Annotated in this window: 55 protein-coding genes (2 of these 55 only partly in view); 37 read left to right on the forward strand and 18 right to left on the reverse strand. The window is 62.0% G+C overall.

Translation table 11 applies throughout. The features are described from left to right. Together BM229_RS12020 and BM229_RS12025 are read left to right on the forward strand one after the other, a co-directional pair. Positions 1–484, forward strand: the 3' portion of a protein-coding gene (locus BM229_RS12020) for a porin (RefSeq protein WP_093927859.1). The gene continues 425 nt to the left of window position 1, outside the view; 484 of the gene's 909 nt are visible here — the last part of the coding sequence; its start codon lies beyond the left edge, outside the window; the stop codon is at positions 482–484. Positions 485–586: 102 nt separating this feature from the next. Next, the gene (locus BM229_RS12025) at positions 587–1,240 is read left to right on the forward strand and encodes a YggS family pyridoxal phosphate-dependent enzyme (RefSeq protein ID WP_093927860.1); all 654 of its coding nucleotides are present in this window, start codon (positions 587–589) and stop codon (positions 1,238–1,240) included. Here the strand turns inward: BM229_RS12025 and BM229_RS12030 are convergent. Beyond that, positions 1,230–1,724: a L,D-transpeptidase family protein gene (locus tag BM229_RS12030; protein WP_093927861.1), complete on the reverse strand. Its 495-nt coding sequence runs from the start codon at positions 1,722–1,724 to the stop codon at positions 1,230–1,232. The genes BM229_RS12025 and BM229_RS12030 overlap by 11 nt on opposite strands. Continuing rightward, positions 1,721–2,812, reverse strand: coding sequence for a GTP cyclohydrolase II (gene ribA, locus BM229_RS12035; protein WP_093927862.1), 1,092 nt, complete (start codon positions 2,810–2,812; stop codon positions 1,721–1,723). Before ribA ends, BM229_RS12030 begins: the two co-directional genes overlap by 4 nt. 162 nt (positions 2,813–2,974) lie before the next feature. Between ribA and BM229_RS12040 the strand changes: the two genes are divergently transcribed. The 5 genes from BM229_RS12040 to BM229_RS12060 all read left to right on the forward strand — a co-directional run bounded on the left by BM229_RS12040 (position 2,975) and on the right by BM229_RS12060 (position 6,545). Then, positions 2,975–3,661 carry a response regulator transcription factor gene (locus tag BM229_RS12040; RefSeq protein WP_093927863.1) on the forward strand — a complete coding sequence of 229 codons (687 nt, stop codon included), beginning with the start codon at positions 2,975–2,977 and terminating at the stop codon, positions 3,659–3,661. 263 nt (positions 3,662–3,924) lie between these two features. Then, entirely contained in the window at positions 3,925–4,713 is a 789-nt protein-coding gene (locus BM229_RS12045; RefSeq protein WP_093927864.1) for an exodeoxyribonuclease III, read from the forward strand. A 54-nt stretch (positions 4,714–4,767) separates the two neighbouring features. Further along, positions 4,768–5,694 carry a thioredoxin gene (trxA, locus tag BM229_RS12050; RefSeq protein WP_093927865.1) on the forward strand — a complete coding sequence of 309 codons (927 nt, stop codon included), beginning with the start codon at positions 4,768–4,770 and terminating at the stop codon, positions 5,692–5,694. Between the two features lie 27 nt (positions 5,695–5,721). Next, positions 5,722–6,366: an LON peptidase substrate-binding domain-containing protein gene (locus BM229_RS12055; protein WP_093927866.1), complete on the forward strand. Its 645-nt coding sequence runs from the start codon at positions 5,722–5,724 to the stop codon at positions 6,364–6,366. Then, positions 6,363–6,545, forward strand: a complete 183-nt coding sequence (locus BM229_RS12060; protein ID WP_067942458.1) for a Trm112 family protein — start codon at positions 6,363–6,365, stop codon at positions 6,543–6,545. Before BM229_RS12055 ends, BM229_RS12060 begins: the two co-directional genes overlap by 4 nt. 15 nt (positions 6,546–6,560) lie before the next feature. On the opposite strand, the gene BM229_RS12065 is transcribed toward BM229_RS12060, so the two are convergent. Further along, the gene (locus BM229_RS12065; RefSeq protein WP_093927867.1) at positions 6,561–7,787 is read right to left on the reverse strand and encodes an FAD-dependent monooxygenase; all 1,227 of its coding nucleotides are present in this window, start codon (positions 7,785–7,787) and stop codon (positions 6,561–6,563) included. Between the two features lie 85 nt (positions 7,788–7,872). On the opposite strand from BM229_RS12065, the gene BM229_RS12070 reads away from it, so the two are divergent. The 4 genes from BM229_RS12070 to BM229_RS12085 all read left to right on the forward strand — a co-directional run bounded on the left by BM229_RS12070 (position 7,873) and on the right by BM229_RS12085 (position 14,223). Further along, positions 7,873–9,207 (forward strand): amidase, encoded by a 1,335-nt coding sequence (locus tag BM229_RS12070; RefSeq protein WP_093927868.1) that lies wholly within the window; start codon positions 7,873–7,875, stop codon positions 9,205–9,207. Positions 9,208–9,330: 123 nt separating this feature from the next. Beyond that, positions 9,331–10,512 carry an aminotransferase class I/II-fold pyridoxal phosphate-dependent enzyme gene (locus BM229_RS12075; protein WP_093927869.1) on the forward strand — a complete coding sequence of 394 codons (1,182 nt, stop codon included), beginning with the start codon at positions 9,331–9,333 and terminating at the stop codon, positions 10,510–10,512. A gap of 12 nt (positions 10,513–10,524) precedes the next feature. Continuing rightward, positions 10,525–13,440, forward strand: a complete 2,916-nt coding sequence (locus BM229_RS12080) for a DNA translocase FtsK (protein WP_093927870.1) — start codon at positions 10,525–10,527, stop codon at positions 13,438–13,440. 177 nt (positions 13,441–13,617) lie between these two features. Beyond that, positions 13,618–14,223, forward strand: coding sequence for a LolA family protein (locus BM229_RS12085; RefSeq protein WP_093927871.1), 606 nt, complete (start codon positions 13,618–13,620; stop codon positions 14,221–14,223). A 74-nt stretch (positions 14,224–14,297) separates the two neighbouring features. Here the strand turns inward: BM229_RS12085 and BM229_RS12090 are convergent, their stop codons facing one another. Next, positions 14,298–14,888 carry a transglycosylase SLT domain-containing protein gene (locus tag BM229_RS12090; RefSeq protein WP_093927872.1) on the reverse strand — a complete coding sequence of 197 codons (591 nt, stop codon included), beginning with the start codon at positions 14,886–14,888 and terminating at the stop codon, positions 14,298–14,300. 258 nt (positions 14,889–15,146) lie between these two features. Between BM229_RS12090 and hspQ the strand changes: the two genes are divergently transcribed. Continuing rightward, on the forward strand, positions 15,147–15,473 hold the full coding sequence (gene hspQ / locus BM229_RS12095) for a heat shock protein HspQ (protein WP_093927873.1): 327 nt from the start codon (positions 15,147–15,149) through the stop codon (positions 15,471–15,473). Between the two features lie 35 nt (positions 15,474–15,508). Here the strand turns inward: hspQ and BM229_RS12100 are convergent, their stop codons facing one another. Then, the gene (locus BM229_RS12100; protein WP_093927874.1) at positions 15,509–17,086 is read right to left on the reverse strand and encodes a gamma-glutamyltransferase family protein; all 1,578 of its coding nucleotides are present in this window, start codon (positions 17,084–17,086) and stop codon (positions 15,509–15,511) included. Positions 17,087–17,517: 431 nt separating this feature from the next. On the opposite strand from BM229_RS12100, the gene BM229_RS12105 reads away from it, so the two are divergent. From BM229_RS12105 to BM229_RS12120, 4 genes are all read left to right on the forward strand, one after another. Next, positions 17,518–18,690, forward strand: a complete 1,173-nt coding sequence (locus tag BM229_RS12105; protein ID WP_093927875.1) for a thiolase family protein — start codon at positions 17,518–17,520, stop codon at positions 18,688–18,690. Between the two features lie 71 nt (positions 18,691–18,761). Further along, positions 18,762–19,220 (forward strand): GAF domain-containing protein, encoded by a 459-nt coding sequence (locus BM229_RS12110; protein WP_093927876.1) that lies wholly within the window; start codon positions 18,762–18,764, stop codon positions 19,218–19,220. Positions 19,221–19,268: 48 nt separating this feature from the next. Then, complete coding sequence (locus tag BM229_RS12115; RefSeq protein ID WP_093927877.1) at positions 19,269–19,916, forward strand: RluA family pseudouridine synthase; 648 nt, start codon at positions 19,269–19,271, stop codon at positions 19,914–19,916. Positions 19,917–20,098: 182 nt separating this feature from the next. Next, entirely contained in the window at positions 20,099–20,752 is a 654-nt protein-coding gene (locus tag BM229_RS12120; RefSeq protein ID WP_067624311.1) for a peroxiredoxin, read from the forward strand. Between the two features lie 7 nt (positions 20,753–20,759). Here the strand turns inward: BM229_RS12120 and BM229_RS12125 are convergent, their stop codons facing one another. The 9 genes from BM229_RS12125 to rbfA form a co-directional block, all read right to left on the reverse strand. Beyond that, a complete protein-coding gene (locus tag BM229_RS12125; RefSeq protein WP_093927878.1) occupies positions 20,760–21,512 on the reverse strand; it encodes a glycosyltransferase family 25 protein in 753 nt (250 codons plus the stop codon). Between the two features lie 53 nt (positions 21,513–21,565). Then, entirely contained in the window at positions 21,566–22,270 is a 705-nt protein-coding gene (locus BM229_RS12130) for a glycosyltransferase (RefSeq protein WP_093927879.1), read from the reverse strand. Positions 22,271–22,331: 61 nt separating this feature from the next. Next, complete coding sequence (pnp, locus tag BM229_RS12135) at positions 22,332–24,473, reverse strand: polyribonucleotide nucleotidyltransferase (protein WP_093927880.1); 2,142 nt, start codon at positions 24,471–24,473, stop codon at positions 22,332–22,334. Between the two features lie 282 nt (positions 24,474–24,755). Next, positions 24,756–25,025 carry a 30S ribosomal protein S15 gene (rpsO, locus tag BM229_RS12140; RefSeq protein ID WP_067624299.1) on the reverse strand — a complete coding sequence of 90 codons (270 nt, stop codon included), beginning with the start codon at positions 25,023–25,025 and terminating at the stop codon, positions 24,756–24,758. 167 nt (positions 25,026–25,192) lie between these two features. After that, positions 25,193–26,182 (reverse strand): calcium-binding protein, encoded by a 990-nt coding sequence (locus BM229_RS12145; RefSeq protein ID WP_244152165.1) that lies wholly within the window; start codon positions 26,180–26,182, stop codon positions 25,193–25,195. A gap of 87 nt (positions 26,183–26,269) precedes the next feature. Beyond that, positions 26,270–26,785, reverse strand: a complete 516-nt coding sequence (locus BM229_RS12150) for a DUF1643 domain-containing protein (RefSeq protein ID WP_093927881.1) — start codon at positions 26,783–26,785, stop codon at positions 26,270–26,272. Continuing rightward, positions 26,786–27,712 carry a tRNA pseudouridine(55) synthase TruB gene (gene truB, locus BM229_RS12155; protein ID WP_093927882.1) on the reverse strand — a complete coding sequence of 309 codons (927 nt, stop codon included), beginning with the start codon at positions 27,710–27,712 and terminating at the stop codon, positions 26,786–26,788. Between the two features lie 78 nt (positions 27,713–27,790). Next, positions 27,791–28,537, reverse strand: coding sequence for a phosphodiester glycosidase family protein (locus BM229_RS12160; protein WP_093927883.1), 747 nt, complete (start codon positions 28,535–28,537; stop codon positions 27,791–27,793). Beyond that, positions 28,534–28,965 (reverse strand): 30S ribosome-binding factor RbfA, encoded by a 432-nt coding sequence (gene rbfA / locus BM229_RS12165; protein ID WP_067626238.1) that lies wholly within the window; start codon positions 28,963–28,965, stop codon positions 28,534–28,536. The genes BM229_RS12160 and rbfA overlap by 4 nt, the downstream gene beginning before the upstream one ends. Before the next feature lie 98 nt (positions 28,966–29,063). On the opposite strand from rbfA, the gene dapB reads away from it, so the two are divergent. Further along, positions 29,064–29,885 (forward strand): 4-hydroxy-tetrahydrodipicolinate reductase, encoded by an 822-nt coding sequence (gene dapB / locus BM229_RS12170; protein ID WP_093927884.1) that lies wholly within the window; start codon positions 29,064–29,066, stop codon positions 29,883–29,885. Between the two features lie 75 nt (positions 29,886–29,960). After that, positions 29,961–30,320 carry a dihydrodipicolinate reductase gene (locus BM229_RS12175; RefSeq protein ID WP_093927885.1) on the forward strand — a complete coding sequence of 120 codons (360 nt, stop codon included), beginning with the start codon at positions 29,961–29,963 and terminating at the stop codon, positions 30,318–30,320. Positions 30,321–30,326: 6 nt separating this feature from the next. Here BM229_RS12175 and BM229_RS18430 read toward each other — a convergent pair whose 3' ends face one another. Continuing rightward, the gene (locus BM229_RS18430) at positions 30,327–30,629 is read right to left on the reverse strand and encodes a DUF1674 domain-containing protein (RefSeq protein ID WP_269341648.1); all 303 of its coding nucleotides are present in this window, start codon (positions 30,627–30,629) and stop codon (positions 30,327–30,329) included. Positions 30,630–30,726: 97 nt separating this feature from the next. Between BM229_RS18430 and BM229_RS12185 the strand changes: the two genes are divergently transcribed. Continuing rightward, the gene (locus BM229_RS12185; protein WP_093927886.1) at positions 30,727–31,998 is read left to right on the forward strand and encodes an RsmB/NOP family class I SAM-dependent RNA methyltransferase; all 1,272 of its coding nucleotides are present in this window, start codon (positions 30,727–30,729) and stop codon (positions 31,996–31,998) included. Positions 31,999–32,001: 3 nt separating this feature from the next. Here the strand turns inward: BM229_RS12185 and BM229_RS12190 are convergent, their stop codons facing one another. Beyond that, positions 32,002–32,751: a phosphate/phosphite/phosphonate ABC transporter substrate-binding protein gene (locus tag BM229_RS12190; RefSeq protein ID WP_093927887.1), complete on the reverse strand. Its 750-nt coding sequence runs from the start codon at positions 32,749–32,751 to the stop codon at positions 32,002–32,004. Between the two features lie 166 nt (positions 32,752–32,917). On the opposite strand from BM229_RS12190, the gene BM229_RS12195 reads away from it, so the two are divergent. The 6 genes from BM229_RS12195 (at position 32,918) to BM229_RS12220 (ending at position 40,067) form a co-directional block, all read left to right on the forward strand. Then, positions 32,918–34,666, forward strand: coding sequence for a heparinase II/III family protein (locus BM229_RS12195; protein ID WP_243262165.1), 1,749 nt, complete (start codon positions 32,918–32,920; stop codon positions 34,664–34,666). Between the two features lie 16 nt (positions 34,667–34,682). Next, the gene (gene purH, locus BM229_RS12200) at positions 34,683–36,269 is read left to right on the forward strand and encodes a bifunctional phosphoribosylaminoimidazolecarboxamide formyltransferase/IMP cyclohydrolase (protein WP_093927888.1); all 1,587 of its coding nucleotides are present in this window, start codon (positions 34,683–34,685) and stop codon (positions 36,267–36,269) included. Between the two features lie 15 nt (positions 36,270–36,284). After that, the gene (lspA, locus tag BM229_RS12205) at positions 36,285–36,773 is read left to right on the forward strand and encodes a signal peptidase II (RefSeq protein WP_093927889.1); all 489 of its coding nucleotides are present in this window, start codon (positions 36,285–36,287) and stop codon (positions 36,771–36,773) included. 51 nt (positions 36,774–36,824) lie between these two features. After that, complete coding sequence (locus BM229_RS12210) at positions 36,825–37,337, forward strand: DUF3035 domain-containing protein (protein ID WP_093927890.1); 513 nt, start codon at positions 36,825–36,827, stop codon at positions 37,335–37,337. Positions 37,338–37,401: 64 nt separating this feature from the next. Further along, positions 37,402–38,748: a M16 family metallopeptidase gene (locus tag BM229_RS12215; protein ID WP_244152166.1), complete on the forward strand. Its 1,347-nt coding sequence runs from the start codon at positions 37,402–37,404 to the stop codon at positions 38,746–38,748. After that, entirely contained in the window at positions 38,745–40,067 is a 1,323-nt protein-coding gene (locus tag BM229_RS12220; RefSeq protein WP_093927892.1) for a M16 family metallopeptidase, read from the forward strand. Before BM229_RS12215 ends, BM229_RS12220 begins: the two co-directional genes overlap by 4 nt. A gap of 57 nt (positions 40,068–40,124) precedes the next feature. Here the strand turns inward: BM229_RS12220 and BM229_RS12225 are convergent, their stop codons facing one another. Both BM229_RS12225 and deoC read right to left on the reverse strand, forming a co-directional pair. Next, complete coding sequence (locus BM229_RS12225) at positions 40,125–42,470, reverse strand: aldehyde dehydrogenase family protein (RefSeq protein WP_093927893.1); 2,346 nt, start codon at positions 42,468–42,470, stop codon at positions 40,125–40,127. A 44-nt stretch (positions 42,471–42,514) separates the two neighbouring features. Next, positions 42,515–43,528 carry a deoxyribose-phosphate aldolase gene (deoC, locus tag BM229_RS12230; protein ID WP_093927894.1) on the reverse strand — a complete coding sequence of 338 codons (1,014 nt, stop codon included), beginning with the start codon at positions 43,526–43,528 and terminating at the stop codon, positions 42,515–42,517. A gap of 175 nt (positions 43,529–43,703) precedes the next feature. Here deoC and BM229_RS12235 point away from each other — a divergent pair, with 175 nt between their 5' ends. From BM229_RS12235 to BM229_RS12290, 12 genes are all read left to right on the forward strand, one after another. After that, complete coding sequence (locus BM229_RS12235) at positions 43,704–44,693, forward strand: metal ABC transporter solute-binding protein, Zn/Mn family (RefSeq protein WP_093927895.1); 990 nt, start codon at positions 43,704–43,706, stop codon at positions 44,691–44,693. Positions 44,694–44,696: 3 nt separating this feature from the next. Beyond that, entirely contained in the window at positions 44,697–45,491 is a 795-nt protein-coding gene (locus BM229_RS12240; RefSeq protein WP_093927896.1) for a metal ABC transporter ATP-binding protein, read from the forward strand. Continuing rightward, positions 45,488–46,693 carry a metal ABC transporter permease gene (locus tag BM229_RS12245; protein WP_093927897.1) on the forward strand — a complete coding sequence of 402 codons (1,206 nt, stop codon included), beginning with the start codon at positions 45,488–45,490 and terminating at the stop codon, positions 46,691–46,693. The genes BM229_RS12240 and BM229_RS12245 overlap by 4 nt, the downstream gene beginning before the upstream one ends. Further along, on the forward strand, positions 46,690–47,619 hold the full coding sequence (locus BM229_RS12250) for a metal ABC transporter permease (RefSeq protein WP_093927898.1): 930 nt from the start codon (positions 46,690–46,692) through the stop codon (positions 47,617–47,619). The genes BM229_RS12245 and BM229_RS12250 overlap by 4 nt, the downstream gene beginning before the upstream one ends. Positions 47,620–47,902: 283 nt before the next feature. Beyond that, entirely contained in the window at positions 47,903–49,789 is a 1,887-nt protein-coding gene (mutL, locus tag BM229_RS12255; protein ID WP_093927899.1) for a DNA mismatch repair endonuclease MutL, read from the forward strand. Then, the gene (locus BM229_RS12260) at positions 49,786–51,030 is read left to right on the forward strand and encodes a DNA recombination protein RmuC (RefSeq protein ID WP_093927900.1); all 1,245 of its coding nucleotides are present in this window, start codon (positions 49,786–49,788) and stop codon (positions 51,028–51,030) included. Before mutL ends, BM229_RS12260 begins: the two co-directional genes overlap by 4 nt. Continuing rightward, positions 51,031–52,044: a pyridoxal-phosphate dependent enzyme gene (locus BM229_RS12265; protein ID WP_093927901.1), complete on the forward strand. Its 1,014-nt coding sequence runs from the start codon at positions 51,031–51,033 to the stop codon at positions 52,042–52,044. Positions 52,045–52,181: 137 nt separating this feature from the next. Then, positions 52,182–53,501, forward strand: coding sequence for an NAD(P)/FAD-dependent oxidoreductase (locus BM229_RS12270; protein WP_093927902.1), 1,320 nt, complete (start codon positions 52,182–52,184; stop codon positions 53,499–53,501). Then, on the forward strand, positions 53,498–54,286 hold the full coding sequence (locus tag BM229_RS12275; protein WP_093927903.1) for a DUF1365 domain-containing protein: 789 nt from the start codon (positions 53,498–53,500) through the stop codon (positions 54,284–54,286). Before BM229_RS12270 ends, BM229_RS12275 begins: the two co-directional genes overlap by 4 nt. Beyond that, the gene (locus BM229_RS12280; RefSeq protein ID WP_093927904.1) at positions 54,283–55,518 is read left to right on the forward strand and encodes an MFS transporter; all 1,236 of its coding nucleotides are present in this window, start codon (positions 54,283–54,285) and stop codon (positions 55,516–55,518) included. Before BM229_RS12275 ends, BM229_RS12280 begins: the two co-directional genes overlap by 4 nt. Next, positions 55,515–56,081, forward strand: a complete 567-nt coding sequence (locus BM229_RS12285) for a DUF3833 family protein (protein WP_208604072.1) — start codon at positions 55,515–55,517, stop codon at positions 56,079–56,081. Before BM229_RS12280 ends, BM229_RS12285 begins: the two co-directional genes overlap by 4 nt. After that, positions 56,078–56,495, forward strand: partial view of an SDR family NAD(P)-dependent oxidoreductase gene (locus BM229_RS12290; RefSeq protein WP_093927905.1) — the 5' portion only. The gene runs 314 nt beyond the window's last position; the window shows 418 of its 732 coding nt (coding positions 1–418); the start codon lies at positions 56,078–56,080; its stop codon lies off the right edge, out of view. Before BM229_RS12285 ends, BM229_RS12290 begins: the two co-directional genes overlap by 4 nt.

Consider the following 56,495-nt stretch of genomic DNA (forward strand, 5'->3'; position numbering starts at 1 on the left):
GTACTCCTCCAGCGGCAGCGGCGCAGCCGGTGCAAACGGTCTGGAAGTTCTGTACTCCGCTGGTGATCTTGCTGTGCACGTGTCGGCTTCCGACGACAACGACCGCGTTGCCGGTTACGTTGCGTACACATGGAGCGGTTGGACCTTCGCAGTTGGTGGTCAAGACTCCGACAGCGCAGCTGACACCGAGTGGACCGCATCCGCTGGTGGTTCCTTCGGCATCGCAGACGTGACTTTGGCCTATGCTGACAACGGCACCGGCGGTGATCGTGTTGTTCTGGCCGCGCGCTTTGACGTTGGTGCAGCGACAGACGTAGAAGTCTATGTTGCTGACAACAGCGACTCGACAGACTCTGCAAACGACACCGGCTACGGCGTTGACTTCAACCACGACCTCGGCGGCGGCACCTCGCTGCGCGGTGGTGTGGTTAAGCAGATCGACGGCGACACCGTTGCCGACATGGGTGTTCGCTTCAACTTCTAAGTTGAACGACATACTCTGAATATTGGGGCAGGCCTTTCGGTCTGCCCCTTTTCTTTTGCGCGATGCTGGTGTTCTCTGCGCGCCTGAAATGGAGGACCGAAAATGAGTCTGAGCGACATAAAAAATCGTATCGCCAAGGCTGAAGCCGATGCAGGCCGCGCGGCGGGATCGGTCAAGCTGATTGCTGTGAGTAAGGTGCAGCCTGATGCCCGCGTGCGTGCGGTATTGGACGAAGGGCATCGCATCTTTGGTGAGAACCGCGTGCAAGAAGCGGCAGGCAAATGGCCGGGGTTCCGCGAGGATTTCGCGGATGTTGAGCTACACCTCATAGGCCCCTTGCAAACCAACAAGGTCCGTCAGGCGATGGAACTGGCCGAGGCGATCCACACGGTAGACCGTCCCAAACTGGCCAAGACCATCGCGCGCTTGGCGCAGGAGATTGGCCGCTGTCCCGACCTCTTCATTCAGGTGAATACCGGCGAAGAAGATCAGAAGGCCGGGGTGATGCCCCGTGAGGCGGATGATTTCATTGCCGAATGCCGGGCGCTGGACCTGCCGATCAAGGGGTTGATGTGTATTCCCCCGGTAGATGAGGCGCCATCGCTGCACTTCGCATTACTTGCCAAGATCGCCGCGCGCAACGATTTGAACGGCTTGTCGATGGGCATGAGCGGTGACTTTGAGCAGGCCATTGCCCTTGGGGCGACCCATGTGCGTGTCGGCTCTGCTATTTTTGGTGAACGGGTTAGCGAATAATTAACCGCGTCGCCGGGCCGACACGGGTGGCGATCTCATGAAGATCGGCCCGTGCAAAGGCGATGCAGCCCTCGGTCGGATAGCCCGGCCGCCGCCACTGATGAATAAAGATCGCGGAGCCGCGCCCGGCTTCGGCTTCTGGCCAGTTCCAATCGGTCAGAATCACCAGATCATAGAGCGGATCAGCGCGGCGCAGCGCCTCGTGGCTATGGGGGTAGGGGGCATGGACGCGGTGGTTGTAGTCAGGCTGGCCGCTGGCGTCGGACCACAGATCACCGGGCCCGATCGGCTGTGCCCAAGCGCTTGGGGCAGGGATACGGTCAGGCCGATAGAGCATCCCCACCAAACGATGGATCCCGCGCGGCGTGGCCCCGTCGCCTTCGCGTTTGTCATGGGTCAGACCGCCCTTGCCGATGCTACAGGCATAGCGCCGCCCCTGAAACCGCAGGCCCGTCGGCGTCAGAACCATGTCACTCGGCGTCACAGAAGATGTCCCGATTTCGCGGCCTTGGTAGCCAGATAGGCGCTGTTGTGGCGGTTCTCGCCCACGGCCAGCGGGACACGTTCGGTGACGGCAACGCCGCTTTGCTCCATCATGCCCACCTTGCGCGGGTTGTTGGTCAGTAACCGAACGGCGGAGAACCCCATCGAGCGCAGAATGTCCGCGCCGAGGCGGAAATCGCGCTCATCATCCTCAAAGCCGAGGCGATGATTGGCTTCAACCGTGTCAAAACCCTGATCCTGCAAAGAATAGGCGCGCATCTTGTTGGCAAGGCCGATGCCGCGCCCCTCTTGATTGAGGTAGAGCAACACGCCATTGCCTTCGCCCCCCATCTGCGCCAGTGCCGCGCGAAGCTGTGGGCCGCAATCGCATTTCAGGCTGCCCATAAGATCGCCGGTGAAACAGGCCGAGTGCAGACGGCAGAGAACGGGCGTGTTGCGGGCAGGGCGGCCAATCTCGATCGCGTAATGCTCTTCGCCACCGTCTTCGGGGCGGAAGATATGCAGACGACCCGCCTCAGACACTTCCATCGGCAAACGGGCGTTGACCACCGGATGCAGGGCACTGCGCCGCGCAAGGATCGGGGCGGCAGCGGTGAGGTCGATCAGGGTTAGCCCGTGCAGACGCGCGAAGTCAGCACCCTGCGGCAGATCGAGCACCAATGCAGCCGGCAGCATCCGCGCGGCTTTTACCAGATCAAGCGCGGCGCTATGGGCGGCCGTATCCCCGCCCCGCGCGGTCTGCAGCGGCCCTTTCATCGGGGCGCGCAGGTCATCCGCCGGATCAGCGATGCTTTGCACCCAAGCGGGCGTTGCACCGGGGGGCAGCAGCACGCGCGCGAGATTGCCGTCATAGGCGCGCGCCTTAAGCGTTTCCGCCCGCCGCGCGGTGATTGCCAGCACGGGCGCACCGCCCAAGGCCAACACATCCATAAGGCGCTGCGCGGTCAGCGTCTCCGCCGCCAGCACGAGAGCGGCCTGCGTCCCATCCGTCAAAACCACGGGCACGCCCATGCGTAAATCGGCCCGCGCACGCGCCAGTTGCTCGGTGATATCCGGGGCGAAACTCATGGTTTGTTGCAACTCCGCAAAGGCATCAGCGTTTACCTAAGTTATTTCCAAAGGAATTGAAACATTTCACGCTTTGTTGACACGAGGCTGTGAGGCAGAGGTCACATCCCTTGTCGGAGCCCCTGCCGAAGCGCATGTATAAGACAACAGACGGAGAGATAGATGCCCCAGCTTAAGAAAATCCTGCTCGTTGATGACGACGATGACCTGCGTGAGGCGCTGAGCGAACAGTTGATCATGACCGAGGATTTCGACGTTTTCGAAGCCGCCAATGGCACCGAGGCGATGACCAAAGCCAAAGAGGCGCTGTACGATTTGGTGATCCTTGATGTGGGCCTGCCGGACACCGATGGGCGCGAACTGTGTCGCTTGATGCGCAAACAGGGGGTGAAAAGCCCGATCCTGATGCTGACGGGCCATGACACCGATGCAGATACGATCCTTGGCCTTGATGCGGGGGCGAACGATTACGTCACCAAACCGTTCAAATTCCCAGTCCTTTTGGCCCGCATCCGCGCGCAGTTGCGCCAGCATGAGCAGTCCGAAGACGCGGTGTTCCAGCTTGGGCCATATACGTTCAAGCCCGCGATGAAGGTGCTGACAACGGAAGACGACCGCAAGGTACGCCTGACCGAGAAAGAAACCAATATCCTCAAATTCCTCTACCGCTCAACCGATGGTGTCGTACCGCGCGATGTGCTGCTGCATGAGGTCTGGGGCTATAACGCTGGCGTCACGACCCACACGCTGGAAACCCATATCTACCGCCTGCGGCAGAAGATCGAGCCTGACCCCTCGAATGCCCGTTTGCTGGTGACTGAATCCGGTGGTTATCGCCTGATGGCATAAATCATGGAACCATTTCCAACCCCGCGTGGTTGGAAACTCTGAGAGGCGGGGTTTTCATGACCCGCCACTCGGTTTGAAGCCCGACTTTTGTACCCGGGTTAAAGGTACATACCTCCCTGTTGGACTGGCCGGGCCGTAGTGCCCGGCCTTTTTTTATCTTCTGTCCATCTTTAGCCCCAGTGACCTGTGCGCAGATTTCCTCATGGCACCCCCGCGCCGCCCGCGTTACTGTGCCGGACCACCCTCAGACCGGAGCCTGCCCCATGTCCTTTTCCCTCGCCACTTGGAACATCAACTCCGTCCGCCTGCGCGAGCCCTTGGTGCTGAAACTGCTGGCCGAACACGGGCCGGATGTGCTGTGCCTGCAAGAGTGCAAAAGCCCGGTCGATAAAATCCCGGTCGAGGCGTTCAAGGCGGTTGGCTATACGCACATGGTGGCGCGCGGTCAGAAGGGCTACAACGGCGTGGCGATCCTGTCGAAGCTGCCTCTGCTGGACGCAGGCGATCAGGATTTCGCCATGCTGGGCCACGCCCGCCATGTGGCGGCCAAGCTGGAAAACGGCACCACGATCCACAACTTCTACGTCCCCGCTGGCGGTGACAAACCCGACCGCGAGATCAATGAGAAGTTTGGACAAAAGCTCGATTACCTCTCGGAAATGCGCGACTGGTTTCATAGTGAAAAGCCCGAGAAGTCGATCCTTGTGGGTGATCTGAACATCGCCCCGCGTGAGGATGACGTCTGGGACCACAAGAAGCTGTTGAAGATCGTCAGCCACACCCCGGTGGAGGTCGAAGCGCTTGGCGCGGTGCAGGATGCGGGCAATTGGGTCGACATCACCCGGCAGGACGTGCCAGAGGGCAATCTCTATAGCTGGTGGTCCTACCGCGCCGCCGATTGGGACGCCGCTGATAAGGGCCGCAGGCTCGATCACATCTGGGCCACCTCTGATATCGCACAGGCCGGACACTCCAGCCATATCGTCCGCGATGCACGCGGTTGGGAGAAACCTAGCGACCACGCACCGGTTTTTGCCAGTTTTGACCTTTGAATCGGACCACCGCACGTCCATATAAAGCCAAACGCGATTAGCGAGGATGACAGCATGATTGACCTGAACCTTTCCACCGCCGCCCCGGCCTCGGCAGATGCCGACCTAATCAAGGACACGACCGAAGCGACCTTTATGGCCGATGTGGTCGAAGCTTCGCAGACGGTGCCGGTCATCGTTGATTTCTGGGCGCCTTGGTGTGGCCCGTGCAAGACGCTCGGCCCGATGTTGGAAGACGCCGTGCGCGCTGCGAATGGTGCGGTAAAGATGGTGAAGGTCGATGTCGATCAAGCGCAGGCGATTGCAGGGCAATTGCAGATCCAATCGATCCCGACAGTCTATGCTTTCTACAAAGGTCAGCCGATTGATGGTTTCCAAGGCGCGCAGCCGCAGTCCGAAATCAAGGCCTTCGTTGACCGCGTGGTAAAAGCGGGTGGTGGCGAAGCGCCCGGTGATACGCTGGCCGACGCCGTGGCCGCTGCCGAAGAAATGCTGACCGAAGGGGCTGCGGCCGACGCGGCGCAGACCTTTGCCGCGATTTTGGAAGAAGACCCGATGAACGCCCCGGCCTATGGTGGCATGGTGCGCGCCTATATCGCGATGGGCGAGTTGGAGCAGGCCGAAGCTCTGCTGAATGGTGCGCCGATCGAAATCTCCAAGTCGCCTGAGCTAGAAGCGGCTCATGCTCAGCTACAACTGGCGCATCAAGCGGCCAACGCGGGCCCGGTGGCCGAGCTGACCGACACGGTTGAGGCCAATCCTGACGACCATCAAGCGCGCTTTGATTTGGCTCAGGCGCTTTATGCGCATAACGATGCCGAAGGGGCGGTGGATCACCTGCTGGAGCTTTTCCGCCGGGATCGTGAATGGAATGAGGGCGCTGCCAAGACCCAGATGTTCACCATTTTCGAGGCGTTAAAGCCCAATGATCCGGTGGTCTTGAACGGGCGCCGCAAACTGTCGTCGATGATATTTGCCTGAGGAGCCGGGCGCACTAAGTCCCTTGTCATGATCAAGCCAGCAGAATTGCCCAAAACAATTGCGATCTTTCCGTTGGCAGGGGCGCTGTTGCTGCCCCGGTCGCGGTTGCCGTTGCATATATTCGAACCGCGCTATCTTCAGATGATCGAAGATGCGCTTAAAACGGATACTCGGCTGATCGGCATGGTCCAGCCCAACGAAGTGCCGGGCCGCGATGGCAATGGCCTGCACCAGATTGGCTGTGCCGGGCGCATCACGCAATTTTCCGAGACCGAAGATGGGCGCTATATGGTGACCTTGGGTGGTGTGTCACGGTTTCGCGTTGTGGAAGAGATCGAAGGTTTTAGCCCCTATCGCCGCTGCGATGTGAACTGGTCGGGCTTCGACCGGGATCTTGGCGAGGATGAGTTTGACGACACCTTTGACCGGACGCGTTTCCTTGATCTGTTAGGCCGCTATTTCGATGCCCGCGGCCTTTCGGCGGATTGGGATACCTTGAAAGACGCCGAAGATGAATTGCTCATTAACTCTCTGTCGATGATGCTGGAGTTTGAGGACGAAGACAAACAGGCGTTGCTAGAGGCGCCGTCGCTGGAGACCCGGCGCGAGACATTGGTGACATTGATCGAATTCGCGATGCGTGGCGGTCAGGAAGAGGGCTTGATGCAATGACGGATGCGACCGTTCAATTCGACCGCCGGATGCTGGAGGCACTGATCTGTCCGCGTACTCAGACAACGCTGGTCTATGACGCGGAAAAGCAGGAATTGGTGTCGAAGGCCGCCGGGCTTGCCTATCCAATCCGCAATGGCATTCCGGTGATGTTGCCGGATGAAGCGCGTACGCTGTAACGCTGCGCGGCCCTGTTAAAGGGGCTTTCCACGCATCAGCCGGGGCAATTCTCCCGTCAGGCCTGCTGCCTCGCGGATGAAGTTGCGACGCAGACCGGGCAGGGCGTTGATCGCGGCCATGCCCATGTCGCGGGCCAGTCGCAAAAGCGCATTATCATTCGAAAACAATCGGTTGAAGCTGTCGGTCGCCAGCGCAAGGCTGGCGTTGTCGAACCGCCGCCATTCCTGATAGCGCGCCAATACCGCATCATTGCCGGGGTCTTCGCCCCGGCGCACCGCATCAGCGATTACCTCGGCCAAGGCCGCCACATCGCGTAGACCCGCGTTCAGCCCTTGCCCCGCGATAGGGTGCACCCCATGGGCCGCGTCGCCCAAAAGCGCCACGCGCGGGGCGGTCATGGAATGCGCCAGCGACAGGCCCAACGGATAGCTGTAGCGCGGGCCGGTCAAGGAAAGCTCCCCCAGAAAACTGCCAAAGCGCGGGCGCAGCACGTCGAGGTATTGCGCATTCGGCAGGGCGTTGATCGCGGCGGCATTGGCGCTGGCTTCGCTCCAGACGATGAGGGAGCGGTTACCCGTCAGCGGTAGGATTGCCAGCGGGCCGGGAGGCATGAAAAATTGATGTGCGATGCCGTGGTGCGGTTTTTCGTGATCGACCACACAGACCAGCGCCGTCTGCGCGTAGGACCATGCGATGCGCTTGATGCCCGCGCGTTCAGCCGTGCCGCTGCCGCGTCCATCGGCCCCCACGGCCAGCCGCGCGCGCAGGGTCTTGCCACCCCCCAGCGTCAGGGTGATGCCGGTCGGCTTGACCGTTTGATCGGTGACGCGGGTGTCGTTCAACATGGTGATCGCCGGATCAGCCGCGACGGCCTTTAGCAAGGCGCGCCGCAGGTGGCGGTCTTCGACCATATGACCCATCGGGCCTTCTTCGATCTCGGCATGGTCGAAATGCATGAACATCGGCGAGGGGCCGGTTCCGGCACGCCCATCTGTAACTTTGATCTCAAGCATCGGCTGTGCGTCACCGGCGATTTCGGGCCAGACGCCGATGCCTTCCATTAGCCGCACCGAGGTCAGCGCCAGCGCATAGGCTCGGCCATCGAATTCGGCGTCGTCAAAGGTCTGCGCGGGCAGGGCGTCACTCACCGTCACGCGCAATCCTGCGCGGCTGAGGGCCAAGGCAAGGGCGGGGCCGTTCAATCCGCCGCCGATGATCGCGATATCGTGGTCAAAATCCATGGCCCTAGATATGACCTGCGCGCGGGGATTGTCCATGCGCCGAACGGTCGCTAGGTTCGCCAAGAACAGCGGCGAGGGGAATGACATGCAAGAATGGTTGGAAATGACGGCGGCGGATCTGGGGCGCGGGATCGCGGCGGGCGATATCGACCCGGTGGCGCTCTGCGATACCTATCTTGATGCCATCGACGCACATCCGATGCGCGACCGTATCTATGCCCGCGTCACCCCCGACCGCGCCCGCGCCGAAGCCGCCGCCGCGGCTGAGCGTGCCCGCGACGGCCAGCGCCTGTCGCCGCTTGATGGTGTCCCGATCTCTTGGAAAGACCTATTCGATACCGCTGCCACAGCGACGGAGGCGGGAACCAAGCTGCTAGAGGGCCGCGTGCCGGAGCGTGATGCGGAAGTTCTGGCCAATGCGACCGCGATGGGTTTGGTCTGTCTGGGCAAAACCCACATGAGCGAATTGGCCTTCTCGGGCCTCGGTCATAACCCCAGCACCGCGACGCCGCCCTGTGTGAACGAGCCGGACAGTGTCTCGGGCGGCTCATCTTCCGGGGCTGCGGCCTCGGTCGCCTTTGGCTTGGCGGCGGCGGCGATTGGGTCGGATACGGGCGGCTCGGTGCGTATCCCGGCGGCGTGGAACGATTTGGTGGGGCTTAAAACCACGGCTGGGCGGGTCTCCCTTTCCGGGACGGTGCCGCTGGCGGCAAAGTTCGACACGGTTGGCCCGCTTTGCCGTTCGGTTGAGGACGCGGCGCTGCTGCTGGGTATTTTGGAAGGGGCGAAGCCTGCTGATTTGCAAGAGAGTGAGTTGGAAGGCTGCCGCTTTGCGGTGCTGACCAATGTCGTGATGGAGGAGCTTTCCGAAGAACCGAAAGCGGCTTTCGAAGCGGCAGTGGAACGGCTGAGAGAGGCCGGTGCCACAGTTGATGAAATCGCCGTGCCCGAGGTCGAAGACGCGATGCCGCTGAGTTCTTGTCTCTACACCACCGAAGCCTACGGTCTTTGGCGAGATGTCATTGAGGCCAATCCAGAGGCGATGTTCACCGAAATTCTTGAGCGTTTTCGGTTAGGTAAGGGGTTCTCCGGCCCCGATTACGTTGCCGCTTGGGCCAAACTTGATCTGGCGCGGGCGGGCTATGACCGGGCCGTGGCGGGCTATGACGCCGTACTGGTGCCGACCGCGCCGATGCTGCCACCGAACATTGAGCGGCTGAACAGCGACCATGACTACTACCTCGCGCAGAATCTCCTGTCTCTACGCAACACGCGAGTCGCGAATCTCATGGGGCTCTGCGCGCTTACGTTGCCGACCGGCGCGCCGTCATGCGGCATCTCTTTTATGGCTGCGCCCAATGCCGAGGAACAGCTTTTGCGCCTTGGTGCAGCGGCTGAAACGGCCCTACGCAAGGCATAACAGCGCACGACCGAAAAGCCACAAGGGCCGCAAATCTCCCGGTTTTTCTGGACGGGAGAGGCGGCCTTGGGTACCTTGGGGCAAACGGGGCATGAATGATCCCGATCCGAGGCAGTTTTGATGATGTATTCCGAGCGGTTTTCGAACCTTCCGGCCCACGTGTGGCCGCGCCTGCGCGCCTTGCTTGATGGGCATGAGGGCGGTGGCACGCCTATCCATATGACCATTGGCGAGCCGAAACATGCGTTTCCGGCTTGGGTCACGGATGAGATCACGAAACACGCCGAAGGCTTTAACAAGTACCCGCCAAACGACGGCTCGCCCGAATTGCGCGGCGCCATCGCCGCATGGATTGCCCGCCGCTACGGGGTCGAGATGGACCCCGACAGCGAGGTTATGGCCCTGAACGGCACCCGCGAGGGGCTGTACAACGCCGTCATCGCGCTCTGCCCAACGACCAAGAATGGGGAGAAATCGGCGATTCTGATGCCGAACCCCTTTTACCAAGTCTATATGATCGGCGCGATTTCGGGCGCGGCGGAGCCGATCATGGTCCCCGCCACCGCCGAGACCGGGCATTTGCCCGATTTCGCCAGCTTGCCCGAAGAGGTGCTCCGCCGCACCACGGCGGCTTACCTTTGTTCGCCCGCCAACCCGCAGGGTGTCGTCGCCAGCCGCGATTACTGGGCCGATTTGATCGCGCTGGCCGAGAAATATGATTTCCTGATTTTCGCCGATGAATGCTATTCCGAGATCTACCGCGACACGCCGCCCACCGGCGCGCTGGAGGTGGTTAAGGAACTCGGCACCGACCGCAACCGCGTGGTGATCTTTCACTCGCTGTCGAAACGCTCCAACCTGCCAGGGCTGCGGGCGGGTTTTGCCGCCAGCGGGCCAGAGACGATGCGCGAGATCAAACAGTTGCGCAATTACGCGGGCGCGCCATTGCCGCTGCCTTTGCAGCAGGCCGCTGCCGCCGTTTGGGCGGATGAAGCGCATGTGGAGGAGAACCGTGCGCTCTACCAAGAGAAATACGCCATCGCCGACCGTATCTTTGGCAATGTGCCGGGCTATGCGAGCCCCGAGGCGGGGTTCTTCTTGTGGCTCCCGGTCGAGGATGATGAGGCCGCGGCGCTGAGACTGTGGCGCGAGACAGGCGTGCGGGTGCTGCCCGGCAGCTATCTGGCGCAGAACGTTGCCGGGGGGAACCCCGGGCAGAATTACATTCGGGTCGCCTTGGTGGCCCCAAAAGACGAGACGACGCGCGGGTTGGAAGCGATCCGCGACTGTTTGTATTCGACATAAGCGAGGGACGACATGGCATATCAGACACGGGGACGCGATCCATTGCTAGACAGCAACATGGCCCAGGCAATCGAAAAGCGCGGTCGTGAACTGCTGGGGCTGGCGCTGATCATGCTGGGCATTATGGCCGCCATGATGATCGGCAGCTACACGCCCGACGATCCCAACTGGATGGTCTCGACCGATGCGCCGGTGCAGAACTGGATGGGCCGGATCGGTGCCTCCATCGCGGCACCACTGTTCATGATCGTGGGCTGGGGCGCTTGGGGCATCGCCATCGTCCTGCTGTTCTGGGGTGGGCGTTTCGCGCTGCATCAAGGCGACGACCGCGCTCTTGGGCGTCTGATCTTTGCCCCCATCGCCGTCGCTCTTGGGGCGATCTATGCCGCGACGCTGGCCCCCGGTCAGGAATGGCTGCTGACCCATAGCTTTGGTCTGGGCGGGCTTTTTGGCGATACCGTCATGGGCGCGCTGCTGACGATCCTGCCCATCGGCTCGACCCTGACGGTCAAGCTGATGTCGCTTTTGATGGGCGTGGCGATTCTGGCTCTGGGCGCGTTTGTGCTGGGCTTTACCAAGGCCGAGCTGATGCGCATCACGCGGTTCCTGCTGGTCGGTCTGATCATGGCCTATGCCGGGTTGATGACCTTGTTGGGCCGAGGGGCCAGCGGTGCCGTCGTTGCCGCGCAGAACCTGTCGGCCCGTCAGGCCGAGCGTCGTGAGCGCCGCCGGCAAGAGGCTGAGGAAGCCGAGACTTGGGCCGCACAGGATGCTGGTCAGGATTATTACGCACAGCAAGCCCCTATGCCTGAGCCGGAAGCAGAGCCGCGCAGCCTGTTTGGCCGGATGCCCGGTCTTATCAAACGCCCCGAGGCAGACGATATGCCCGAGCCGGAACTGATCGAGACCTACAGCGATGCCATCGTGGATGAAACTCCGGGCGAGGAGCGGATCAAAAGCAAGATCGCAGATGTCATCAAGAACCGTGTCCGCAATGCCAATGCGATCCACACGCCTACAACCGCGCCGCTGACCAGGGGCCGGGGCCGTGGGCCGGACCCGCTGTTGCTGAACACCAGCCAGTCCGCCACCCTACGCGCCGAGCCGCCACTGACCGCAGGCGCGGCCACCCTGCGCCCCGAGCCGCTGCTGCGCAAACCGCAGGTACAGCCTGAGCCGGCACCGGAGCCGATGGTCGAAGAGCCGATGATGTACGAGCCGACGGTTCAGGGCTACGAGGATACAGTAGCCTCTGAAACCCTGCCGTTGCAGCAAGCGCCCGCGCCAGAGGCGATGAAAATCCCCGTGGCCGAGCCGCGCAAGGTGGTGCAGCAGCCCACCCGCAAACCCGTCCAGCCCTCGAAACAGGCGCAGGTCGAAGCGCAGCCCACCTTGACCTTCGACGACACGCACCCCGGTTTCGAATTGCCGCCGCTGAGCCTTTTGGAAAGCCCCGAGAGCGTGCAGCGCCTGCACCTGAGCGACGAGGCGCTGGAAGAAAACGCGCGGATGCTGGAAACAGTGCTCGATGATTACGGCGTGAAGGGCGAGATCGTCGCCGTGCGCCCCGGTCCGGTTGTCACGATGTATGAGCTTGAGCCTGCGCCGGGCCTCAAAGCCAGCCGTGTGATCGGTCTTGCAGACGATATCGCGCGCTCCATGGCTGCCCTTTCCGCCCGTGTGTCTACCGTGCCCGGCCGCAGCGTGATCGGGATCGAACTGCCCAACGAGCACCGCGAGAAGGTGATTCTGCGCGAGATCCTGTCGAGCCGTGATTTCGGCGACGGCAACCAGCGCCTGCCGCTGGCGCTTGGTAAGGACATCGGCGGTGATCCGGTTGTCGCCAACCTCGCGAAAATGCCACACCTGCTGATCGCGGGGACCACAGGGTCGGGTAAATCCGTGGCGATCAACACGATGATCCTGTCGCTGCTGTACAAGCTGACACCGCAGGAATGCCGGATGATCATGATCGACCCCAAGATGCTGGAACTGTCGGTCTATGACGGCATTCCGCATCTACTGTCCCCGGTTGTGACCGATCCGAAAAAGGCCGTGGTCGCGCTGAAATGGACCGTGGGCGAGATGGAAGAGCGCTATCGCAAGATGTCCAAGATGGGCGTGCGGAACATAGAAGGCTACAACGGCCGCGTCCGCGAAGCGCTGGCCAAGGGCGAGATGTTCTCCCGCACCGTGCAGACCGGTTTTGACGAGGACACCGGCGAGCCGATTTTTGAGACCGAAGAAAATACCCCCGAGGCGCTGCCCTATATCGTCGTTATCGTCGACGAGATGGCCGACCTGATGATGGTCGCGGGCAAGGAAATCGAAGCCTGCATTCAGCGTCTGGCGCAGATGGCGCGGGCATCGGGTATCCACTTGATCATGGCGACGCAGCGTCCGTCCGTGGACGTTATCACCGGCACGATCAAAGCGAACTTCCCCACGCGGATTTCCTTCCAAGTCACTTCGAAAATCGACAGCCGCACGATCTTGGGTGAGATGGGTGCCGAGCAGCTGCTAGGCATGGGCGACATGCTCTATATGGCGGGCGGGGCCAAGATTACCCGCTGCCATGGCCCCTTCGTCAGCGATGAAGAGGTCGAAGAGATCGTCAACCACCTCAAGCAGTTCGGTGAGCCCGACTATGTCGGCGGCGTGGTCGAAGGGCCGTCCGAGGACAAGGAAAGCAACATCGACGCGGTGCTGGGCCTTGGCGGCAATACCGATGGCGAAGACGCGCTTTATGACACCGCCGTTCAGGTGGTCATCAAAGACCGCAAATGCTCGACCTCCTACATCCAGCGGAAACTGGCGATCGGCTATAACAAGGCCGCGCGACTGGTGGAGCAGATGGAAGACGAAGGGCTTGTCTCTCCGGCCAACCACGTCGGCAAGCGCGAAATTCTGGTGCCGGAACAGGCATAGGGGGCGATCTCCCCCTCCCCTCTTGGGGGATAGACATAAAAACACCGCCCGGATCACTGTCCTGGCGATGTTTTTTATGGGCCGGGTGAGGGGTGATAGCGAAAAACCGCCCCCTGATATCGAATATCACGGCAACCCGCCCTATGTCAGAGCGTGAGGCAACACAGGACGAACAACATGCGTAAACTTACTTCTGCGATTCTGGCGATTGGTTTGGCCGTATCCGCCCCCCTCGCGGCGGCTGCGCAGCAACTGTCGCTGGGCGAGATTTCGGGCTATCTGAACCAGCTTCGGACCGCCAAGGGCGATTTCACCCAGATCAACGATGATGGCTCCATCAGTTCGGGCACGATCTATATCAAACGCCCCGGTAAGGTACGTTTTGAATATAACGCCCCCGATTCTGGGCTGGTCATTGCGGGCGCGAACACGGTTGTGATCTACGACAAAAAATCCAACCAACCGGCAGAGACCTATCCGCTGGCGCGTACCCCTCTGTCGATCATCTTGGCGGAAAATGTCGATCTGGGCCGTGCCAAGATGGTGACCGGTCACAGCTATGACGGCACCGCCACCACGGTCACGGCCCAAGACCCCGCGAACCCGCAGTATGGTAACATCCAGATGAAGTTCACCGGCAACCCGGTGCAACTGCGCCAGTGGATCATCAATGACGGCAATGGCAGTGCCACAACCGTCGTGCTGGGTGACATGCAGGTCGGCGGCAATATCGCCAATAGCTTGTTTGACACCGCAGGCGCACGGGCTGGCAGCAAGCGCTAAGCGGCCCTGCAGAAACAAAAACGCCCCGGTTCGATGAGCCGGGGCGTTTTGCGTTTAGAACTGGCTGCGGGCATTTACCAACCGCGCAGGCGGCATCCGGCGATTTGACGTTCATACAGCTTTGAGCGCGAATCGACCTTGCCGGCGACGCCAACCAGCCACGCCTTGCTGTTGTAGCTCTGCCGGGAAAAACCGGTGTGGCCTTCGTGATAGGCAAGGTATTGGTTCCGGGCGTCATGCAGGGAAACGCCGTTCCGATCGCGCGTCAGGTTCATATACCATCCCATGAAATCGCTCGCGTCGCGGATTTCATCGCGTTTCGCACGGCGGCGGCCTTCGGAGTTCAGATACTCATCCCATGTCGCGTCAAGCGCTTGCGAATAGCCAAAGGCACTGGATTGACGGCCCATGGGGATCACGCCCAGCACGTATTTGAACGGCGTCCGCGCGTCGGCCACGAATTTGCTTTCTTGGTGGATGGTGGCCATTTGCACGTGAATGGGCACCCCCCATTTCCGTTCGGTCGCGCGGAATGCACGTAAATAATCGGGGCGCTCTTTCAGAATCGTGCAGGCGTTATCCAAATCGCGCGGGGCCGTTTGGGGGCCACCGCCGCAGGATGCAACCAGCAGCACGATAATCATTGCGCGAAGATGCTTGCTCATTTGCCTCTCGCCTCTCGTTTTTTATAGGTGCGTTTTTTTCAAGGACTTTACCCGATTCCCGTGTCTCATCACATCACTAAATTAGCGTGATGGCCGCGCGGCTTGGCGGTATTGCGCTGATCGCACACCGCCTTGGGGGTGCCAACGCCCGAAGGCCGCTGTCGGTACGCCGATCACAGTCTGTTTCTCTATGAACTATCGCCATGATTGGACAAACCCCTTGAAAGGGCTACCGTCGAGGGGTAGGGGCAGCATGTTATGATACGTACGCGCGCAAAATATCACCTCGGGCAGGTCGTCCGTCACAAGAAGCATCCCTTCCGTGGCGTGATTTTTGATGTCGATCCGGAATTCGCCAATACCGAAGAATGGTACGAGTCGATCCCTGAAGAGAACCGCCCGGTGAAAGATCAGCCGTTCTATCATCTCTTGGCCGAGAATGATCAGAGCTATTATGTGGCTTATGTGTCCGAGCAAAACCTCGTCGCGGATTATTCGGGCGAGCCGGTGGATCACCCCGATATCCCCGATCTGTTTGGCCCTTTCACCGATGGCGCCTATCCGCTGCATTTTCAGATGAACTGAGCCCGGCGGGCTGATGCCCGCCAGACTTTCGCCAATCAATACCCTAAAGCACAGCCATCCTTGCGCGGGTCACTGGCCCCTTCAAGCACGCCGTCCTCGCGAATGCGGATGGCCTGCGCGCCGCCGATCGCGGTGGCGGGTATCTCAACCTTATGCCCCAAGTCGCTCAGCTTTTGGCGAACGTCATCGCCAAAGCCGCGCTCGACCTTCATAACATGCCCATCGGCAAAGGCGCGGGGCGCGTCGATGGCGCTTTGCACATCCATGCCGAAATCGGAGAGGTTGGACGCAAAGCGCGCATGGCCGCAGGGTTGATATGCACCGCCCATCACGCCGAAGGGCATCGTCACGCGACCATTCTCGCGGATCATGCCGGGGATGATGGTATGCATCGGGCGCTTGCCGCCCTTCAGTTCATTGGGGTGACCCTCTTCCAGCGTGAAGCCTGCGCCGCGGTTCTGCAGCAGGATGCCGAACTTGTCCGAGGCTAGCCCCGAGCCGAAGCCGTGGAAGATCGAATAAATCAACGACACCGACATGCCGTCGCCATCTACCACTGTGATATAGATCGTATCTTTATGCACCGCCTCGCTGATCGGCGCGGCGGCGGCCATCGCGCGTTTGGGATCAATTAGCGCTGCGAGTGCGCGGGCTGTTTCAGGCGCGAGCATGTGGTCCAACCGCGTCGTATGATCCGGGTCAGCCAGAAAGCGATTGCGCGCGTCATAGGCAAGCTTGGTGGCCTCAGCCTCAATATGCAGCCGTTCGGCGCCTTGCGGGTCCATTCCGGCGATGTCGAAATGGTTGAGGATGTTCATCAGCAAAAGGGCGGTGGCGCCTTGGCCGTTGGGCGGATGCTCGACCACTTCGAGGTCTTTGTAATGGCCCGACACAGGCGTCGTGACCTCGGCGCGGGCCGCCGCAAAATCTTCGGCGCTGTGGCTGCCGCCTGCGGCTTGCAGCGTGGTAATCATGTCTTCAGCGATCTCTCCGCTATAGAACGCATCGCGCCCCTGAGCGGCAACGCGGCGCAGCACTTCGGCCTGTCCCGGCGCGCGGAAAATGTCACCGACGCGGGGCGTTTTGCCATTAATCAAGAAGTGGTCGCGTGCCCGGCCCTGCAAGGTGCCGCCATCTGTGGCCCAGTCAAAGGCCACGCGCGGGGCGACGGGCACACCGGCCTCGGCATAGTGGATCGCAGGGGCCAGTAGGGCGTCCAACCCCAGCTTGCCCACGCTCTCAGACAGGTGGCAGAAGGCGTCAATGGCGGTGGGAATGGTCACCGCATCGGCAGAGCGGAGTGGCACCGTTGTCTCGCCCTTGTCCCGCAATTTGGCGGCATCCAGCCCAGCAGGCGCACGACCAGAGCCGTTGAGCGCATGGACCTCTTTACTGCCCGGAGGGGAGTAAAGCACAAAACAATCACCACCGATCCCGGTCATCTGTGGTTCGCAAATGCCCAGCAGCACCGCGCCAGCAATTGCCGCGTCCATCGCATTGCCGCCACGCCCAAGGATATCGACCGCCGCCCGCGCGGCTAGCGGGTGTGAGGTTGCGCACATGCCATTGGTTGCCAAAACAGCCGACCGGCCGGGAAGATGGAAATCGCGCATGGGGTGCCTCTCGCTGATATACGTCAACGCGACCCTAGACCGTGATGTTGGTTCTGCCAATGCGAGGTGAAATTTGGGAGAAGTTCCTCGGCACCGCGTACTGGGTGGGGGCTATTAAACGCGGCACCGAGGGAAGCTATATGCAGCTACAACTAGGTTCATGCCGCTCAACCAAGGCGCAATTGTGATCCCAGCGAGGCCGTTTTGGGGAATATGCGTACCGCCCTGCCTCAAAGGAGGGGGGTAATCACGGGGCAATCAGGCCAGCTAAAAGCCGCGTTGATCTGCTTGTGGAGCACGCTGACCGTGCAAAAGCGGTCTTCTTTTCTTGCGGAAACTTCCATAGACATGGCTCAAGATTGTAAACTTCCAGACGTGATTAACCGCAAAACCTCACCTCATGTTATGCGGCCCAACTTAAGGAGAACGTGATGCGCAATGTCGTGATAACCGGTGCAGCCAGAACCCCAATGGGCGGCTTTCAGGGCGCTTTCGAAGGGCTTACGGCCGCGGAGTTAGGCGGCAGCGCGATCAAAGCGGCCTTGGGGGCGATGGACCCAAGTGCTGTGCAGGAAGTGCTGATGGGCTGCGTATTGCCTGCAGGTCAGGGCCAAGCGCCCGCGCGTCAGGCGGGCTTCAAGGCAGGTCTGGGCGAAGAAGTGCCCGCCACCACGCTCAACAAGATGTGCGGCTCGGGCATGAAAGCGGCGATGATGGCCTTTGACCAAATCGCGCTTGGCCATACCGATGTGATGGTCGCGGGCGGCATGGAAAGCATGACCAACGCGCCCTATGTGCTGCCGAAAATGCGTGGCGGCGCGCGGCTGGGCCATGGGCAGGTGATCGACCATATGTTCCTTGATGGCTTGGAAGACGCCTATGACAAGGGCCGCCTGATGGGCACCTTTGCCGAGGATTGCGCCGAACGGTTCCAGTTCACCCGTGAGACCCAAGACGACTATGCACTCGCGTCGCTGTCGCGTGCGATTGAGGCGCAGGAAGGCGGTGCTTTCGCCGATGAAATAAGCTCGGTTGAGGTGACATCGCGCAAGGGCAGCACCACGGTTAGCGCGGACGAACAGCCCGCCAGCGCCCGGCCCGAGAAGATCCCGCAGCTAAAGCCCGCGTTCCGCGAGGGCGGCACGGTGACGGCGGCAAACTCATCTTCGATCTCAGACGGGGCGGCGGCTTTGGTTCTGGCGGATGAGGACAGCGCCAAAGCCAAGGGTCTGAATATCCGTGCACGGATCGTCGGCCACGCCAGCCATGCCCAAGCGCCGGGGCTTTTTACCACCGCCCCCGTGCCCGCAGCGCAGAAACTGCTGGAGCGGATCGGCTGGAAGAAAGAAGACGTGGACCTGTGGGAGGTCAATGAAGCCTTCGCCGTGGTGCCGCTGGCCTTCATGCATGAGATGGACCTGTCGCATGATATCGTGAACGTCAACGGCGGCGCCTGTGCGCTTGGCCACCCCATCGGTGCATCGGGGGCGCGGATCATGGTGACCCTCTTGAACGCACTGGAAAAGCGCGGGTTGAAGCGCGGTATCGCAGCGATCTGCATTGGTGGCGGCGAAGGTACCGCCATCGCGATTGAGCGTCCCTGATCCACGTTTCTTTAACTATTCGAAGGGAGGCGGCCCGCCTCCCTTTTCCCGTCTGCAATAAGAGTTTCACCATGACAGTCGACTACCAAACCCTTGCCAAAACCATCGCCGCCCTGACCGACGGCGAAGATGACGCCGTGGCCTTGATGGCCACGATTGCCTGCGAGGTGCATCAATCCGATGACCGCTTTAATTGGACGGGCTTCTACCGCGTGACCGCGCCTGAATTGCTGAAAATCGGGCCCTATCAAGGCGGGCACGGCTGTCTGGTGATTCCGTTCTCGCGTGGGGTCTGCGGGGCTGCGGCCCGCACGGGCGAGGTGCAGTTGGTGGCGGATGTCGATGCGTTCCCCGGGCATATCGCCTGCGCATCCTCGACTCGGTCGGAACTGGTGCTGCCGGTTTGGAACGGGGCAGGTGAATTGCTTGGGGTCTTTGACATCGACAGCGATCAGCCAAATGCGTTCACCCAAGCGGATGCCGATGCGCTGTCGGCGATCCTCAAAGACAGTTTCGCCGCTGTCGCCTAAAGGCTGCGCATTGCTTGATCAGCGGGGCGGCATCTGCGAGGGGAAGCCATGGATAGCGAATATAACCCGCCGCAGGACCCGCTGGTCATTCTGCATGAAGACGCCGAAGTGCTGCTGGTCGACAAACCCTCGGGGCTGCTCAGCGTGCCGGGCAAGGGCGAGCATCTGGCCGATTGCCTGATCGCGCGGGTGCAGGCGGTCTTTCCCGAGGCACTGCTGGTGCATAGGTTGGATCGGGACACCTCGGGCGTGATGATCTTTGCGATGACGCCCCATGCGCAGCGCCACCTTGGCCTGCAGTTTGAAAAACGCATGACGCGGAAAACCTATGTTGCAAGGGTCTGGGGCGTGCCGGAAGAGAAGTCCGGCACGGTCCATCTGCCGCTGATCGTTGATTGGCCCAATCGGCCCTTGCAAAAGGTCTGCCATGAAACGGGCAAGCCCGCACAAACAGATTGGAAGATGCTCAAGACTGATGGAGAAACCTCCCGCATGCGCCTGTTCCCAAAAACCGGACGCAGCCACCAGCTTCGCGTGCATATGCTGGCGCTTGGGCATCCGATCTTGGGCGACCCTTTCTATGCTACCGGGCCTGCGCGGGATTTTCCTCGCTTGATGCTGCATAGTGAGGAGTTGCGGTTTAACCATCCGCAAGGCGGGACATCGACCAAGGTACGGGCCAAGGCCCCGTTCTGAGGGCGCTCAATGCCCAGCCTTGCGATGTGAGGCGGGGGCGGGATCGGTATTTAAGAAAGGATGAAGGGGAAGGGGCCGTGGCGCTGCGGTGAAGTTTTGCTTTGTGGCAATCGGGGGGTGAAAATGGCGGGGTTTGCGATTACCTCTAGCCTATCTGTTCACAGATTGACCCGGAGGATATCATGGGCTTGCGTATCAACGACACTATTCCCGACCTTACCGTCGAAACCGATCAGGGCAGTTTTTCGCTGCATGAGTTCGTCGGTGACAGCTGGGCGATCCTGTTCTCGCATCCGAAGGATTTCACCCCCGTTTGCACGACCGAGTTCGGTGCCGTGGCGCGGCTTTCCGATGAATGGGAGAAGCGCGGCACGAAGGTGATTGGCGTCAGTGTCGATGGGGTTGAAGAGCATAAGAAATGGAAGGGCGATATTGAGAAGGTTGCGGGCACCAAGGCCGGTTTCCCGATTATCGCTGACGCAGGGCTGGAGGTGTCGAAGGCCTTTGATATGCTGCCCGCCGAAGCCTATATGCCTGATGGCCGCACGCCCAATGACAGTGCCACGGTGCGCTCGGTCTTTATCATTTCGCCGGATAAGCAGTTGAAGCTGAGCATGACCTATCCAATGAATGTCGGCCGTAACTTTGCCGAGGTGCTGCGGGCGCTGGATGGGTTGCAGACTGCTGGCAAGAATGGCGTGGCAACGCCAGCGGATTGGCAGGTGGGCGAGGATGTAATCATTCCCGCGACCGTGTCAGACGAGGACGCCAAGGCGAAGTTCGGGGCTTTCGATACTGTGTTGCCCTATCTGCGTAAGGCCAAGCTGCCGGGCTGATGCGCTGTCAGCGATGGCCGAGCTTATGTGCGAAGGCCATCGCTTTTTCATGCAGCAAGCGGCGCTGTTTGCGCAGGCCATAGAGCGGCGACCGGCGGAACTGACCCCGGTTGCCGCCTGAGCGGGCGGAAATGTCACTGTCGAACCGGCCAGCGGTGACGAGGCTTTGGGCGGTTGCCAACCCCATGTCGGAACGTGTGAGGACTTGTCTTAACATATTGTCCGCGGGGCAGAAAATAGGCTCGGAGGCGGCAAGGAAGGCATTGGCTCCGGCGCGGTTCCAGATCAGCGCATGGGCGAGCATGGGGAAATAGTGGGCGCGGAGCACTTCAATGCCTGCGACCTCTGCCATGGGACTGGTGATTTTCAAGCGCGTTGCGCCCAAGTTGACGCAGTGCCAATCGTCGCGGGCGCGAAGCCATTCTATCAGTTTCGGCACGGCGGTTTTGAACTCAGGCTGTAGGGCGATATCATCTTCGAAAACGAAGCCGATCTCATCGCCGCTTTCCAGAAAGGCTGTGGCGGCGCGCTGGTGGGAGACGTAGCATCCGACCTCACCTTGGGTCATCGACCGGCCCATGAACCGTCGGGCTTTGTTATCATCATAGGGCGCGAACTGCGCGAGGTCGATTTCACGCCCGTCGAATGCGTCTACGCGGATCGGGTCAATTTGCGCGCCGTCCAACTCGGCCTTCGCGCTGTCCAGCCGCATGGGGGAGGCGGCGAGATTGATGACGAATCCCTTAGGGCGCTGCGGCATGGATTTGACCTCATTCCTGTCGGCCCGGAGGAGCGGCGACAGGTTCTTACGGGTTAAGCTTTGGGGGTGGGCCTACCGCGCAGCCAGTTCTTGAACCGTTTGAAGGCGGAGGGTGGTTTGTGGGCGACGCTGACAAACCCGATGTGTTGGCAGGCGCCGGGTTTCAAAAAGGCGGTAAATTTTCCCTGTTTGCGCAGGTGACGCGAGATATGGCTTTCACGTTTGAAACCGCTGAAGCCGCCAACCTCTTTCCAGAGGGAGAGGGAGGCAAGATGCGGGTTGAACGTATAGCCATACCATTTAGGGCTAAGGGCATCCATGCGCGCGTAGGAGACGCCTGCACAGTCCTCATTGACGATCTGGGCGCGGGCCGCGTCTTCGATAAAGAAGTTATCGGTGTCGCGGAAACAGACCGAGGAAACATCGGGATGGGCCTCTAGAAGGCGCAGGGCGTCATCTAAGAAATCGTGGCGGGTGAATTCCCAGTCGTCCTCCATGTGAAAGACATAAGGCGTGCGCACCTTGGCATACATGGCGTCAACGGCGGGGTGGTGTCCGACCTGTTTGCCCAGATCAACGCGCTGGCCGTGGGGGCAGAGACGGTCGAAGACCGCGCTTGTTTCGGCATCGCCAAAGTCGTTGATGCCAATGATGGGGAGCTTACGCAGGTCCGGGCCGAGGCTTTCGAGCGTTTGTTGCAGGACATCGGGGCGCAGCCCCATGGTGATGCAAATCGTGACCAGATTCTCTGCGCTCATGTCTTGTACTGCCCTGCGGGAAAAGCTGCGGACCCCGGGGAGGGTCCGCAGCAGGTTTTAATCAATCTTCTGCCGGTTCTTTCTTCTCGGCAGTGATCTCTTCACCAGTCTCCTGATCGACGACTTTCATCGACAGGCGCACCTTGCCGCGATCGTCAAAGCCCAACAGCTTCACTTTCACTTCCTGACCTTCCTTCAGAACGTCCGAAGGGTGGTTCAGGCGGCGGTTTTCGATCTGGGACACGTGGACCAGACCGTCGCGCTTGCCAAAGAAGTTCACGAAAGCGCCGAAATCGACGATCTTGACCACGGTGCCGGTGTAGACGGCGCCTTCTTCGGGCTCTGCCACGATCGAATAGATCATGTCATAGGCCTTTTTGATGGCGTCGCCATTGGCGCTTGCGATCTTGATGATGCCTTCGTCGTTGATGTCGACCTTGGCGCCGGAGACTTCGACGATCTCGCGGATGACCTTACCGCCGGACCCGATCACTTCACGGATCTTGTCGGTGGGGATCTGCATGGTCTCGATGCGCGGGGCGTGGACGGAGAAGTCCGCGGCACCCGAGATCGCTTTGTTCATCTCGCCAAGGATGTGGATACGGCCTTCTTTGGCCTGAGCCAGGGCTTTTTCCATGATCTCGGGCGTGATGCCTGCAACCTTGATGTCCATCTGCAGGGATGTGATGCCCGCTTCGGTACCGGCCACTTTGAAGTCCATGTCGCCGAGGTGATCTTCGTCACCGAGGATGTCCGACAGGATCGCGTAGGAGCCGTCATCTTCGAGGATCAGACCCATCGCCACACCGGCCACAGCCGATTTCAGCGGCACGCCTGCGTCCATCATCGAGAGCGAACCACCGCAGACGGATGCCATGGAGGACGAGCCGTTGGATTCGGTGATCTCGGACACGAGACGGATGGTGTAGGGGAAGTCTGTCGCTGCGGGCAGAACCGCCTGCAGAGCACGCCAAGCGAGCTTACCGTGGCCAACTTCGCGGCGGCCGGGAGGGCCCACGCGACCAACTTCACCAACCGAGTAGGGGGGGAAGTTATAGTGCAGCAGGAAGTTCGATTTGAAGTTGCCGTGCAGCGCGTCGATGAACTGCTCATCGTCGCCGGTGCCGAGCGTGGTCACGACCAGACCTTGGGTTTCACCACGGGTGAAGAGCGCCGAGCCGTGGGTCCGCGGCAGGATGCCGGTTTCTGCCACGATGTCGCGGATTTCGTCAGTGCGACGGCCATCGATACGCTTGCCGGTTTTCACCACGTCGCCGCGCAGGATGCTGGCCTCAAGGCCTTTCATCGCGGAACCGAGGTTCTTGTCCTCAAGCTGCTCTTCGGTGAGCTTGCCTTTGATCGTCTCGCGGGCGGCGGCAACAGCGGCGGTGCGCTCTTGCTTGTCGGCGATAGCGAATGCAGCGCGCATTTCGTCTTCGCCAGCGGCTTTCACAGCGGCGGACAGGTCCGAGTAATCGTCGGGCTGGAAGTCGAACGGCTCTTTCGCTGCGTCTTCGGCCAGATCGATGATCAGGTCGATGACCGGCTGGATCTGGTCGTGGGCGAACTTAACGGCGCCCAGCATTTCCTCTTCCGACAGCTCATAGGCTTCAGATTCGACCATCATCACGGCGTCTTTGGTGCCGGCGACAACCAGATCGAGGCGCTGCTCGGGGTTCAGGCGCAGGTCCTGCATGTCGTCGATTGTTGGGTTCAGGATGTAATCGCCATCCTCATAGCCCACGCGGCAGCCCGCGATCGGACCCATGAAGGGCGCGCCGGAGATGGTCAATGCGGCGGAGGCGGCGATCATGGCGACCATATCGGGGTCGTTCACCAGATCGTGGCTCAGCACGGTGCACATCACCAGAACTTCGTTTTTGAAACCGGGGACAAAGAGCGGGCGGATCGGACGGTCGATCAGACGCGCGGTCAGGGTTTCTTTCTCGGTGGGGCGGGCCTCACGCTTGAAGAAGCCACCCGGTACTTTACCGGCGGCATAGTATTTCTCTTGGTAGTGCACGGTCAGGGGGAAGAAATCCTGGCCCGGCTTTTGCTGACGTGCGTACGTCACGTTGGCCATAACGCTGGTTTCGCCCAGCGTGGCAATCACCGACCCGTCCGCCTGACGGGCAACCTTACCGGTTTCCAGTGTCAGCGTCTCTTCGCCCCACTGGATCGATTTTTTCGTTACATTAAACATCTACGTTTCCTTTTTGGCCCATTGGCCATTGCATAGGGGCCGTATTGCCCCTGACTCCGGTATCTTCTTTTTCAGGCGCAGGAGTCCGCGCGCCGGATTTCAGATTGCGCGGGCATACAGGTTTTCAAGGTAAATGGGAAGCGTTCTATCGTGGCGGGGCTGTGAGCGGCGGCTTCTCTCCGTTGCGCTCTGCGCTGACCTGCGCGCAACAAAAAACCTCCCGGCGCGGGCCGGGAGGTTTGGGTCGTCCTGTCACCGGGAAACCCGGCGGGCTGTCCGCAATTAGCGGCGCAGGCCGAGGCGCTTGATCAGGTCCTGATAACGGGACTCATCTTTGGCCTTAACGTAATCCAGCAGCTTGCGGCGCGTCGCGACCATTTTCAAAAGACCACGGCGGCCGTGGTTGTCTTTTTTGTGGGTCTTGAAGTGCTCGGTCAGCGTGACGATGCGCGAGGTCAGAATGGCAACCTGTACTTCGGGCGAACCTGTATCGCCTTCTTTGGTGCCGAAATCTTTCATGACTTTTGCTTTTTCTTCAGCAGTAATCGACATCGGGGTCTCCTTTCGAAAAGAGTTTAAATGGATGGCGCAGGCCGGGATGTCGTCCAGCTCAGGCCCATGGAGATATCACCCGCTGACGGAATCAGCAGGCGATGGGGGCGTATAGGAGGAATTTGCGCCTTTGGCAAAGGGTGATTTATGCCAAATTGTCAGATGCGTTATGCCGCAAAGCCAAGGTTAAAGGCCGCGCTGAGCGGGATCAGGGCAATATCGTCAAGCGCAACACTGTCCCCGGCAACCCGTGCAACGATAATATCATCAAGCATAACCAGCGATTGGCCCGGCAGATCGGGGTCGGGCAGGATCGCGAGCGGCGGTTCCGCCCCGGCTGCGGCGCTGTCATCCCAGACAAAAAGCAGCGAATCATCCTGTGCGTGGTAGTCTGTAATCTGCGCGGCACCGCCGCTGCCGATCCAGTCGCCCATTACGATCCGATCCGTGCCCTCGCCGGATGTCACCACGTCCCCGGCCCCCGCTACGATCAGGTCATCCCCGCCGCCACCGTTCAGGTAATCGCGGCTTTGCAGGTCATCCGCCCCAGTAAGCGTGTCATCCCCCCAGCCGCCAAAGAGCGTATCCTCGCCCGCGCCGCCGCGCAGCGCATCATCGCCAAGCCCGCCTTGCAGCGCGTCACTCCCAGCTTCGCCATGCAGCACGTCATCACCCGCAGAGCCTTGCAGCGCGTCATCGCCCGCAGAGCCTTGCAGCGCGTCATCGCCCGCACCGCCATAGAGGAAGTCATCGTCATTATGGCCAAAGAGGCTGTCGTTCCCTGCGCCGCCGAAAAGGTCATCATCTCCGTCATTGCCGTGCAGGCTGTCGTCGCCATCATCGCCGTACAGCGTGTCGTTGCCATCATGGCCCTGCAGATCATCATCGCCGGCGGCGCCATGGATCAGATCATTCCCGCCGTAGCCGCCAAGTTGGTCGTCGCCCGTGCCTCCCTGCACCGTCTCTCCGCCATCGCTGCCCGACAGGATGTCTCCGACGGTGTTGGGGCTGCGCGGAGTGTCACCTTCTGGAACATCATCATCGGGCGGCGTTTCGATTTCAACGAAAGTGACAGCGCTGACCGCCATCAGACCCATCACACCAGCCAGCCACAACATGCGCAGTTCCACCCGTTCATTGCTTGATGCCCCACACATCATCCCGCCCTTAGAAGGGCACGCTGTGGCTGTAAAATCAAAGGAATAGCGGGAAAGTGGTTAACGAATGCCTGCCAGCGCGGGGCGCTAGGGTTGCCACAAAACCGGCTCTTGTGTGTAGGGCAGGTAGAGGGGGTGGCGCGGATGCCCGGCCTTGGAGAGTCCAAGGTGGTAGAGCGGTTTGGCCCCCGCCGCCAACTGTGCGGCGACGCTAAGGCCCCGGTCCAGATGGGCACCATGCACGCCCCAAGCGGCGATGATCTGGTCGGCCCAATCGGCCCCTTCGACCAGCGTGGCGTCGTTGTCGGGGCCGATGGGGTCGACAGCCGCGCGCATGTCGCGCGGATCGGTGGCGCGCCATGCAAAGATATTGGTCACCCGGAAACCGCCAAAGCCCAGCACCCTCGCGCGGCGCTCACAACGCTCGACGGTGGGGTCGTTCTGCACCTCCGTCGCGGTGGAGGGGTTCAGCATGACAAACATCACCCGCGGCGCAGCGCTGTCCCAGATCCGTGTGAGGCTGTAGCGATACTGCTCACAAGGGGAATAGATCGCCGTTGAGGGCGCATCGCCCTTGGTATGGCTGCGGGTGATGAGGGGCATTCAGCCCTCGTTCGTGTCCGAGGATAGGTTAAACACCCGGCTGGGGTGCAATTCGCCCGCCTTGAAGCGGCCCACGGCCACGGGCCGGCCGTCGAGGGAGGCCCAGCATTCATCGCCGTATTCCACGTCATGGGCGATCACCATGCCGGGGTTGCCGTTGCGCAGACGCGTCGCGCCTTCGGGGGTGGCTTTGACCTCCGGCAACTCAACCAATCCTTCGGCCAGCGGCAGCAGATGCGTGTCGAGTTCTGGCGTTCGTGCGATCTCGTCGATCTGTGCCAGTGTCAGGGCATTCGCCGCCTCAAACGGGCCGGACCACGTGCGGCGCAGTTCGCGGACATGACCGAGGCAACCAAGCTTCTGCCCAAGATCGCGGGCAATGGAGCGGACATAGCCGCCCTTGCCGCAGACCATTTCAAGCGTGACGTGATCGGCGTCGGGCCGGTCGAGCAGCAGCAGGCTTTCTACCCAAAGCGGGCGGGCGGCGATGTCCATCTCTTCGCCATCGCGGGCGCGTTTATAGGCGCGCTGGCCGTCGATCTTCACGGCAGAGAACTGCGGCGGCACCTGCTGGATGTCCCCGATGAAATCGCTCAGCGCGTCCTTGATGGCTGCATCGTCGGGGCGCAAATCGGAGGTGCCGATGACCTCGCCTTCGGCATCGTCGGTGTTGGTGGCAATGCCCAGACGCACGGTGAACTCATAGGCTTTGAGCGCGTCGGTGATATAGGGCACGGTCTTGGTCGCTTCGCCCAAGGCGATGGCCAGAACACCGGTCGCTTCGGGGTCAAGGGTGCCTGCGTGGCCCGCCTTCTTGGCTTCGAGCGCCCAGCGAACCTTGTTGACCACGGCGGTCGATGTCGGCCCGGCGGGTTTGTCTACAACCAGCCAACCTGAAATATCGCGACCCTTGCGTTTGCGTGCCATGTCTTGCCCCTTCGCTTTTGTGGTGCTGCCCTCTAACGGAGCCGCGCGCCGCTGCCCAGCCCTAGCGCCGGGGAAAAGTCACTTTGCAGGCGTGACGATGCCGATGATCGGCCCCAGCGTGGTGAAGCCCGCCCCGGTGCGGCGCAGTCCCGGCGCGCGCAGACGGGAGATATTGCCGTCGAAATACAGCGCGTTAGGCAGGTCCAGCTCATCCCGGTAGAGCCGGGCAAACTCATGAAAGGTTACCACGTCATTAGAAATCGCGAAAACCGCGCGTTTTCCATCTGCCGTGGTGCCAACGCCGTTGCGGATATAGCGCGAGGTGCTGTTGGGTAAGAATCGCGGATGCAGCGCCCCGTCGATCACCAGCATTGGCCCTGATTGCGTGGCAAAGCGGCAGTCAGGTTTGTTCTTGAGGTAACGCTTGGTCTCAATCACATCGGCGCGGCCATCACGCAGGCAGAAGACGCCATTGGGCAGCAGGCCAAAGTTGCCGGGCCCCGCGCTGTCGATCACGCCGCGCGCCTCGACGCCTTCTTCGACGTAATGCCCGACCGGAGAGCGGTCCTCGTGGTACATGCCCGCGTTCATCGCAAAGCCCAGCCGCAAGCCCTGCGCCTTCAAGGCCTCATCAAGCGATCCGAAGAACCCATAGGGCGCGCCTGCGTCATCGTTAAGAAAGAGCCGCAGATCGTCACGGTCCAGATCAACTTCGCAAATAGTATAGGAACTGCCGTCAAACGTGATGTTGCGACATTCGGCAGCGTCCGAAGGCGTGCCTTTCAGCGCGATCAGCGCCAATGCGATCAAACCGGCCCGGATCACTGATCCGGCGCGCTGTCGGCAGCGTCATCGTCTGGCGCGTCCGCATCGCGGCGCACCACGTCTTGGTTCAACATCCGGCGCGTGTCGTCCATCCGGTCGAATGTGCGATCCAATTGGAACCGCAGATCGGGGGAAAACTTGAGCGTGAGTTTCTTAGCCACCTGTCGGCGCAATTCGTTCTTATTGCGCGCCAGCAGCTTGAGCACCTCATCTTGACCTTCACCACCCAGTGGCAGCACATAGGCCGTGGCGATCTTGAGATCGGGCGAGATGCGCACCTCTCCCACGGTGATCGACAGACGGTTGAGGTCGGTGTCATGCACGTCCCCGCGTGCGAGTACATCAGACAAGGCGCGGCGGACGGTTTCGCCCACGCGGAGTTGTCGTTGCGACGGGCCTGCGCCCTCATGAAACTTGTTCTTTGCCATGAACCCCATCTAAGGCTTCGGTTGCACTTTGCCAAGCGCTCGCCGAAGGGCTAAACCAGCCGAGCCATTCATGCCCCCGAACTGCAGGAGACACCCCCATGACACAGACCCCCGGCATCGCCGTTACCGGCGCCTCTGGCCGCATGGGCCAGATGTTGATCCGTGAGATCACCGCCAGCGACAAGATGCATCTGGCCGCGGCGGTGGAGCGTCCCGGTCAAGACTGGGTGGGGCGCGACGTGGGCGAAGCGATGGGCGGTGCGGCGCTGGGCGTCATCGTGACCGATGATGCCGCTGAGGCGTTTGCCAAGGTGCAAGCCGTGATCGATTTCACCGCGCCACAGGCCACGATCGCCTTTGCTGCCGAGGCCGCGAAGGCCGGGATCGTGCATGTCATCGGCACCACCGGTATGACCGATAAGGAGATCGCGCAGCTTGCCCCGGCGGCCGAGCAGGGGGCCATCATCGTCCGCGCGGGCAACATGAGCCTTGGGGTGAACCTGCTGACACAGTTGACCCGTCAGGTCGCCGCCGCGCTGGATGTTGACTACGACATTGAGATCATTGAGGCGCATCACAATCAAAAGGTCGACGCACCGTCAGGCACCGCTTTGATGTTGGGCGAAGCTGCCGCCGAGGGGCGGGGCGTGAAACTCGCTGATGTCTCCGATAGGGGCCGCGATGGCATCACTGGCGCACGGAAGAAGGGTGACATCGGTTTCACCGCGATCCGGGGCGGTGACGTCGTGGGGGAACATGATGTGATGTTCGCCGCCGCTGGCGAGCGGATCATTTTGCGCCACATCGCCTCTGACCGGGCTCTTTTTGCGCGGGGCGCGCTCAAGGCAGCGCTTTGGGGGCAGGGGCAGGCGCCGGGCGAATATGACATGCTGGATGTCCTGGGCCTGAAAACCTCATAATAGCGCAGATTATCTGAAACTTTACCCGCGTGAGCTACGTGAATGCCGAATGCAATTCACTGATGGGAGGTTTCGATGAGGTTTATCTTTGCACTCGCCGCGTCAGCGGTGCTGGCGCTGAGCGCCCTGCCCGCGGCGGCGGAATATGCCCGTATTCAAAGCAAATCCGACTTCGTCGCGGCGGTGAATGGCAAAAGGCTGACCCGCCCGCTCGTCGATCTGCGGGTGGCCTCTGGCGGAGCCATCTCCGGCAAAGGCGCGGTTTGGGAGGTCACGGGCACTTGGACGTGGAAAGACGGTTTCTTCTGTCGGACGCTGGTTTGGGGCGGCAAGGATCTGGGCTATAACTGCCAAGTGGTCATGCGCGATGGCGCGAAAATCCGCTTCACCTCCGACAAGGGTGCGGGTGAATCGGCGGTTCTGACCCTGCGCTAAGGCCACTTAGAAATCGACAGCGATGCCCTTTTTCTCCCAATCACCATAGCGCACCGGCTCTGGCCCATCGCGCCCGCCGAGTTCGGCGGGCAGGTCCAGTGCTGCGGCGGCCTCGCGCCGTGCGGCGGCTTCGGCCAAGGCGCGTTGCGCGGCGGCGGGCAGGTCCGGGCCGGGGGCCGGTGTTGGGTCATGCGGCGTGTCCGGGATCGGCTTTGGCCCCGGTTTGGGCTGCGGGGGCAGGTCCGGCGCGGGGCTTGGAGTTGGGTCAGGGCCGGGTCTACTGTCGGGAATAGGGCGTTGATCGGGCATCATGGTCCTCTTGAGCCAAGTTCTCCCTTGATATACGCCGCGCGCTGGCCCAGACAACCCGGCAACCCCCGAAGCAAGACCCAGATAGGATAAGATCATGGCAGACACAGGCGTTCAGGCCCGCAGAAGCGCGGTATATCTGCTGGATCAGATTTTGGGCGAAGAGCCACGTCTGATGTCGGAACTGCTCGCCTCCGGCGCGTTGGACAAGCTGCCCCCCGATGACCGGGCGCGGGCACAACGTCTGGCACAGGACACGCTGCGCGGGTTGGAGCGTGCCGACCGGCTGTTGCAAAAACATCTGCAAAAGGCCCCGCCGTTGACCGTGCGCAACGTGCTGCGTGTCGGTACGGTGGAGCTTTGTCAGGGCGGCGCGGCGCATGGGGTCGTGAACACGATGGTCAATCTCGTGTCCCAGCACCGCACGCTGAGCCACCTCAAGGGTCTGACCAACGCCGTCTTGCGTAAGATCGCCGCGCAGGGCCCCGAAGCATGGGGCGCCCTGCGCGCACCGCGCTTGCCCAAATGGCTGCGCGGTCCACTGGCCGAGGCTTGGGGGACGGACGCCATCGCCGCGATGGAAGAGGCGCATTTTGCGGGCGCACCGCTGGATCTGACCGCTAAGGGCGACCCTGCCGCCTTGGCCGAGGCCGTGGGCGGCACGCTTTTGCCGACCGGCTCGGTTCGGGTGACGGATGCCGGGCAGGTTTCCACCATGCCGGGTTTTGCCGAAGGTGACTGGTGGGTGCAGGATGCCGCCGCTGCGATCCCGGTGGGGGTGCTGGCTCCGAAAGAAGGCGAGACCGTGCTGGACCTCTGTGCCGCGCCGGGGGGCAAAACCATGCAACTCGCCGCCGCTGGGGCCGTTGTCACTGCCGTCGACCAGTCCCATTCCCGGATGCAGCGGGTGAAGGAAAACCTTGCCCGCGTGGGGCTCAAGGCCAAGACGCTCACCAAGGACGCCCGTGCCGTAGAGGGCGCGTTCGATGCGATCCTGCTCGACGCGCCGTGCTCTGCCACCGGTACCATCCGCCGCCACCCCGACCTGCCCCATGCTAAGGACGGCTCGGAATTCGGGGACCTGATCGAGTTGCAATCCGAACTGATCGACCACGCATGGAGCCTGCTGAAACCGGGCGGGCGGCTGGTGTTCTGTACCTGCAGCCTGCTGCCCGACGAGGGCGAAGTGCAGGTCGATGAGGCACTGGAACGGCATGGTGACATGACCGTTGACCGCGCCGCGCTGGACGTGGCCGGGGTCAACGCAGAGTGGATCACCGAAGAGGGCGGGTTGCGTCTGTGCCCTGATTTCTGGGCTGACAAAGGCGGCATGGACGGGTTCTACATCGCCTGTTTGCGCAAAGGTTAAGCGTCACGCGCCGATCGGCGGTGACGGCACGGCAAGATATGCCGCGCTTGGGATGTCTACCAAACCCCTGATGCCCAGCGTTTCGATATCTTCAGGCATAAGCCGCGCGATGGCTTGGCTGACCGCTGCAAAAGTCGCGATACGATTCGCCCCCGCCGCCGCGATATAGGGCAGGCCGGGTGTTGGTGTGGTGCGCTCTAGCACCCGCAGGTGGCTGGCGAAGGGATCGTAGCGCTGGATCAATCGCCATGACACCGCATCAAGTGCTGCGATATCCGCGCGCCCATCTGCGACGGTCTGGGCAGAGTTGCGGTGACCATGGCTTTGTGAGCGGTCCTTGAACCAGAACCCCTCTGCACTGCAATGCGTGTAAGCAGCGGCATATCCAGACTGTGAAAATGACTGGTTGTAGGTGAACCGCGCCGCGCGAAATTCGGAAATTGTTTCACGGGGATCATCGGCACGGATCACAAAAACGCTGCTGTAATACCCCGGCGGGCAGCCTGCGACGGCAAAGTCAGGCGTACCGATCAACGTAACATGGTCGTGCAGCCACAGACGGTAAGGCATCCCGCAGGTTTGCGAGAGAATCAGGTCCGGCGCATTCCAAACTGTAAATTCCTCTGCTTTGTTGTTCAGTGTTTCAGGCGCTGCGATGCCCCGCGCGGCAAGTTCTCCGCTGATCAGCGCCCAATAGCGGCCATGGGCCTCGGCGGTCTCTGGCCGCAGGTACATCATCAGGCTGGCGATCATCTGCGTGCTCCGCTTGGGACGACTATCTTTTAGGCAAGGCGCGGCCGCGCTGGCAAGGGACCGTTCCCCGCCGATTGCCCGGCGTATGGGGAAAATTCGGTGACTCATCACGGCGCGGGGGCTATGCTCCCGTCAAACGCCATCAGAGCGTCAGGGGCAGCTTGATATGATTAATCTTTCCAGCGTCATGGCCCGAAGGGCGCGGTTCTTGAACCGCTGGCACGCGTGGCGCGCGACTCGTGGGCGCGGACGGGCGACAGGTTTTGTGTCTTCGCCCGAGCCGCGCACCATTGGTTCTTTTGCACGGGGGCGGCAGTTGATCGCGGGCAATTACCTTTTTGCTGGCAGCCTTTTAACCGCGCCGCAGACCGCGATGTGGGAACTGGCCCCGCCAGATCACGTCTTTGCGGCGGAACTGCATGGATTTGCATGGTTGGATGACCTTGCCGCAGTGGGCGACGCGCGGGCGCGGACAGCGGCGCAGGATTGGCTTTGGGATTGGATCAACCGCTTCGGGCGCGGGCAGGGGCCGGGCTGGACCCCGGCGCTGACGGGGCGGCGGCTGATCCGTTGGATCAACCATGCGCTTTTCATGTTGCGGGGCACGGAGGCCGAGCAGAGCGATGTTTTCTACCGTTCGCTAGAGCAACAGACCCGATTTTTGTCGAAACGCTGGCGTGCCTCTGCGCCGGGATTGCCTCGGTTCGAGGCGCTGACCGGGTTGATCTATGCGGGCCTATCGCTTGAAGGGTTGGAGGAACTGGCCGATCCGGCGATCAAGGCATTGGCGCGCGAATGTGCCAGCCAGATCGACGCCGAGGGCGGTTTGCCCACCCGCAACCCCGAGGAATTGCTGGCCGTGTTTACCCTGCTAACATGGGCCGCTGCCGCGCTAAGCGATGCAGGCCGCAGCACGCCAAAGGAACATCTGACTGCGATCGAGCGTATCGCGCCCACCCTGCGCAGCCTGCGCCATGCGGATGGCGCTTTGGCGCGGTTCCACGGCGGTGGGCGCGGTATGGAAGGCTGGCTGGATCACGCGCTGGCGGCGGCCAAGGTCAAGACACGGCAGCCCGATGGGCTGGCGATGGGCTATGCACGGCTGTCTGCGGGGCGCACCAGCGTGATTGTCGATGCCGCACCCCCGCCGGGTGGCTCGGCATCGAGCAATGCCCATGCCTCGACATTGGCGTTCGAGCTGACCTCGGGGCGGCGGCCCTTGGTGGTGAACTGCGGCTCAGGCGCGTCTTTTGGGCTGGAGTGGCGTCGGGCAGGGCGGGCCACGCCGTCGCATTCAGCGCTGTCGCTGGTGGGCTATTCCAGCGCGCGGCTGGCAGAGCCTGATCGCCACACGGGAGAAGAGGCGCTGATCCACGGGCCGCGCCATGTGCCCGTTGAGATCGGAGAGGCCGCCGATGGGCTTCGCTTTGAAGGGGGGCACGACGCCTATCTGCGCAGCCACGGGCTGACCCATGCGCGGCGGCTTGAACTGACGTCGGACGGGCGCGGCCTGTCGGGGGAAGATATGCTGCTGGCGATAGAGGATGCCGAGAAGCGGCGTTTCGACAAGATGCTGGATGCCACACGGTTGAAAGGAGTGCCCTTTGACATCCGTTTTCACCTCCACCCGGATGTAGATGCCACGGTTGACCTTGGCGGGGCTGCGATCTCAATGGCGCTGAAAAGTGGTGAGATTTGGGTGTTTCGCCATGACGGCACGCATAATCTGTCTTTGGAACCGGGGGTTTACCTAGAGACAACCCGTCTTAAACCGCGCGCCGCGCAGCAGATCGTGCTCTCGGGCTATGCCATGAACTATGCCACACGGGTGCGCTGGTCGTTGTCAAAAGCGCAGGAAACTGCGATTGGCGTGCGAGATTTGTCGATCGACGATCCCTATGCTGATGAAGACTGACCAAGGAACCAGCCCCATGCCCGATCTCTATCCCATCAAACGCGCGCTTCTTTCCGTATCCGACAAGACCGGTCTTTTGGACCTTGGCAAAGCTTTGGCGGCGCGGGGCGTGGAACTGCTCAGCACCGGCGGCACCGCGAAAGCACTGCGTGACGCGGGGCTTGAGGTGTTGGATGTGGCCGATGTGACGGGCTTTCCCGAGATGATGGATGGGCGCGTGAAAACGCTGCACCCGGTGGTCCACGGCGGTCTGCTGGCCCTGCGCGACAATGACGAACACGTCGGCGCGATGAACGAACATAACATTGGCGCGATCGATCTGGTGGTGGTGAACCTCTACCCCTTCGAGGAAACTGTCGCCAAGGGCGCGGAATACGGCGAGGTGATCGAGAATATCGACATCGGCGGCCCGGCGATGATCCGTTCGGCAGCCAAGAACCACGGTTTCGTCAACGTCGTGGTGGATGTCGAAGACTACGCCGAGGTCATCGCAGAGATGGAGGCCAACGACGGCCAGACATCTTACGCGCTGCGCCAGCGTTTGGCCCAAACCGCCTATGCCCGCACCGCCGCCTATGACACTGCCGTCAGCACTTGGATGGCCGAACAGGTCGAGGTCACCCCGCGCCGCCGCACCTTTGGCGGCACGCTGGCGCAAACCCTGCGCTATGGTGAGAACCCGCACCAGCAGGCGGCGTTCTACACTGACGGCTCCACCGCGCCGGGTCTGGCGAACGCCGTGCAGCATCAGGGCAAGGAGTTGTCCTACAACAACATCAACGACACCGACGCGGCCTTTGCGCTGGTCAGTGAATTTGACCCCAAGGACGGCCCCGCCTGCGCGATCATCAAACACGCCAACCCCTGCGGCGTGGCGCGGGGCGAGACGATGCTGGAGGCCTACAAGCGCGCTTTTGACTGCGACCGCACCTCGGCTTTCGGCGGCATCATCGCGTTGAACCAACCGCTCGATGGCCCGACTGCCGAAGCCATTGCTGCGATCTTTACCGAGGTTGTCATCGCACCGGGCGCGGATGAGGACGCCAAACGCATCTTCGCCGCCAAGAAGAACCTGCGTCTGCTGACCACCGAAGGTCTGGCCGACCCTGCCGCCGCTGCTTTGGCCGTGCGTCAGGTCTCGGGCGGGTTCCTTGTGCAGGACAAAGACGTGGGCCGCGTCAGCCGCGATGACCTCAAGGTCGTGACCAAGCGCAAGCCGTCGGATCAAGAACTCGACGACATGCTGTTCGCTTGGACCGTGGCGAAACACGTCAAATCCAACGCCATCATCTACGTCAAAGACGGTGCCACAGTCGGCGTTGGCGCAGGCCAGATGAGCCGGGTGGACAGCACCCGCATCGCCGCGCGCAAGGCGCAAGATATGGCCGAGGTAATGGACATCGAAGCGCCGCTGACCCAAGGCTCGGTCGTGGCCTCCGATGCGTTCTTCCCCTTTGCCGACGGTCTTATCACGGCGGCAGAGGCCGGTGCCACGGCGCTGATCCAGCCCGGCGGCTCCATGCGGGACGACGAGGTGATCGCGGCAGCGGATGAAGCGGGCCTTGCCATGGTCTTCACCAATATGCGCCACTTCCGGCACTAAGCGAAGGGCAGCACCATGCGGACATTCGGCATCGCGGCCTTTGTGGCCTTTCTGATCGATCAGATCAGCAAATATGTGGTCATTCACATGATGGAACTGGCACGTATCCGTTCCATTGATGTGCTGCCGCCGGTGCTGAACTTCCGCTATGGTGAAAACCGCGGCATCAACTTCGGCCTCGGTGGCGACATGAGCCAATGGGTGCTCATTGTGCTGGCGCTGGCGATCTGCGCGGGCGTCACTGTTTGGCTGTGGCGCAGCCCGCATGGGCGTTGGGCGCAACTGAGCGGCGGGATGTTGGTCGGCGGGGCGCTGGCGAATGTGGCGGATCGGCTGATCTATGGCTATGTGCTCGATTTCCTGAATAACTCTTGCTGTGGCATCAATAATCCCTTTGTTTACAACCTTGCCGATGTCTTCATTTTCGCCGGAGCCTTGGGCCTGATCCTCTTTACCGGAGAGCCAAAAAGCGCGTCCAAGCGCCGGGGCAAAAAAGGTCAGTGACATTGCCCGCCTGCCTGCGATATTGAGAGGCAGACCCCGAAAGGAGACACCATGCGTCGCATTGCCCTCATCAGCTTGATCCCGCTGGCCCTCGCCGCCTGCAGCAATCAGGGCCTTCGCGATTTGCAGCCTGTTTCTGACGGCCCGGATGAGTTCTTGATCCAACCGGTCAAGCCGCTGGAACGCCCTGACAGTTTGAACAGCTTGCCCGTCCCCACACCGGGGCAGGCGAACCTGACCGATCGTTCGGCGATTGCAGAAGGCGTTGCAGCCTTTGGCGGGCGATTGGATACATCCGGTGGTATCCCCGCAGGCGACGCAGCACTGGTGCAACATGCAGGCCGGATGGGTGTACAGCCCGGTATTCGCGGCACATTGGCGCAGTCCGATGCCGAGTTCCGCAAACGCAAGGGTCGCTTCACCCAGTTCCGCATCGTGCCGGTGGATCGCTACAGCCAAGCCTACCAGCGGCAAACACTCGATGCCTATAGCGAGGCAGAGCGCTGGCGCAACGCAGGCGGGCGTACGCCGTCTTACCCTCCGCAAGACACACGTTTTCGCTAGGCTTCTTGAATGTAGCGTCAGACCGCGTAGGTAATGCGGGAGGCGATATATTTCGAGGTAAGCAATGATCCGACTGCCGATGATGGCGGCCCTGGTGGCGACGCTCTTCACAGCCCCCTCCGCGCAGGCGCGCGATAACGAGAATGAGGCGGTAACCCATTTCACCCTCGATAACGGCATGGAGGTCGTGGTCGTCGAAGACCACCGCGCCCCGGTCGTGCAGCAGATGGTCTGGTACCGCGCAGGCTCAGCCGATGAACCCAAAGGGTCATCCGGGGTGGCGCATTTTCTTGAACACCTGCTGTTCAAAGCCACCGATAAGCTGGAGTCGGGCGAATTTTCCGCCACCGTGGCCGCCAACGGCGGACGCGACAATGCCTTCACCAGCTACGATTACACCGCCTATTTCCAGCGCGTCGCCGCTGACCGTCTCGGCCTGATGATGGAGATGGAGGCCGACCGGATGAAGAACATCCGCCTCACCCCCGAAAACATCGAAACCGAACGCGATGTGATTTTGGAAGAGCGCAACCAGCGGACCGAGAACAACCCCGCCGCCCTGTTCAGCGAACAGCTCAACGCCGCGCAATATCTCAACCACCGCTACGGCGTGCCGATCATCGGCTGGAAACATGAGATGGAGGAGTTGGACCTCGAAGATGCGCTGTCGTTCTATGAGCTCTACTATTCGCCCAACAACGCCATCCTTGTGGTCTCCGGCGATGTGATGCCCGAGGACGTACGCGAATTGGCCGAAGCCACCTATGGTCAGATCCCCGCTAACCCGGAGTTACCCGAGCGCCTGCGCACCGCAGAGCCGCCGCAGATCGCCGAACGCCGGTTGATCTACAAAGATGCCCGCGTGGCCCAGCCCTATGTGCGCCGCTCCTACCTCGCGCAGGAGCGCGACAGCGGTGCGCAGGAAGGGGCGGCGGCGCTTTTGCTTCTCAGCGAATTGCTGGGCGGCGGCACAACCTCCTACCTCGCTGAAAAGCTGCAATTCGACGAACAGATCGCCAATTACACCGGCGCCTTTTACAAGGCTGATACGCTCGACGACACGACCTTTGATGTCGTGGTGCTGCCCGTGCCCGGCGTTAGCCTCCAGCAGGCCGAAGAGGCGCTGGACGAGGTGCTCGTGCAATTCATGGAGGCCGGGGTGGACCCCGAGCATCTTGAGCGCCTCAAGGCGCAATTGCGCGCTGATCAGATTTACGCCCGCGACGATGCCGACCGCGTGGCAAACCGCTATGGCTCGGCCCTCGCCATCGGCCTAACGGTGCAAGACGTGCAAGATTGGCCCGACGTGCTGCAAGCCGTCACCGCCGAAGACATCATGCAGGCGGCCCGCACCCTGTTCGACAAACGCGCATCGGTCACCGGATGGCTGATGAAGGAGGACGCGCAATGAGATTTTTCTACGCCCTGATCTTGTCGGCGTTTGCCGCACTCCCCGCCCGTGCCGAAGTCGACATTCAACCCGTCACCAGCCCCGGCGGCATCACCGCTTGGCTGGTCGAAGAACATTCGATCCCCTTTGTTGCCTTGGAAATCCGTTTCCGGGGCGGCGCATCTCTGGACGCCCCCGGCAAACGCGGCGCGATCAACCTGATGACCGGCCTTCTGGAAGAGGGCGCAGGCGACATGGACGCGCGTGCCTTCAGCCGCGAGACCGAAGCGCTGGCAACCAACCTCAGCTTCGACGTGTCGGATGACTCGCTTTCCGTCTCGGCCCGTTTCCTGACCGAAAACCGCGACGCCTCCATCGAGCTTCTGCGCGCCGCATTGTTGGAGCCGCGCTTTGACGAAGATGCGGTAGAGCGGGTGCGCGGTCAGGTGATCTCAAACATCCAGTCGAACCAGAAAGACCCGAATGAGATCGCCCGCCAGACCTTCGACAAGATCGCCTTTGGCGACCATCCCTATGGCAGTTCTCTAAACGGCACGCTTGAGACGGTGGCCGGGTTGACCCGCGACGACTTGATTGAGGCGCATAGCGCCGTGCTGGCCCGTGACCGCATCTATGTCGGCGCCGTGGGCGACATCACCCCCGAAGAACTGGGCAAGCTGCTCGATACCCTGCTGGGCGATCTGCCCGCCAAGGGTGCGCCGATGCCCCCGCGCACCGATGTGGATATCCCCGCGGGCACAACCGTGGTCGATTTCGCCACACCGCAATCCGTTGCGATCTTCGGCCAGCCGGGCCTCGCGCAGGACGATCCCGATTGGTTCACTGCGACAGTGCTGAACCACGTCCTCGGCGGCGGCGGTTTCGAATCCCGTCTCATGACCGAGGTGCGCGAGAAGCGTGGCTTGACCTACGGCGTCTATTCCTACCTCGCCCCGCGTGATCTGGCTGAGACCTACCTCGGCTCCGTCAGTTCGGCCAATGACCGTATCGGTGAGGCGATTGACGTGATCCGCGCCGAATGGGCCAAAGCCGTTGTTGAAGGCATCACGCAAGAGGAACTGGAGGCCGCCAAGACCTATATCACCGGCGCTTATCCCCTGCGTTTTGACGGAAACAGCCCGATTGCCAATATCCTCGTCGGCATGCAGATGCTTGATCTGCCGACCGACTATATCGCGACCCGCAACGACAAGGTCGAAGCGGTCACGCTGGACGACGTCAAGCGCGTCGCGGCGGATTTGCTGGACCCGGAGAACCTGCACTTCGTCGTGGTCGGCCAGCCTGAAGGGCTTGAGGCTTCCACCTTACCGCAGGAATGACAAAAGCGCCGCTCCCGAAAAGGGGCGGCGCTTTCAACTTGTCTCGGGCGTCAGGGCTTATTCGCCGTAGGGCACCCAGATATTCTTGACCTCTGTCGCGGCCTGCAAGAATGCACGCCCCGCGCCTTCGGCCCCGAACCAATCGCGCGCCATGCCGTGGTTGACCCAAGTGCGCTTGATATTGCTCGCCGCGCCTTTCTCAACCACGCCGGACAGTTCCGCCGCGCCAAAGCTCCAGACGGCATCAATGTCCATATGCCGCGCCATCGGGTCGGCCAGATCGGCCTGCGGCCCGGTCAGGATATTCACCACACCGGCAGGCACGTCGGAAGTCTCCAAAACCTGCACGAAATCGGTCGCCGCCAGCGGGAAGGGTTCGCTCGCCGAAAGGATCACGCGGTTGCCCATGGCGATGGCGGGGGCCATGCAAGAAATCAGGCCCAAAAGCGGTGCCTCTGCCGGGCAAAGCGCCCCGATCACGCCCACAGGCTCCTTCATCGCCAGCGCCACGCCCCGGATCGGCACCCCATGCACCTGACCGTCGTATTTGTCGGCCCAAGCGGCATAGGTGAACAGCCGGTCAATGGCGGCATCAACCTCCTTGCGACCCGCCTTCGCCCCCTGCATCGCATCCAGCCGCGCGGCGAATTCATCGCCCCGCGCTGAGAGGTTCTCGGCAATATAATAAAGGATCTGCGCCCGCAGATGGCCAGAGGTTTTCGACCACCCCTTCGCCGCATGCGCCGCCTCAACGGCGTTGCGCACATCTTTGCGGTTGGCGAGGCTGACATGCCCCAAAAGCCCGCCGGACTTGCCCCAGACCGGTGCGGAATACCCCCCATCGGGCCGGGCTTGCTTGCCCCCGATATAAAGCTTTGCCGTGCGGTCGATCCCGTCTTCCGGGCCACCTTCACCGGTGAAGGCTTCGATCTCCTTCAACGGTTTGGCGGAAACCTTGGGCTTGGTATAGCCCGCCAGACCTTCCCAGCCGCCCTCACGGCCAAAGCCGCTCTCGCGTTTGCCGCCAAACCCGGCCGCCGCATCCATCATATTGGTGCCGTTGATCCAAACGATCCCGGTCTCCAACTGCGGCGCAATATCAAGGGCGAGATTCACATTCTCGGTCCAGACCGTCGCCGCCAGCCCATAGCGCGTGTTGTTGGCAAGCTGCACCGCCTCGCTCGGCGTGCGGAAGGTGGTGGAGACCAACACCGGCCCGAAAATCTCTTCCTGCATCAGTGTATCGGCCGGGTTCAGTCCGGTGATCAGCGTCGGCGGATAGAAACACCCATTCTCAGGCATCTCCCCCGGCGTGACAAACCGCTCGCCCGCAGTGTTCGCCTCCACCATCTCGCTCACGCGCTTGTATTGCACCGGGTCGGCCAGCGCGCCCACGTCAATGCTCTTGTCCAGCGGATCGCCGATACGCAGCTTCTCCATCCGGGTGCGCAGCTTGGCATAGAACCGGTCCGCAACAGGCTCATGCACCAGTAACCGCGAGCCCGCACAGCAGACCTGCCCCTGATTGAACCAAATCGCGTCAACCAGCCCCTCAACGGCGCTATCAAGATCGGCGTCATCAAAGACGATGTAGGGCGACTTGCCGCCCAACTCCAAAGTCAGCGCCTTGCCCGAGCCTGCCGTCGCCTTACGAATGCGGCGCCCCACGGCGGTGGAGCCGGTAAAGGCGATCTTGTCGATATCCTCATGGGTGACGATCATCTCGCCCACGGCACCATCACCGGTGACAATGTTAACCACACCCTTCGGCAGGCCCGCCTGACGGCAAATGTCAGCAAAGAGCAGCGCTGTCAGCGAAGTATACTCCGCAGGCTTCAACACCACCGTGTTGCCCATCGCCAGCGCGGGCGCGATCTTCCACGCCAGCATCAATAGCGGGAAGTTCCACGGAATGATCTGCCCACAAACCCCAAGCGCCTGCGCATCGGGCAACTCGTTGTCCATCAACTGCGCCATGCCCGCGTGATAATAGAAATGTCGCTGCGCCAAAGGCACGTCGATATCGCGCGCCTCACGGATCGGCTTGCCGTTGTCCAAGACCTCCAAGACCGCAAACAACCGCGCGTGTTTCTGCAACAACCGCGCCAGCGCATAGATATGCCGCGCCCGGCCATGGCCGCCCAGCTTCTCCCACTTCGGCTGCGCCTTTCGCGCGGCCTTCACCGCGCTATCAACATCACCCTGCGTCGCCTGCGTCAGACTTGCCAAAACCTCACCCGTCGCCGGGTTGGTGCTGTCAAAACCTGCTCCCGGCGCGGTGAACGCCCCATCAATGAAGTGACCAAAACGCCCGCCCTGATCGACGATCCACGCCAGCGCATCTGCCGCCGATTCCGGGGCCGGCCCGTATTCCATGCTCTCAAAAATCTCGGACACGCTCATGCCTTCATCCTTTTCCAAATACCGTCCCGCAGCCTGCAACAGGCTCAGGAGGTCGCGTGGCGGTAAGCCGCCGAATAGTTGCCGGTCACATGATGTTCCAACTGCCGCTCGATGTCGCCCAAGAGCGAAGACGCCCCAAAGCGGAACAGGTCGGGCTGCAACCAACGGTCGCCCAACTCTTCCTTCATCAGCGCCAAATAGGTGATCGCATCCTTGGCCTTCGAGATGCCGCCCGCGGGCTTGTAGCCCACGCGCACACCGGTGCGCTCATAATACTCACGGATCGCGCGGATCATCACGAGGCTAACAGGCAGGGTGGCGTTGACGCTTTCCTTGCCGGTCGAGGTCTTGATGAAATCGGCCCCGGCCATCATGCAAACCAGCGACGCGCGCGCGACATTGCGCAGCGAGCCCAATTCGCCGGTGGCAAGGATCGCTTTCACATGGGCCTCGCCGCAGGCCTCGCGGAAGGCGCGCATTTCATCGTAAAGCGCCTGCCAGTCGCCCGAGAGCACATGACGGCGCGAGATCACGATGTCGATCTCTGTCGCCCCTGCCTCAACGCTCATCTCGATCTCGCGGATGCGCAGTTCCAGCGGCGACAGGCCCGCCGGGAAACCGGTGGAAACGGCAGCGATCGGGATATTGGTCCCTTCCAGCGCCTTGCGCGCGGCGGGGATCATCTCGTGGTACACACAAACCGCACCGGTGGTGATCGGGGCCATGCCAAGCGCATCAAGCAGATCGGGCGCAATCGGTTGGCGCGCCTTGGCGCAGAGCCGCTCAACCCGGCGCGCGGTATCGTCGCCCGATAGGGTCGTCAGGTCGATACAGGTCACGGCGCGGAGCAGCCACGCGGCCTGATGCGCCTTTTTCAGCGAACGGCGGGCGGGCAGGGCGGCGGCGCGGCGCTCGATCGCCGAGGTGTTCGCCTGCACAGAGCGCAGCCAATCCATATCAAGCGGCATAGGCTCGACACGTCGTTCGGTCACTTGCGGCAGATGGCCGGTCGCGCCGGTTTCAGTCGTGCTTTCGCGCGGGGTCGTTTGGGTGGCCATCGGGTCTCTCCGGTTTGGTCAGGCGGGCAAAATGACATGGGGCCGGGGGCAAGGCAAGCGACGCTAACCCCGCGTCACGGGGCGATTGCCCGAAAAACAGGCAAGATGCCGCAATTGTTAATGAGAACCATTCTCAACTGTTGACTTAATTGAGAATCGTTCTCATTAATGTCTCATGGAAAATACATCTGACCTGCTTCGCCCTTCCCGCCGCACCGCTTTAATCGGTGGCATCAGTGCCGTTGCACTTCTCGGGGCTACGCCAGCCGCCTTCGCAGCGCAAAAACTTAACGTTGTCGCGACGATAGGGATGATCGCCGACGCCGCTCGCCGCGTGGGGGGCGAATTGGTCGAGGTCCGCTCGCTCATGGGTTCAGGGGTCGATCCGCACAGCTACCGCCAGACGCGCAGTGACATCGTGGCGCTGACACGGGCCGATCTGGTGCTCTGGCATGGTCTCTACCTTGAGGCGCAGATGGAGCGGTTTTTCGAGGATCTGGGCCGCAAGCGCGCCGTGGTTGCCGTGGCCGATGCACTGCCCAAGGACGATTTGCTCAGCCATCCGGATTACGAGGGCCGCTATGATCCGCATGTCTGGATGGACCCGAACACATGGTTTGCTGTGGTTGATGAAGTCACCCGCGCCCTGACCGAGGCCCAGCCTGCGGGAGCCGAGACTTTCGCCCAGAACGCGGCCACCTACCGCGCCGAGCTGGAACATCTGGCCAGCTATGCCGCCGAGACCGTGGCACAGGTGCCAGAGAGCCAGCGCGTGCTGGTCACAGCCCACGACGCATTCAGCTATTTCGGACGCGCCTTTGGGTTCGAGGTGATCGGCATTCAGGGCATCTCAACCAACAGCGAGGCGGGGCTGAACCGCATCTCTGCATTGGTCGATGAACTGGTCGACCGCGAAATCGGCGCCGTCTTTGTCGAAACGTCGGTTTCCGACCGCAACATGCGCGCGCTGGTCGAAGGCGCTGCGGCGCGCGGTCATGAGGTCGTGATCGGCGGCTCGCTCTATAGCGACGCCATGGGGGAACCGGGTAGCTATGAGGGCACTTATATCGGTATGATCGATCACAACGTCACCACCATCGCCCGCGCACTTGGCGCGTCGGTGGATGCGGGCGGGATGAACGGCAAGCTGGTACAGGGAAGCTGATCCATGACACTTGAACTCGCCAGCAACCGTGAGACCGCGCCCACCTCCCGCGCCGATAGCCCGCTCGCCGTGCGCGGCATGACCGTCTCCTACGGACAGAAGCCAGCGGTTTTTTCGGTCGATATGACCGTTGAGCCGGGCAATATGACCGCGATCATCGGCCCGAATGGTGCGGGTAAGTCGACTTTGCTCAAGGCCGCCTTAGGCATTCTGACGCCGCTGGCGGGCACCGCCACCGTCTATGGCAAGCCGGTCTCCGAACAACGTCACCGCATCGCCTATGTGCCGCAGCGCGCCAGCGTGGATTGGGATTTCCCGACCCGCGTGATCGACGTGGTGCTGATGGGGCTCTATCCGCAACTGGGCCTGCTTGGCCGCATCCGCCCTGTGCACCGCGCCCGCGCTACCGATTGTCTGGCCCGCGTCGGGATGGAAGATTTCGCCACCCGTCAGATCGGCCAGCTTTCCGGTGGCCAGCAACAGCGGGTGTTTCTTGCGCGGGCTTTGGCGCAGGATGCAGACCTCTATCTGCTGGACGAACCCTTTGCCGGGGTCGATGCGGCAACCGAAAAGGCGATCATCGCCGTGCTGAAATCGCTGCGCGACGCAGGCAAAACGGTTGTGGCGGTTCACCATGACCTATCGACCGTGGCCGAGTATTTCGACAATGTTTTCCTGATCAACACCCACCGCGTCGCCGAAGGCAGTGTCGAAGAGGTGTTCCAAGCCAACCACTTGCAAGACGCCTATGGCGGCCGCTTGGCGGGTGCGCAGATGGATGCGTTGCAGCTGTCATGATCTGGGACGCGCTGACGCTGCAACTGGGCTATAACGCCACGCTGGTAACACTTGGGGCCACCCTGCTGGGCATGGCTGCGGGGGTTGGCGGCACCTTTCTATTCCTGCGCAAGCGGGCGCTTGTCAGCGATGCGATCTCGCATGCGACGCTACCGGGTGTGGCGCTGGCTTTCATGGTGATGGTCGCGCTTGGCGGGGACGGCCGCAACCTGATCGGCCTGCTGCTGGGCGCGGCCTTGTCTGCGGCGGCGGGGTTGCTTTTGGTCTCATGGCTCAGCAACCGCACACGGCTGGCCGAAGATGCGGCGATTGGCTCGGTCCTGTCGGTCTTCTTTGGGCTTGGCATCGTCTTGCTGACGGTGATCCAGACCATGAGCGCGGGGCGACAGGCGGGGCTGGAGGATTTTCTCTTGGGCTCTACCGCCGGGATGCTGCGCAACGATGCGCTGATCATCGCCGTCGCGGCGGCGCTGACGCTGGCGCTGGTGCTGCTCTTGCGCCGCCCGCTGACATTGGCGTCGTTTGATCCCGAATATGGCACCGCCATTGGCCAGAACGTGCCGCGCACCGATCTGGCGATGATGGGGCTGGTATTGGCCGTGACGGTAGTGGGGCTCAAGATCGTCGGGCTGATCCTGATCGTCGCACTGCTGATCATCCCGCCCGTCACCGCCCGGTTCTGGAGCGAGCGGACCGATCACGTGGTGCTGATCTCCGGCGCGCTTGGCGGCATCGCGGCCTATGTCGGCGCGGCGCTGTCGGCGGCGCAACCAAACCTGCCGACGGGACCGATCATCGTGCTGGTGGGCTTTGCGCTCTTTGCGCTGTCGCTGCTGCTGGCCCCGGGGCGCGGAGCGCTGTCGGCTCTGCTACGCCACCGCCGGTACCAGCGCCGGGTGCATCTGCGGCAGGGGCTACTGGCGTTGGCCCATGGGCAACCGATCTACGAACAACTCACCCTCCGTCTGCTGCGCGCCGAGGGCTATGCGCTGCCCGATGGGGTCGCCACCAAAGCAGGCCGGGGCCGCGCCGCCAAGGCGCTGCGGGATGAGACCCGCTGGCAGCTCATCCGCCGCGATCCGGCATACGAGGCGGCGGCCCAGCAATATGACGGTCTAACCCCCATCGAGACGGTGCTGACCGCCGACCAAATCCGCGAAATTGACAGCCGCATCGACATGCGCGGCGGGGTGATGGCATGAACGGTTCTGAATTTGTCCCCCTCTCACTGGTGCCGATGCTGACCGGCATCTTCGTCGCCGTGGCCTGTGCCCTGCCGGGGAATTTCCTCGTCCTGCGCCGCCAAGCGCTGATCGGCGATGCGATCAGCCATGTGGTGCTGCCGGGGATCGTCGTGGCGTTCCTGCTGACCGGCGTGGTCAGCACTTGGCCGATGCTGCTGGGCGCTGCGGGGGCGGCGCTGGTCGCCGTGCTGGCCATCGAAGGCGTGCTGCGTTTGGGCAAGATCGAATCCGGCGCGGCGATGGGCGTGGTCTTTACCGCGATGTTCGCGGGCGGCGTGCTGCTGCTTGAGCAATCAGACACCAGCAATGTGCATCTCGACGTGGAACATGCGCTTTACGGTAACCTTGAAAGCCTGATCTGGCTGGATGCGACCGGCTGGGGGTCGCTGTTCGACCCCGAGGCGCTGGCGACCCTCCCGGTGGAGCTGCCGCGCATGGCGGTGACGCTGCTCTTCGTCGCGCTTTTTACCGCGATCTTCTGGCGACCGCTCAAGATCAGCACCTTCGACGAGGGCTTCGCCCGTACCATCGGCATGAAGACCGGGCCACTGGGCCTAGGGCTGGTGATCGTTGCCGCCATCGCCGCCGTCGCAGCCTTTGACGCGGTGGGCAGTATCATCGTCATCGCCATGTTCATCTGCCCCCCCGCCGCCGCGCGGATGATGACCAACCGTTTGGAGTACCAGATTGCGTGGTCGGTGCTTTTTGCCACGCTAGCCGCTGTGCTGGGCTATGTGCTGGCGGGGTACGGGCCGCTTTGGATCGGCATGCGGGATTCGGTGTCCGCGGCGGGGATGATCGCCACGGTTTCAGGGGTTATCCTTGGGTTTTCGGCACTTATGGGGCCGCATCGGCAAAGAGGCGCTGCTGCCCCCGCCGCTTAATCGAATCGCAACGATTCGTTTTCTGGGCAACCGATTCGCTTTTGCTTTGACCTGTGATTCGTCCTGCGTCTATACAGGTGGCAAGCTCCTTCGGAGACGACTTGTACCCGGGTCGCCCGCCGCGCTGATAAGACCGGAATAACAAAAGCACCAGTGCGCCGAGTAGCCGACCCAGAAGCGGATCGCCCCAGTCTTGGCGGCGGTCCGCTGACTCTGTCTTCCCCCTCTGATAGACGCAATCCGATCTGGCAGAATCGGAACGGCCCATGCTAGGTCTTGCGGTATGCCAAGCCCGACCCCCAATATAAGCGAAAACCGCCCCGTCATCCGCCAGTTGGACGATTCCGCGATCAACCGCATCGCTGCGGGCGAGGTGGTCGAACGCCCCGCTTCCGCCGTGAAGGAACTGGTCGAGAACGCCATAGATGCGGGCGCGCGGCGCATCACCGTAGAATATGCCGACGGTGGCAAGACGATGATCCGCGTGACCGACGATGGCTGCGGCATCGCGCCCGAAGACTTGGCGCTGGCCTTGTCGCGCCACGCGACCTCCAAAATCGATGGCTCTGACCTGCTTGATATCCACACTTTCGGCTTTCGGGGCGAGGCGTTGCCGTCCCTCGGTGCTGTCGGGCGGCTGACCATCACCAGCCGAGCGTCTGGTTTTGACGGGGCCGAGATTACCGTCGACGGTGGCCGCATGGGCGAGGTGCGCCCGGCGGCGCTGAACAGCGGCACCATCGTGACCCTGCGCGATCTGTTTTTCGCCACACCTGCGCGGCTCAAGTTCCTGCGCACGGACCGGGCCGAGGCGCAGGCGATCGGCGATGTCATCAAGCGGCTGGCCATGGCCGAACCCTTCGTGCGCTTCGTGCTGCGCGATGTGTCGGGCGACGGCAAGGGCCGCGATGTGTTCCGCGCCGAGGCTGAGCAGGGCGATCTGTTTGCGGCGCTTCATGGCCGTTTGGCGCAGGTGCTGGGCCGAGAGTTCGCGGAAAACTCCCTGCCGATCGACGCGATGCGCGAGGGGCTGCATCTGACCGGCTTCGCTGCCCTGCCGACCTATTCGCGCGGCTCTGCCGTGGCGCAATATCTCTTCGTGAATGGCCGCCCAGTGCGGGATAAACTGCTGACCGGGGCGCTGCGCGGCGCTTATTTTGACTTCCTCAGCCGCGACCGCCACCCGGCGGCGGCGCTGTTCGTGGAATGCCCGCCAACGCTGGTCGATGTAAACGTGCATCCCGCGAAATCCGAGGTGCGCTTCCGCGATCCCGGTTTGGCGCGCGGGCTGATCGTCTCGGCCCTGCGTCATGCGCTGGCCGAGGCGGGGCACCGCGCTTCGACCACCGTGGCGCAGGCGACCTTGGGCGCGATGCAGCCAGAGCCACAGGGTGCTCGGGTTTATCAGATGGACCGCGCTGGCATGGACCGGCCCAGCCCCGCCGCGCGGCAAGCTGCTTATCAGGCGCAGGCGCCGGGTTTTGCCGAAACTGCGGGCGTCTGGGGCCGGGTGGAGGGCACGCCGATGCCCGAAGCGCCCGCGCCGTTCACTGCCGCGCCCGAGGGCGAGGAAGCGGCCCCCGCCCCCGACTACCCGCTCGGCACCGCTCGGGGGCAGGTGCATGAGAATTACATCATCGCCCAAACCACCAATGGCATGGTCATCGTTGACCAACACGCGGCGCATGAGCGGTTGGTCTATGAAAAACTGAAGCGCCAGATGGAAGCCAACGGCGTCGCCGCCCAAGCGCTGCTGATCCCCGAGATTGTCGAGCTATCCACCAATGACTGCGCGCGGCTGCTGGAACTGGCGGACGAGCTTGCCAAACTCGGCCTTGGCATCGAAGCCTTCGGTGGCAGCGCCATCGCCGTGCGCGAAACGCCCGCGATCCTTGGCACCGTCAACGCCCGCGCGCTGATCCTTGATGTGCTGGACGAATTGGCCGACGGCGACAGCAGCAACATCGTTCAGGCCAAGATCGAAGCGATCCTGAGCCGGGTCGCCTGTCACGGCTCGATCCGCTCGGGCCGTTGGATGCGCGCCGAAGAGATGAACGCGCTGTTGCGCGAGATGGAGGCGACCCCGCACTCCGGCCAGTGCAACCACGGGCGGCCCACCTATGTCGAACTCAAACTCGCCGACATCGAACGGCTTTTCGGGCGCACTTGATGGAGCTTGGCGGCACGACGTTGAACCTGTCTGACCCTGTGACGCTGGCCGCCCTTGCCGGGGCAGGGCTGCTGTTGCTCATCCTTATCTTGCTGATCATGGCGGTCCGCGCCGCTGGCCGCTCGGCCCGCGTGGCCGCCCCCTTGGCGCAGCAGATGCGCGTGCTTGGGGGGCATGTGCAACAGTTGGGGCAGGGGCAGGAGCAGCTGCGCGGCGGGTTGCAGATGGTCTCAGACACACAAAGCAACACCCAAGCGCAGATGATGCAAAGCATGGAGGCGCGGCTTGCCTATGTGCAGCAGCAGATGCAGGACCGGCTGGCCGACAACGCCGCCCGCTCGGCCCGCTCGCTCGCTGAGATGCAGCAGCGCATGACCGAGACGCTGCACGGCTCGTCGAAACGCACCACCACCAGTCTTGCGCAGTTGCAGGAGCGTCTGGCCTCGATCGACAAGGCGCAGGATAATATCACCAAACTGTCGGGCGACGTGCTGTCGCTGCAAGACATCCTCAGCAACAAACAAACGCGCGGATCCTTTGGTGAAATCCAACTGCGCGATATCGTGTCGAAAGCCCTGCCGAGCGACAGCTATTCTTTGCAAGCCACGCTCAGCAACGGCAAGCGGCCCGATTGCCTGATCCATCTGCCCAACCCACCCGGCCCGATCGTGATCGACAGTAAATTCCCGCTAGAGGCCTATGAGGCCCTGCGCCGCGCCAAGACCGAGGCAGAGACCCGCGCCGCTGCCCAGCAGATGAAGGTCGCCGTGCGGGTGCATCTGAATGCCATCGCCGACAAATATATTCTGGAGGGCGAGACAGCCGAGGGCGCCTTGATGTTCCTGCCCTCCGAAGCCGTCTATGCCGAATTGCACGCCAACTTCCCCGAACTGGTCCGCGAGGGGTTTGAAAAGCGCGTTTGGATCGTCAGCCCGACCACCTGCATGGCCACGCTCAACACCATGCGCGCGATCCTGAAAGATGCGCGGATGCGTGAACAAGCGGGGGCGATCCGCCGTGAGTTGGGCAATCTGAACAAGGATGTTGAGCGTCTAGCGATGCGTGTCGGCAACCTCGACCGGCATTTCAGCCAAGCGCGGCGCGATGTCGAGGAGATCAAAGTCAGCAGCGAAAAAGCCGCCAAACGCGCGGGCCGCTTGCATAATTTCGACTTCGAAGAACTGGCAGAAGACAAAACCGAGGCTATTGTTCCCCTAAGGACACCCGAAGGGAACGGCTGAATGAACGACGTGGACATTACCGGGATGACGCTGGAGGCGATGCAGACGCGGGCCGCCGCGTTGCGCAGCGATATCTTGCAAACGCCGGTGGTGACGCTCTCCTCTCCCATGGTTGATGATGTGCTGGGCGGCGCGCGGGTTACGCTCAAGCTGGAGTGTTTTCAGCATACCGGCACCTTCAAGGCCCGCGGCGCGTTGTCGGTGGCGCGCCAGCTTGACGACGACACGCGTGGGCGGGGCATCACCGCAGCCAGTGCGGGCAACCACGCCATCGCAGCAGGCTGGGCCGCGGCCAAGCTTGGCATCAGCGCCAAGGTGGTGATGCAGGACAACGCCAACCCCTTCCGCGTCGCTCTCGCCCGCGCCACCGGGGCCGAGGTCATCCTGAAACCCGCGGGGACCGAGACTTTCGCCGAGGCGGAGCGGCTCGTGCGTGATGAGGGGCGGTTCTTTATCCATCCTTTCGAGGGGCTGCACACCTCGCTCGGCGCTGCCGGCGTGGGGCTGGAACTGATGGCGCAGGTGGCGGATTTGGACGCGGTCGTCGTCTCTGTCGGCGGCGGCGGGCTGATTAGCGGTGTGGCTGCGGCGGTCAAAGCGATCAACCCCGCATGTCGGGTCTATGGCGTGGAGCCTGAAGGGGCCGACAGCATGTCGCAAAGCCTCGCCTCTGGCGCACCCGTGACCATCCCGCAGGTCAATACCATCGCCGACAGCCTTGGCCCGCCGATGGCGCTGCCCTTCGGTCATGCGCTCTGTGCGGTCTATGTCGATGATGTGGTGACGGTCAGCGATGATGCGATCTGCGCCGGGATGGTGGTGCTGCAACAGGCGGCGAAATTGGCGGTGGAACCTGCTGCCGGGGCTGCGATGGCCGGGGCGCTCGGGCCCCTGCGCGGGCAGCTGGCCGGGCGGCGTGTGGGGGTGATCGTCTGCGGGGCGAATATCGACACCGACAGTTATCTGGGCCAGCTAAGCCGCGGACAAGGGGCGCTCGACAGCCTCCTGTCCTAGCGCTCTCCAAGGGGCTTTGCACGCGATCGCGGAACTGCGTGAATTCTTCCAAGAAAATCTATCGGGCGCTGCAACTTTAACACCCCTTTACCCGTGGGTGCCCCATATCCAAAGTTCCGGACCAAAGCAGGACCCCTATGCCTTTTGAAGCTCTGAACGACAGTACCCTCCCCCAACAGCCGCTTGGTCGGCGTGTCGCCGTGATCGGCGGTGGGATTTCCGGCATGGGGGCGGCGCATATGCTGGCGCCTGCGGACCGCGTCACCCTCTATGAGGCAGGGGCCAAGATCGGCGGCCATGCGCGGACGGTGATCGCGGGCAAGAATGGTGATCAGCCGGTTGATACCGGGTTTATCGTGTTCAATTATGCCAACTATCCGCATCTTGCGGCGCTGTTTGCCGAATTGGACGTGCCGGTTGTGCCGTCGAACATGAGCTTTGGCGCGTCGATTGACGGTGGGCGGCTGGAATATGCCCTGACCAATTTGAACGCCGTCTTTGCCCAGAAGCGCAATATGTTCAGTCCGCCCTTCCTGCGGATGCTGCGCGATATCGTACATTTCAACAAAAACGCTCTGGCTGTCTCGCGCGATCCGTCGATGACCATTGCTGAGTTTCTCGACCGGCTTGGCACCGGGCGCTATTTCCGCGACTTCTACCTCTCGCCGTTGTCGGGCGCGATCTGGTCCACTCCGACCGAGAAGATCATGGACTTCCCCGCTCATGCCATGGTCAACTTTTTCGAGAACCACGCGCTGTTGAACTATTCCGGCCAGCATCAGTGGTACACGGTCAAAGGCGGCTCGCGGCAGTATGTCGATCGGCTGGAGAGTGCCCTACGAGCCAAGGGTGCCGACCTGCGCACCGACAGTCCCGTGCAGGCGGTGCGCCGTACGGCGCAGGGCGTCGAGGTCCGTGTTTGGGGCGGTGAGTGGGAGGCGTTTGACGAAGTGATCTTTGCCACCCATTCCGATGACACGTTGGCGATGCTTTCCGACCCGACCGAGGCTGAGCAGCGTGCGCTCGGCGCGATCCGCTACCAGCCTAATGACATTGTGTTGCATGCAGACACCAGCATCATGCCCAAGCGCCGCTCCACATGGGCATCTTGGGTCTATACTGAGGATCGGGAGCAGAAGTCTGACCGGATCGACCTGACCTATTGGATGAACTCGCTGCAACCGATCCCGCAGGATGATCCGCATTTCGTGACGCTCAACACCAAACGCACGATCCGCGAAGAGCTGATTTACGATCAAGTCACCCTGCGCCACCCGGTTTATGACCTTGCCGCATTAGCCGCGCAGGAGGAGGTGCGTGCGTTTAACGGCAGCCAGAATACGTGGTTCTGCGGCGCTTGGATGCGGCACGGCTTTCACGAAGACGGGCTGGCCAGTGCGGTGGATGTGGTCGAGCGGATGCAGACCGCGCGGGCGGCGCCATTGGCGGCGGAGTGACGGCGGGCGTCGATCATATCAGCGGTCAGACCTTTCATGGCCGCAAGGGCGCGGTGGAGAACCGTTTTCGCTATTCGGTGGACTATGTGCTTTGCGATGCGGAGACCGAGGTGTTGGCCACGCCCGCGCTGTTCGCCCGCAATGGTACGGGGCTGACCAGCCTGCAAGACAGCGACCATGGCGGCGCGCCGGGACAGGGGCGCGGGGCTGCTTGGGTGCGCGATGTGTTGGCGGCACATGACATCTCTGGCGTGGCGCGGATAGAGCTTTTGGCGCAGCCGCGTGTGCTGGGTCATGTCTTTAATCCCGTCAGCTTCTGGCTTTGCCGCAGGGCGGACAATGCGCTGATTGCGGTGATTGCCGAGGTCACCAATACCTATGGCGACCGGCATTCTTATCTTTGCCATCACCCTGACCTGCGGCCTATTCTGCCTGAGGATCGGCTCACGGCCGCCAAGCTCATGCATGTTTCACCCTTTCAGGATGTCGCGGGCGGTTATGTGTTTCGGTTTGATATTACCCCTGAGCGGATCGGCATCTGGATCGATTTCACGGATGGTGAGAATGGGTTGATCGCAACACTGACAGGCCCACGTGCGCCGCTGACGAACGGCCGCATCCTCTGGTCGCTGCTGCGCCGACCCTTCGGTGCGCGGCGGGTGCTGGCCTTGATCCATTGGCAGGCGCTGAAACTCTGGCTGAAGCGCGCCGGATTTCGCGGTCGGCCTGAGGCGCCCGAGATCGAAGTCTCGCGCGACAGCGCCCATGGCGCGGGTGGAAGATGAAGGGGGGCGCGGCGCGACTGCCCGCCTATGCGCTTTTCGCAGCGCTGCTCGCAGCAGCGGGGCTGCCGATCTACATCCACGCACCGAAATTCTATGTCGATGAATACGGCGTTTCGCTGACTGCTCTCGGCTCTGTCCTGTTTGCGCTGCGGCTGCTCGATATCGTGCAAGACCCCGCACTCGGATGGTTAGCTCAAAGGCTTCGTGCCCAGCGGGCAGCGGCGGTGGCGGGGGCAGGGGCGGTGATGGCGCTGGCGATGCTGGGGCTTTTCGCGGTGCCGGCCCCTGTGGCTCCGGTGCTATGGTTCGCGCTGATGCTGACCTTGGTATTCTCCTCTTTCAGCTTCCTGACCATTTGCTTTTACGCGCAGGGGGTCGCAAAGGCGGACATGCTCCCCGGTGCGGGGCATCTGGCGCTGGCGCGTTGGCGTGAGACCGGGGCACTGTTGGGCGTTTGCGTGGCATCCGTGGCCCCATTGCTGCTGGGCTTGGCCCTTGATCGGCCCTTTGCCGGTTTTGCAGTGGGCTTTGCCATCTTGGCCCTCTGGGCAATCACTGCGATGCGCGGCGAATGGCGCGCGGCGGGGCTGCCCATGGCCAGCGGATTTGGCATCGTTTTGCGGGACCAGCAGGCGCGGCGGTTGCTGCTGATCGCGCTGGTCAATGCCGCGCCAGTGGCCGTTACCTCGACCCTGTTTCTGTTCTACGTTGAGTTGGCGCTCGACGCGCCGGGGTGGGAAGGGCCGCTTTTGCTGCTCTTCTTTCTTGCTGCTGCGGCGGCGGCCCCGATTTGGGGAATGCTGGCCGAACGCTTTGGCGCGCGGCAGGTTTTGTTGTTTGCGATGATCGTAGGCATTGTTGCCTTTGGGGGCGCGCTGCTGTTGGGTCCGGGGGACGTGGTGCTTTTTGCGTTTGTATGTCTGGCCTCTGGCGCGGTTTTAGGCGCGGATCTGACGCTTTTGCCCGCCATGTTCGCCACCCGTATGGCGCAGATCGCCCCCTCCGCCGCCGAAGGTTTCGGTCTTTGGTCTTTCGTATCTAAATTGACCTTGGCTTTCGCGGCTGTGGCCCTACTTCCAGCTTTAGAACGCGCAGGATTACAGACCAGTGTGGGAGACAGTTCCGACACATCCATCTCCCTGTTGATCTGGTTCTATGCTGGTGTACCTTGCGCTTTGAAATTGCTGGCGATCGCTCTGCTTGCCAGTACCAATGACGTGGAGAAACCGTGACAGAGCCGCTGATCTTTATCGCTGTCGGGCTTGCCCTTGGTCTATTGCTCACCTTTTTGCGCCGCCGTTTGGGAGAGTTTCACGGGCAATCGCCTAGCGACTATGTCGATTCCTTCCCTGTATTCGACCTGCGCTTGCATCTGCGGGACAAAATGATCTGCGAGGGCGTGATCTTTGGCCCCCTGGGCCGTGTCACCAGCAGTTTTACTGCGAATTTTGACGTGTCCTGGGAAGGGAACGTGGCGACCGTGGCCGAGTCTTTCCGTTACAATGATGGTTCGCGGCAGGAACGGGAATGGACCGTGACGCTGGGCAAGAACGGTAATTTCACCAGCACCGCGCCGGATGTGATCGGTGAGGGACAGGGGATCCAGTCCGGGCCGACATTGCTGCTACGCTACCGTATCCGTCTGCCCGAAGAGCTTGGCAGCCATGTGCTGAAAACGGTCGATTGGATGTATCTGACCCCCGACGGCACTATCGTGAACCGCAGCCAGTTTCGAAAATTCGGGATCAAAGTAGCAGAATTGGTCGCCACGCTGCGACCGGCGGAGGAACGATGAAGGACTGGCAAGGCAAGACCTATTGGCTGGTGGGCGCGAGCGACGGACTTGGCGCGGCGCTGGCCCATCAACTCAGCCGCACCGGGGCGGAGGTGATCCTCTCCGCCCGGTCAGAGGACAAGCTGACCGAATTGGCCAAAGCCCTGCCGGGGCGGGCGCGGGTGCGGGTCTTGGATGTGACCGATGAGGCCGATGTCGCCGCCGCTGCGCAGGAGATCGGTCCGATTGATGGGCTGGTCTATCTGGCCGGAGCCTATTGGCCCTTCGGTGCGAAGGATTGGCAAGCGGGTCACGCCGTGACCATGGCGGATGTGAACTTTACCGGCCTGTTGCGCGTGCTGGGGCAGGTCGTGCCGCAGATGGTTGCCCGAGATGAGGGGCATATAGTCATTACCTCCAGCCTGACCGCCTATC

It is taken from the genome of Sulfitobacter dubius, from assembly GCF_900113435.1.
GTDB classification, from domain to species: Bacteria; Pseudomonadota; Alphaproteobacteria; order Rhodobacterales; family Rhodobacteraceae; genus Sulfitobacter; species Sulfitobacter dubius.

Bases quoted from the DNA above. Each gene is read 5' to 3' on its own strand.
- BM229_RS12025 (WP_093927860.1), top strand. From the start codon at position 587: ATGAGTCTGAGCGACATAAAAAATCGTATCGCCAAGGCTGAAGCCGAT.
- ribA (WP_093927862.1), bottom strand. From the start codon at position 2,812: ATGAGTTTCGCCCCGGATATCACCGAGCAACTGGCGCGTGCGCGGGCC.
- BM229_RS12040 (WP_093927863.1), top strand. From the start codon at position 2,975: ATGCCCCAGCTTAAGAAAATCCTGCTCGTTGATGACGACGATGACCTG.
- BM229_RS12045 (WP_093927864.1), top strand. From the start codon at position 3,925: ATGTCCTTTTCCCTCGCCACTTGGAACATCAACTCCGTCCGCCTGCGC.
- trxA (WP_093927865.1), top strand. From the start codon at position 4,768: ATGATTGACCTGAACCTTTCCACCGCCGCCCCGGCCTCGGCAGATGCC.
- BM229_RS12055 (WP_093927866.1), top strand. From the start codon at position 5,722: ATGATCAAGCCAGCAGAATTGCCCAAAACAATTGCGATCTTTCCGTTG.
- BM229_RS12060 (WP_067942458.1), top strand. From the start codon at position 6,363: ATGACGGATGCGACCGTTCAATTCGACCGCCGGATGCTGGAGGCACTG.
- BM229_RS12065 (WP_093927867.1), bottom strand. From the start codon at position 7,787: ATGGATTTTGACCACGATATCGCGATCATCGGCGGCGGATTGAACGGC.
- BM229_RS12070 (WP_093927868.1), top strand. From the start codon at position 7,873: ATGCAAGAATGGTTGGAAATGACGGCGGCGGATCTGGGGCGCGGGATC.
- BM229_RS12075 (WP_093927869.1), top strand. From the start codon at position 9,331: ATGTATTCCGAGCGGTTTTCGAACCTTCCGGCCCACGTGTGGCCGCGC.
- BM229_RS12080 (WP_093927870.1), top strand. From the start codon at position 10,525: ATGGCATATCAGACACGGGGACGCGATCCATTGCTAGACAGCAACATG.
- BM229_RS12085 (WP_093927871.1), top strand. From the start codon at position 13,618: ATGCGTAAACTTACTTCTGCGATTCTGGCGATTGGTTTGGCCGTATCC.
- BM229_RS12090 (WP_093927872.1), bottom strand. From the start codon at position 14,888: ATGAGCAAGCATCTTCGCGCAATGATTATCGTGCTGCTGGTTGCATCC.
- hspQ (WP_093927873.1), top strand. From the start codon at position 15,147: ATGATACGTACGCGCGCAAAATATCACCTCGGGCAGGTCGTCCGTCAC.
- BM229_RS12100 (WP_093927874.1), bottom strand. From the start codon at position 17,086: ATGCGCGATTTCCATCTTCCCGGCCGGTCGGCTGTTTTGGCAACCAAT.
- BM229_RS12105 (WP_093927875.1), top strand. From the start codon at position 17,518: ATGCGCAATGTCGTGATAACCGGTGCAGCCAGAACCCCAATGGGCGGC.
- BM229_RS12110 (WP_093927876.1), top strand. From the start codon at position 18,762: ATGACAGTCGACTACCAAACCCTTGCCAAAACCATCGCCGCCCTGACC.
- BM229_RS12115 (WP_093927877.1), top strand. From the start codon at position 19,269: ATGGATAGCGAATATAACCCGCCGCAGGACCCGCTGGTCATTCTGCAT.
- BM229_RS12120 (WP_067624311.1), top strand. From the start codon at position 20,099: ATGGGCTTGCGTATCAACGACACTATTCCCGACCTTACCGTCGAAACC.
- BM229_RS12125 (WP_093927878.1), bottom strand. From the start codon at position 21,512: ATGCCGCAGCGCCCTAAGGGATTCGTCATCAATCTCGCCGCCTCCCCC.
- BM229_RS12130 (WP_093927879.1), bottom strand. From the start codon at position 22,270: ATGAGCGCAGAGAATCTGGTCACGATTTGCATCACCATGGGGCTGCGC.
- pnp (WP_093927880.1), bottom strand. From the start codon at position 24,473: ATGTTTAATGTAACGAAAAAATCGATCCAGTGGGGCGAAGAGACGCTG.
- rpsO (WP_067624299.1), bottom strand. From the start codon at position 25,025: ATGTCGATTACTGCTGAAGAAAAAGCAAAAGTCATGAAAGATTTCGGC.
- BM229_RS12145 (WP_244152165.1), bottom strand. From the start codon at position 26,182: ATGTGTGGGGCATCAAGCAATGAACGGGTGGAACTGCGCATGTTGTGG.
- BM229_RS12150 (WP_093927881.1), bottom strand. From the start codon at position 26,785: ATGCCCCTCATCACCCGCAGCCATACCAAGGGCGATGCGCCCTCAACG.
- truB (WP_093927882.1), bottom strand. From the start codon at position 27,712: ATGGCACGCAAACGCAAGGGTCGCGATATTTCAGGTTGGCTGGTTGTA.
- rbfA (WP_067626238.1), bottom strand. From the start codon at position 28,965: ATGGCAAAGAACAAGTTTCATGAGGGCGCAGGCCCGTCGCAACGACAA.
- dapB (WP_093927884.1), top strand. From the start codon at position 29,064: ATGACACAGACCCCCGGCATCGCCGTTACCGGCGCCTCTGGCCGCATG.
- BM229_RS12175 (WP_093927885.1), top strand. From the start codon at position 29,961: ATGAGGTTTATCTTTGCACTCGCCGCGTCAGCGGTGCTGGCGCTGAGC.
- BM229_RS18430 (WP_269341648.1), bottom strand. From the start codon at position 30,629: ATGCCCGATCAACGCCCTATTCCCGACAGTAGACCCGGCCCTGACCCA.
- BM229_RS12185 (WP_093927886.1), top strand. From the start codon at position 30,727: ATGGCAGACACAGGCGTTCAGGCCCGCAGAAGCGCGGTATATCTGCTG.
- BM229_RS12190 (WP_093927887.1), bottom strand. From the start codon at position 32,751: ATGATCGCCAGCCTGATGATGTACCTGCGGCCAGAGACCGCCGAGGCC.
- BM229_RS12195 (WP_243262165.1), top strand. From the start codon at position 32,918: ATGATTAATCTTTCCAGCGTCATGGCCCGAAGGGCGCGGTTCTTGAAC.
- purH (WP_093927888.1), top strand. From the start codon at position 34,683: ATGCCCGATCTCTATCCCATCAAACGCGCGCTTCTTTCCGTATCCGAC.
- lspA (WP_093927889.1), top strand. From the start codon at position 36,285: ATGCGGACATTCGGCATCGCGGCCTTTGTGGCCTTTCTGATCGATCAG.
- BM229_RS12210 (WP_093927890.1), top strand. From the start codon at position 36,825: ATGCGTCGCATTGCCCTCATCAGCTTGATCCCGCTGGCCCTCGCCGCC.
- BM229_RS12215 (WP_244152166.1), top strand. From the start codon at position 37,402: ATGATCCGACTGCCGATGATGGCGGCCCTGGTGGCGACGCTCTTCACA.
- BM229_RS12220 (WP_093927892.1), top strand. From the start codon at position 38,745: ATGAGATTTTTCTACGCCCTGATCTTGTCGGCGTTTGCCGCACTCCCC.
- BM229_RS12225 (WP_093927893.1), bottom strand. From the start codon at position 42,470: ATGAGCGTGTCCGAGATTTTTGAGAGCATGGAATACGGGCCGGCCCCG.
- deoC (WP_093927894.1), bottom strand. From the start codon at position 43,528: ATGGCCACCCAAACGACCCCGCGCGAAAGCACGACTGAAACCGGCGCG.
- BM229_RS12235 (WP_093927895.1), top strand. From the start codon at position 43,704: ATGGAAAATACATCTGACCTGCTTCGCCCTTCCCGCCGCACCGCTTTA.
- BM229_RS12240 (WP_093927896.1), top strand. From the start codon at position 44,697: ATGACACTTGAACTCGCCAGCAACCGTGAGACCGCGCCCACCTCCCGC.
- BM229_RS12245 (WP_093927897.1), top strand. From the start codon at position 45,488: ATGATCTGGGACGCGCTGACGCTGCAACTGGGCTATAACGCCACGCTG.
- BM229_RS12250 (WP_093927898.1), top strand. From the start codon at position 46,690: ATGAACGGTTCTGAATTTGTCCCCCTCTCACTGGTGCCGATGCTGACC.
- mutL (WP_093927899.1), top strand. From the start codon at position 47,903: ATGCCAAGCCCGACCCCCAATATAAGCGAAAACCGCCCCGTCATCCGC.
- BM229_RS12265 (WP_093927901.1), top strand. From the start codon at position 51,031: ATGAACGACGTGGACATTACCGGGATGACGCTGGAGGCGATGCAGACG.
- BM229_RS12270 (WP_093927902.1), top strand. From the start codon at position 52,182: ATGCCTTTTGAAGCTCTGAACGACAGTACCCTCCCCCAACAGCCGCTT.
- BM229_RS12280 (WP_093927904.1), top strand. From the start codon at position 54,283: ATGAAGGGGGGCGCGGCGCGACTGCCCGCCTATGCGCTTTTCGCAGCG.